We start from the raw sequence: 55,852 nt of genomic DNA on the forward strand, positions 1-55,852 counted from the left end.
GACATATACCCAAAACCTCCTTATAATTTAACGTATAAGGGTTACGGGGGGGCGCCGCGGGGGGCGGGGGGGGGGGGGGGGGCCCCGCCCCCCACGTCCGTGATATGACCCAAATGGTATGCAAGCTCCGTGGACAACTTTAAAGTTTCTTTACATAATCCGATGAACCCGCTGGTCGCGGGCCCGCGCTCGGGCGACGAAAGGGTTGTCCACCATGAAGCGAACGCGCCGTCTCCTCGTCGTGCTGCTGGCCTCCGTCCTGGCGGCACTGGGCGTCCTCGTCGTCCAGACCTCCGCCCAGGCGGCCAACCTCCTCACCAATCCGGACTTCGAGACCGGATCCCTGTCGCCGTGGTCGTGCACCGGCGGCCTGGGGTCGGTGGTCTCCACCCCGGTCCACTCCGGCACCAAGGCGCTGGCCGCGGCGGCCAGCGGGTCCGACACCGCGCAGTGCACCCAGTCGGTGTCGGTGCGGCCGAGCACGACGTACACGCTGAGCGCATGGGTGCGCGGCAGCTACGTCTATCTCGGCGTGACCGGCGGCTCCTCCTCCTGGACGTCGTCGGCGGGGGCGTACACGCGGCTCACCGTGTCGTTCACGACCACCGCGAGCCAGAGCACCGCGGTCATCTTCCTGCACGGCTGGTACGGGCAGGGCACCTACTACGCCGACGACGTCAGCTTCGACGGCCCCGGCGGCACCGCCTCCCCCACGATCACCCCGACCGTGACGCCGACCGTGACCCCCACCGTGACCCCGACGGTGACGCCCACGGTCACGCCCACAGTCACGCCGACCGTGACGCCGACCGACACCACCTGCCCGACCAAGCCGCGCCCGGCCGGCAAGGTGATCCAGGGCTACTGGGAGAACTGGGACGGCGCGATCAACGGCGTGCACCCGCCGCTCGGCTGGATCCCGATCACCGACCCGCGCATCAAGGCGCACGGCTACAACGTGATCAACGCCGCGTTCCCCGTCATCCGCTCCGACGGCACCGTGCTGTGGGAGGACGGCATGGACGCCACCGTCAAGGTCGCCACCCCGGCCGAGATGTGCCAGGCCAAGGCCGCGGGCGCGACGATCCTCATGTCCATCGGCGGCGCGGCGGCCGGCATCGACCTCGGCTCCAGCGCCGTCGCCGACCGCTTCGTGGCGACCGTCGTGCCGATCCTGAAGAAGTACAACTTCGACGGCATCGACATCGACATCGAGACCGGCCTGACCGGCGGCGGCAGCATCACCCAGCTCTCCGCCTCGCAGTCGAACCTCATCCGGATCATCGACGGCGTGCTCGCCCAGATGCCGGCCGGGTTCGGCCTGACCATGGCGCCGGAGACGGCGTACGTGACGGGCGGCAGCGTGACGTACGGGTCGATCTGGGGCGCGTACCTGCCGATCATCAAGAAGTACGCCGACAACGGCCGCCTGTGGTGGCTGAACATGCAGTACTACAACGGCAGCATGTACGGCTGCTCCGGCGACTCCTACTCCGCCGGCACCGTGCAGGGCTTCACCGTGCAGACCACCTGCCTGAACAACGGCCTGACCATCCAGGGCACGACGATCACCGTGCCCTATGACAAGCAGGTGCCGGGCCTGCCCGCGCAGCCGGGCGCCGGCGGCGGGTACATGGCCCCCTCGCTGGTGTCGCAGGGCTGGAACGCCTTCAACGGCCAGCTCAAGGGCCTGATGACCTGGTCGATCAACTGGGACGGCTCGAAGGGCTGGACGTTCGGGGACAACGTCAAGGGCCTGCAGGGCCGCTAGGGACGGGACGCGGCGGCCTTCCGGCGCGCCAGGGGCGCCGGAAGCGCCGCCGTGTCCGCGAGATAACGCTTGGCTGTGAATCCGGCCCACTGGTTTGCCGCGTTTGCGGGGGCATGGAACGCTCTAGGCAAAAAGCGCCGAGGACCAGGTGGGGATTCAGGTGTCAACAGTAAGCGGGAGGACGGCGGCGCGGCGTTCCGGCCGGTTGGCCACCTGCGTCATGGGGTTCGCCGCCATGGCGCTGCTCGCGGCCGGCTGCTCCTTCGGCGCCACCGCCGGCCAGGAGACCACCGGCGCCCAGCCGCCGGCGGCGTCCTCGCCCGCCGCCACCGCCAAGGCGCTCAAGCCGCCGCCCGTGGACGCCGACTGGCCGCGCTGGGGCCTGACCCACACCGGCGTCAGCGCCAACAACATCACCCCGCGCCTGGAGCAGGACGTCGCCCGCGCGCTGTCCGAGACGCCGATGCTGCAGAACCAGCACATCATGGGCTTCGGGGCGCTCAACCCCGAGCCGCGCCGGGGCGAGTACTTCTGGGAGGACCTCGACAGCCGGACGAACTTCATGCGGGAGTCCGGCGGCACCGGCGTCATCACGCTGTGCTGCGCCCCCGACTGGATGAAGGGCGGCCCCGAGGGCCCGACCGAGGAGTCGGCCTGGAAGGAGCACCTGGAGGACGCGCCGTACCCGGAGCACTTCGACGACTTCGCCAAGCTGGCGGCGACCGTGGCCGAGCGCTACCGGGACGTGAAGTACTTCATGGTCTGGAACGAGTTCAAGGGCTTCTGGCGTGACCACAAGAAGCCCGCGGACTACAAGGGCTACACCGAGCTGTACAACAAGGTGTACGACGCGGTGAAGGCGGTCCGTCCGGACGCCAAGATCGGCGGGCCGTACCTGGGCTTCGACAGCGACAGCAAGGGCGACACCGAGCTGCGCGGCCCGTGGGGGGCGGTCAACCAGCACGCCCTCGACGCCTTCGAGTACTGGTTCAAGCACAAGAAGGGCGCCGACTTCGTCGTCGTGGACGGCGCCTCCCCCACCGAGACCCACGAGCTGCTGCCGGACGCGTTCGGCGCCCTGGGCAAGTTCGGCGCGATCACCAAGTGGCTGCGCGAGAAGACCGGCGACCTGCCGGTGTGGTGGTCGGAGTGGTACTTCGTGCCCGAGGACGGCACCGTCTGGGACGAGCCCATGCGGCTGGCCGTGCAGGCAGTCTCGATGATGGAGTTCGCCCAGAGCGGCGCGAGCACGGCCCTTTACTGGAACCCGCAGGCCAAGGACGGCGAGTGCCGGGCCTGCATGTGGGAGCCGCGGACGGGCGCGCTGATGCCCACCGGCAAGCTGGTGAGCGACTTCACCCGCTGGTTCCCGGCGGGCGCCGAGCTGGAGCCGGTCACCTCCTCCGACCGGCGGGTGCGGGTGCTGGCCCAGCCCCGGCAGCTGCTCGCGGTCAACACCACGGGCAAGCAGGTCACCACGACGGTGGACGGCAAGGAGCTGACGCTCAAGCCGTACGAGATCAAGTGGAGCGACCGCTAGCCGGAGGCGGCGCGCGGTGATCACACGGGCGAGATGGCGGTCCGGTATGACGGCCGCCATTGATCCGGCTGACTCGCCTTGACACGATGCGCAAGATCCCGTGTCAATCCACCGAGGGAACCTGCGCATGTTGAAGCTCCGACCAGGGCTGAGCGCGCTCGTCGTGATCGCGTCGCTCAGCCTGACGACGCCGCCCTCGCAGGCGGCACCGCGCAGCGCGCCCGCCTGCGCGCCCGGCACGACCGTCACCACCGACTCGGGCCAGGTGTGCGGGATCGCGGGCGAGGGCCTGCGCTCCTGGCTCGGCATCCCCTACGCCGCCCCACCCGTCGGCGACCTGCGCTGGACGCCCGCGCGCCGGGCCACGCCCTGGCCCGGCGTGTTCTCCGGCACCGGGCGGGGCAGCCCGTGCCCGCAGGCGGAGCTGCTCGGCTCCCCCTCCGAGGACGAGGACTGCCTCAAGCTCAACGTCGCCGCCCCCGAAGGGGCCCGGAATCTGCCCGTCATGGTGGAGTTCCACGGCGGCGGCTTCCGGTACGGCGCCCCGTCCGACGGCTCCTACCTGGCCAGAGCGGGCAACGTCGTGCACGTCGGCGTCGGCTACCGGCTGGGCATCCTGGGCTTCCTGTCACATCGGGCCTTCGGCCGGAACGCCGGCAACTACGCCCTGTCCGACCAGCAGGAGGCGCTGCGCTGGGTACGGCGCAACATCGTCCGCTTCGGCGGCGACCCCGGCAACGTGACGATCTTCGGGGCCAGCGCGGGCGGGTCGAGCGTCTGCGCGCACACGGCGTCGCCGACGGCGAAGGGCCTGTTCGAGAAGGGGATCGTGCAGAGCGGCGAGTACAACTCGCTGCGCGGCGTGAACACCTTCTGGCAACCGCAGGACTGCAAGGCCGAGCTGCCCACGCAGGCCGAGGCGCAGGCCCAGGGCGGCAGGTTCGCCGCCGCGCTCGGCTGCGAGCAGGCCGCCGACCCGGCCGCGTGCCTGCGGGCCGAGCCGGTCAAGGCGCTGCTCGACCAGTCCTCCGACGGGCTCGGCCCGGACCGCGGGACGATCGCCCCCATCGTGGACGGCCGCATCCTGACCATGTCGCCGTCGCGGGCGTTCGCCAGGGGCAAGGTCAACAAGGTCGCCCTCATGCGCGGCGTGGGCCGCGACGAGGTCCAGCTCCCCGCCGCGAACACCCCGGACGAGTACGAGACCCTGGTCCGCCGGCAGTACGGCCCCCTCGCCCCCGAGGTGCTCGCCCGCTACCCGCTGGCCAGGTTCCCCGCTCCGGCGGCGTTCATCGCGTACCGGACGATCGTGGCCGACAGCAACTCGGTCTGCCCGGCGCTGCTCAACGACGAACGGCTGGCCGCGCACATCCCGGTGTACGCCTTCCAGGTAGACAACACCGACGCGCCGCCGCTGTTCTTCCTCGACCAGACCAAGCCGAACGGCGCCTTCCACATCAGCGAGGTGCCCTTCCTGTACTCCGACGTCAAGGACATGGACGCCAACCAGCGCTCCTTCGGCGCCCAGCTCGTCGCCCAGTGGACGGGCTTCGCCCGTACCGGCGACCCGACCGCGGAGGGGACCCCGCTCTGGCCCCGCTACACCCGCACCGACCCCGCCGTCATGTCCCTGGCCCCGGCCGGTGACAGCCAGGTGACGCGGGAGATCGCCAGGCAGCACCAGTGCGCGTTCTGGAACAAGGAGGCGACCTCATGATCCGGCTGCTGACCGCGCTCTGCCTCGCGCTGCTGCAGGGCCCGGCGCCCGCGCAGGCGGCGACCGGAGGCGACTGGCCCATGTGGCAGCAGGGCCCGCTGGGCTGGCGGCACAACGCGGCCGAACGCGCGATCAACCCGCGCACGGTCGGCGGCCTCGCGCTGAAGTGGGCCTTCGCCTATCCCAAGGAGGCCGGCACGCCGCGCAGCCAGCCCGCCGTCGTGGGCGACACCGTGTACTTCGGCTCCCCCGAAGGCAAGCTGTACGCCAGGGACGCCGCCACCGGCGCCGCCCGCTGGGAGTTCGACCTGACCACCGTCGGCACCGGCCGCACCCAGGTGCAGGACGGCCCGGCCGTGGCCAGGGGCAAGGTGTACTTCGGCGACGTGCGCGGCTGGTTCTACGCCGTCGACCAGCACACCGGCCGCCTGGCCTGGGCCCGCAGGCTCGACGACACCATCACGGCGATCGTGACCAGCTCGCCCCTGGTCTTCGGCGACCGCGTCTACGTCGGCGTCTCCAGCGGCGAGAACATCATCGGCAAGGAGCACGCCTGCTGCACCTTCCGCGGCCACCTCGACGCCATGGACGCCGACACCGGCCGCCCGGTCTGGCGCTTCAACACCGTCCCGAAGGCCCGCCAGGACGGCACCTGGCCCAACGGCGTCCCCCGGTACGCCCCCTCGGGCGGCGGCGTGTGGAGCTCCCCGGCCCTCGACCCGGTCACCCGCACCCTGTACGTCGGCACCGGCCAGAACTACACCGGCAGCGCCGGCCACTACGACTCCGTACTGGCGCTGGACATCGACACCGGCCGGCCGCGCTGGACCCGGCGGATGACCGACGTGGACACCTGGCGGCTGGAGTGCTCGCTGCCCACCCCCGAGGACCGCGAGTACTGCCCCAACTTCCCCGACGGCACCGCGCTCGACTTCGACCTCGGGGCCGCGCCCAACCTGTTCAGGGCGGGCGGGCGCGCCCTGGTCGGCATCGGGCAGAAGGCGGGGGTGTACCACGTGCTCGACGCCCGCACCGGAAAGATCGTCTGGCAGCGGCAGCTGTCCAAGCCGATGCCCGGCGGCGGCCTGTCCGGCGTCCAGTGGGGCACCTCCTTCGACGGGCAGCGCCTGTACGTGGCCACGTACATGGCCCAGCCCGGCACCCTGTTCGCCCTCGACCCGGCGACCGGGCACCTGCTGTGGGAGACGCCCAACCCGGCCGACGGCTGCGCCACCGGCGGCGCGGCCCAGTACCCGAACGTCTGCCGCCTCGGCCACACCCCGGCCGTCTCCAGCACGCCCGGCCTGGTCTGGGAGGGCAGCATGGACGGCAAGATGCGGGCCTACTCGGCGCGCACCGGCGAGGTCGTGTGGGCCTACGACACCATGCAGGAGGTGCAGGGCGTCAACGGCCTGACCGGGCGCGGCGGGGCCGTCTCGGGCGGTGGCGGGGCCGTGGTGTCGCACGGCATGCTGTTCGTCCAGTCCGGGTACTCCTTCACGCCGTACCCGAACCCGTACGGGTCGGTGTTCCTGGCCTTCGGCCTTCCGTAGGCGCCGCCGGGGCGGTCGAGCCGCGCACCACCAGCTCGGTCGCCAGCTCGACATGGTGGGAGTCGATCCGCTCGCCGGCCGCCAGCCGCAGCGCGGTGCGCAGGGCCGCCCGGCCCATCTCGCGCAGCGGCTGGCGCACGGTGGTGAGCTGCGGCGAGGCCATCCGCGCGATCTGCGTGTCGTCGAAGCCGACGATGCTCAGGTCCTCCGGGATGCGCAGGCCGCGCGACCTGGCGGCCTCCATGACCCCGAGCGCGATCTCGTCGCAGCCGGCGAAGATCGCGGTCGGGGGCTCCGGCAGGTCGAGCACGCTCGCGCCGTTGACCAGGCCGTCCTGGTAGTGGAAGTGGGCGGTGCGGACGTAGCCGGGCGGCTCGGGCGCGCCGGCCGCCTCCAGCGCCGCGCGGTAGCCGTGCAGGCGGGCCTGGTTGCAGGCCGAGGTCGGCGGGCCGCCGATGTAGGCGATGCGGCGGTGGCCCAGGGACAGCAGGTGCTGGGTGGCGGTCAGGCCGCCGGCGAAGTTCGTCGAGCCGACGCTGGTCACGCTGGTGGTCGGCAGGTTGAGCGGGTCGATCACGACCAGCGGCAGCCGGGCCCGCGTCAGCGCCCCGAGCTGCGCGCCGGTCAGCTCGCTGGTCACCACGATGAGCGCCCGCCGCCCGGCGGCGACCAGGTCGCGCGCCCAGCCGCCGGTGCGCTGGTGGCTCTTCCTGATGCTGACGACGACCGACGTCTCCAGCTCGTCGCCGGCCTCGATCGCGCCGTGGATGATCTCGGTGGAGTAGGCGTTGAGGTCGTCGTCGAACTGCACCTCGACCGTGGCGGGGCCGCCCGCCTCACCGCGGCGCGGCGTGGCGGGCACGTAGTCGTGCTGCTGGAGCAGCGACTGCACCAGCGAACGGGTCGCCGGGGCCACGTCGCTGCGGCCGTTGAGCACCTTGGAGACGGTGGCGACGGACACGCCGGCCGAGGCCGCGACGGTGGCCAGCGTGGCGCGCCTAGGAGCCGGCATCTGTTCCTCCTCGGATCTCCACGGGTGTGACCAGCCGCCTGCCGGTGCCGGCGGGCCGCGCCGGCCCGGTCAGCCGGACCACGCCGCGGCACGGCAGGTCGGCGGCGGACGTGCCGACGAGCACCTCGACGTCTCCGGGCTCCACGACGCGCCGCAGGTCGCGCCCGGTGAAGGCGGTCCTGTCGGTGTGGACGAGGAAGGAGACCCGCCTGCTCTCCCCCGGTTCGAGGTGCACCCCGGCGAAGCCGGTGAGCTGCTTCACCGGCCTGGTGACCTGGGCGAGGACGTCGTGCAGGTAGAGCTGCACGACCTCGTCGCCCGCCCGGCCGCCGGTGTTGGCGACGCGGACCGAGACGGTGAACTCGCCGTCGGTCGGGACCTCGGCGGCGCTGAGCCGCAGGTCGCCGACCTCGAAGGAGGTGTAGGAGCGGCCGTGCCCGAAGGGGAACAGCGGGGTGGGATCGAGGTTGCTGATGCCCTTGCTGTCGGCTCCGAGCGGGGGCTGCAGGTAGGTGCCCGGCTGCCCGCCAGGATGGCGGGGTATCTGCACGGGAAGCTTGCCTCCAGGCTGGACACGACCGCTCAGTATACCGGCGATCGCCCCGCCGCCCTCCTCTCCCGGCATGAACGCCTGGACCAGCCCGGCGGCTCCGGCGTGCACCTCGCCCAGCGCGTACGGGCGGCCGGAGACGACCACCACGACGACCGGCGCGCCCGTCGCGAACAGCTCGGCCAGCAGGTCTGCCTGGAGCCCTGGCAGCCGCAGGTCCTCGGCGTCGCAGCCCTCGCCCGACGTGCCCTGGCCGAACAGGCCGGCCAGGTCGCCCACGACCGCGACGCACAGGTCGGCCTCGCGGGCGGCGACGGCCGCCGCGGCGAACCCGGACCGGTCGCCGCCCTGGACCGCGCACCCCGGCTCGTGCACGATCTCGGCGCCGGGCAGCTCGGCGCGCAGCGCGTCCAGCACGGTCGGGGCCTCGACGCCGAGCCCGAGCCCGGGGTGGCGGGGCAGCACGTGGTTGGGGAAGGCGTAGCAGCCCATGAACGTGCGCGGGTCGTCGGCGCACGGGCCGACGACGGCGATCCGCCCGAGACCCGCGCGCAGCGGCAGCGCGGTCCCGGCGTCGAGCAGCACGATCGAGCGTTCGGCCAGCTCGCGGGCGAGGGCGCGGTTGGCGGCCGAGTCCAGCTCGACGTCCTGGGCGCCGGCCACCGAGCCCTCCGGCGTCCAGCCGGGGTCGAGCAGGCCGAGCTGCACCTTCTGGGTGAGCAGCCGGCGCGCGGCGCGGTCGATCAGCGACTCGGGCAGCTCGCCCCGGCGCACCCGCTCGACCAGGTGGGCGCCGAAGCCGAGGGTGTCGGGCAGCTCGACGTCCACGCCCGCGGCGAGCGCCTGCGCCCCCGCGTCCTGCGGGCCGGCGGCCACCTGGTGCATGGTCGCCAGGAACGGGACCGCCCAGTAGTCGGACACGACGGTGCCGGTGAACCCCCATTCCTCGCGCAGCAGCTCGGTCAGCAGCCAGGAGTCGACGGCGGCGGGCACGCCGTCGACGTCGGAGTAGGAGTTCATCACCGAACGGGCGCCGCCCAGGGTGACGGCCGCCTCGAACGGCGGCAGGATCATGTCCATCAGCTCGCGGCGGCCCATCGGGACCGGGCCGTGGTTGCGGGCGGCCCGCGCGGCCGAGTACCCGGCGAAGTGCTTGAGCGTGGCGATCACGCCGGCGCTCTCCAGGCCGCGTACGTACGCCGCGCCGAGCATCGAGACCAGGTACGGGTCCTCGCCCATCGTCTCCTCGACCCGGCCCCACCGGTAGTCGCGGACCACGTCGAGCACCGGGGACAGGCCCTGGTGGACGCCCACGGCGTGCATGTCCCGTCCGATGGCCGCGGCCATGCGCTCGACCAGGCCGGGGTCGAAGGTGGCGGCCCAGGCGATGGCCGCCGGGTAGACGGTGGCGCCGTAGGTGGTGAAACCGGTCAGGCATTCCTCGTGCACGAGGGCGGGGATGCCGAGCCTGGACAGGCCGACGACCTCGCGTTGCAGCCGCACCACCTCGGCGGCGCCCTCGGCCACCGTCACCGGGACGCTGCCGAACACGCGGGTCAGGTGGCCGAGCCCGTGCCGGGCGGCCTCGGCCAAGGGGACGGTGCCGGAGGCGGCGAAAACGTCCTGCATGGGGGCCACGTTGTGGGTGCCCGTGCCGTCCGGGTCGGGGACGGGGGCCGCCTCCTCGTGCGCCATGTCGTTGCCCACCCACCGGCTGCCGAGCTGGGCGACCTTCTCCTCCAGCGTCAACTCCTGAAGGAGGGCCTCGACGCGCTCGGCCACGGGAAGCGCCGGGTCCAGCCACGGACCGAGGACCCGATCCGCCGGGGTCCGATCTAGAGCCGTCATGAACTGCACTCCTTCAAGAGTTCCTGCCGCAAAGTTTCGAAACATTTCGGAGCCGGGCCTGCCACCTGCACAATGCCGCAACTGGGGCAGAATATCCAGCTAGATGACCGCGCGAGATTACTACACAGGCCCGGCCGCCGCCCAGGCCGGGTTTCACGACAGAGGTCTTGACAGGGTAATGGCCGAAATCTAGATTGACGTGCCGCGCGGTCATGTCGCAAATGTTTCGACTAGTTCACTCAACGGCGAGCGGACGAGCGGCATTGGGGGGTTTGCCGATCCGACCGCCGGCCAACGCGTCCCAAGGACAACCGAGCCGCGGCCAGGCCACGGCATTCGAGTACGGAGATCAGCGTGGAGACCAGGACAACCTCTCGCCGCACCTTCCTCAGCCTCTCGATGGGGCTGCCCCTGGGAGCCGCGCTCGCCGCCTGCGGCACGTCCGGCCCCACCCGCGCGGGTGGCGGCGGCGCGACCGGCGGTGGGGGCGGCGGCGCCAAGGCCACCTACTGGTACCTGTCGGTCGAGCCGCAGGAAGGCGTGCGCCGCCGGGCGATCGAGCGCTTCAACAAGGCCAACCCCAACACCCCGATCGAGGGCACGGCGTTCCAGAACGACGCCTACAAGACCAAGATCAAGACGGCCATCGGCGCCGGCCAGGCCCCCACGCTGATCTGGGGCTGGGGCGGCGGCACGCTGCGCAGCTACGTGCAGGCGGGCCAGGTCGAGGACCTCACGTCCTGGTTCTCCGAGAACGCCGCCGTCAAGGACCGGCTGTTCCCCTCCTCCTTCGGCGCGGCCACCGTGGACGGCAAGATCTACGCGATGCCGTGCGAGACCGTGCAGCCGATCGTCCTGTACTACAACAAGGAGGTCCTGGAGAAGGTCGGCGTGCAGCCCCCGACGACCTGGGGCGAGATCATGGACATCGTGCCCAAGATCAACGCCAAGGGCATCGCGCCGTTCTCACTCGGCGGCCAGTCGCGCTGGACCAACATGATGTGGCTGGAGTTCCTGTTCGACCGGATCGGCGGCCCCGAGGTGTTCCAGGCGGTGTTCGACGGCCAGAAGGACGCCTGGTCCAACCCCGCCGCCCTCGACGCCCTGACCAAGATGCAGGACCTGATCAAGGCGAACGGCTTCATCAAGGGCTTCTCCTCCATCACCGCCGACTCCAACGCCGACCAGGCGCTGCTCTACACCGGCAAGGCCGCGATGATGCTGCACGGCGGCTGGACGTACGGCGGCATGAAGAACGACGGCGGCGACTTCGTCCCCGGCGGCCACCTCGGCTACATGAACTTCCCGCCAGTGGACGGCGGCAAGGGCGACCCGAGCAACACCGTCGGCAACCCCGGCCAGTACCTGTCGATCTCCGCCAAGGCCACCCCCGAGCAGAAGGAGATCGCCAAGAAGTTCCTCACCAGCGGCGTGCTCGACCAGACCGAGGTCAAGGAGTGGGCGGACACGGGCGCCGTGCCGATCGTCAAGGGCGCCGACGCGGCCTTCGCCGCCTCCCCCGACGCCGAGTTCCTGAAGTTCGTCTACGGCATCGCCAGCAACGCCAGCACCTTCGCCCAGTCGTGGGACCAGGCGCTCAGCCCGACCGCCGCCGAGGTGCTGCTGGACAACATCGCCAAGCTGTTCCAGCTGTCCATCTCGCCGCAGCAGTTCCAGACGAACATGAACGCGGTCATCGGCAAGTGAGCGTGATCCCGATCCCCGCCGGGCGGCGGGCGCCGGCGGCGGCCGGGCGAGGGGGCCGCGGCTCCCTCGCCTGGCTGGCCGTCCCGGCGTTGCTGCTCTTCGTCGCCTTCGGCGTGATCCCGCTGATCGGGGTCCTCGTCCTCAGCTTCACCTCCTGGGACGGGCTCGGCGACATCGGCTTCGCCGGCCTGTCGAGCTGGCGGGCCGTGCTCGCCGACCCCGGGCTGCCGCACGCGCTGTGGGTGACGTTCCTGGTGATGGCCGCGTCCTGGGCGGTGCAGACGCCGGCCAGCATCCTGCTCGGGGTGTTCCTGGCCGGCCGGCAGCGCTACCGGGCCGTGCTGTCGGTGTTCTACTTCATCCCGCTGCTGCTCAGCTCGGCCGCCGTCGCCATCACCTACAAGGCGCTGCTGGACCCGAACTTCGGGCTCGGCGCCGGGCTCGGCCTCGACCTGCTGGCCCAGGACTGGCTGGGCGAGCCCGTCCTCGCCTTCAGCGTGGTGATCTTCGTGGTGTCGTGGCAGTTCATCCCGTTCCACTCGCTGATCTACCAGGGCGGCGTGCGGCAGATCCCGCGCTCGATGTACGAGGCCGCCCAGCTCGACGGCGCGGGCCGGGTGCGCACGTTCTTCAGCATCACGCTGCCGCAGCTCAAGTACACGATCATCACGTCCTCGACGCTGATGGTGGTCGGGTCGCTGACGTTCTTCGACCTGATCTTCGTGCTGACCGCGGGCGGTCCCGGCGACGCCACCCGGGTGCTCGCCCTGGACATGTACAAGCGGGGGTTCCAGGCCAACCTGATGGGCCCGGCCAGCGCGATCGCGGTGATCCTCGTGCTCGTGGGCCTGGCGCTGGCGCTGCTGCTGCGCCGCCTCGGCGGTCGCGACGCCGCGGCGAGCCAGCTGGAAGGGGCCTGACATGGCGACGACGCTGACGAAGCCGGCGCGGCGGGCCGCCGGGGCGTCCCGGCGGGCGGGCGGCCCGGCCGCCGCCCGCCGCAACTGGGTGGCCGGGGTGGCCGGGTGGATCTGGCTGGCGATCGTGGTGGTCCCGATCTACTGGATCGTCATCACCAGCTTCAAGGAGCAGAGCTCCTACTACGCCTCCAACCCGCTCGCGCCGCCGTCGGAGCCGACGCTGGGGGCCTACCGGATGGTGCTGGAGTCGGACTTCGCGCTGTACTTCCTCAACAGCCTCCTCCTCACCCTCGGCGCGGTGGTCCCGGCCGTCGGGGTGTCGTTCATGGCGGCGTACGCGATCGTGCGCGGCGGCGGGCGGTTCCTGCGCGGGGTGAACTCGCTGTTCCTCATGGGGCTGGCGATCCCGCTCCAGGCCACGATCATCCCGATCTACCTGATCATCATCCGGCTGCACCTGTACGACTCGCTGCTGGGCATGATCCTGCCCTCCATCGCGTTCGCGATCCCGCTGTCGGTGCTGGTGTTGTCGAACTTCATCAGGGACGTGCCCAAGGAGCTGTTCGAGTCGATGCGGCTGGACGGCGCCACCGACTGGGGCATGCTCTGGCGGCTGACCTTCCCGCTGACCCGCCCCGCCGTGGTGACGGTGACGATCTACAACGCGCTGACCATCTGGAACGGCTTCCTGCTGCCGCTGATCCTGACCCAGAGCCCGGACAAGCGCACGCTGCCGCTGGCGTTGTGGACGTTCCAGGGCCAGTACAGCGTGAACGTGCCCGCCGTGCTCGCCTCGGTCGTCCTGACCACGCTGCCCATCCTGATCCTCTACGTGGTGGGCCGCCGTCAGCTGCTCAGCGGGCTGACCGCGGGCTTCGGCAAGTGAGCGACGGTCCTCCCCCGCTCCCGCTCGGGAGGGCCGTCCATCGCGGCGCGTACCAGGGCCTCGGCGTCCCTGGCCAGGGCGGCCCGCGCCCGCTGGCGGCCGGCCGGCGGGGCGGCGCGCAGGGGGGCCAGCAGGCGCACCTCGACGGCCAGCCGCCGGGTCGCGGCCACCCGGAGCACCGAGGCGAGCAGTGAGTCCTCGCCCACGTAGCAGGCGCGGGTCGAGGGCCGGCCGTCCTCGCAGTAGCGCAGCGTCGTGGGCCGTACGGCGGCGCCCGCGTCGATCGCCGCCTGGAACACCGCCGGCCGGAAGTCGCCCATGCCGAGGCCGCACCACGTGGTGCCCTCGGGGAAGGCCACGACGGTGTCGCCCGCCCGCAGCGCCGCGGCCACGGCGGCGACCACCGACGGCAGCGCGGACAGGCGTTCCCTGTCGATGAACAGCGCGCCCGAGCCCGCGGCCAGCGTGCGGACGACCGGCCAGGCGGCGATCTCCCGCTTGGCCAGCGGGCGCGAGGGCACGGCGGCCGCGATGACCAGCGGGTCCAGCCACGACACGTGATTCGCCACGACCAGCACCCCGGCCTCCCCACCTCCTCCAGAACCCGCGGCCCCGACCCCGGACCCGCACTCGACCCCGGCCCCGGCCCCGGCCCCGGCCCTGGTCGGCGGCCGGGTCGCCTCCGCCGGATCCTCGGCGACGAGGTCCAGGTGGATGCCCAGGGCGCGCAGCATGAGCCGGGCCCACGTCCCGGTGACGCGCGCCCGCACGTCCGGGCGGGCGTGGCGGAACGCCAGCGCCACCGGCACCCCGGCGAGCACCACCAGGGCCGCCGCGAGCAGCCGCAGCGCCCGGCGGGCCGCCCCCGCACCGACGACCGCCGCCCCCACGCACATGTCCGGCGTGCACGGCCCCGTACGCAGCCACGGGCCGGTCACGGCGTCCCGCCCAGGAAGTGACGCAGGTAGCGGGTGTTCACCTGGGCCATCGAGAGCAGCACGAAGAAGTCGGCCGTGCCGAAGTCCCGGTCGTGCGCGGGCGGCCCGCACACCCACGCGCCCAGCCGCAGGTAACCGCGGAGCAGGGCGGGCGGCACGAACCGGTCGGAGCGCGGCGCGCCGTCGGCCTGCCAGGGCACGTGCGGCGTGACGCGGTGCTCCTCGGGGCCGAGCGGCACCCGCCCGGCCACCCCGGCCGCCAGCGCGCCGCCGTCGTCGAGCGGCACCGAGCAGCAGCCCGCCAGCCACTGGTGGCCGCCGTCCACCATGTACCGGGCGATCCCGGCCCACATCAGCGCGACCACCGCGCCGTCCCGATGGTCCGGGTGCACGGTGGTACGCCCTGCTTCGACCAGGTTGTTCCGGATGGGGGCGAGGGCGCGCAGGTCGAACTCGCCGTCGGAGTAGAGCCGGTCTGACCGTCCCGGCGGCAGCAGCCGGTACGTCCCCACCACCCGCCGCCCCTCCCGCACCAGGAGGTGGTCGCAGTAGGCGTCGAACCGGTCCACGTCGAGGCCGGAGACCGGGCTGTCGAGCCGCGCCCCCATCTCCTCGGCGAAGACCTCGTACCGCAGCCGCTGGGCCGCCTGGAGGTCGGCGGGGCTCGTGGCCATGCCGACCGTGTACCGGCTCGTGTCAAGAGAGATCGTCATGGGCGCGGGGTCCTTCCCTGAAAGCGTCTCGCGACCATGTCGTCATGCCGACATGACGGCCGGCTCTCGCGTCGGGGGCACCCAGGCGTCGGAGCGGTGAACTAGCTCGCGGCCTCCTTCTCGCGGTCGCGGCGGTTGGCGTACAGGCTGGTCAGGGTGACCGTGGTCAGGACGGCGACGATCACGCCGAGCGAGGCGAGCGTCGGGATCTGCGGCATCCAGTCCCACACGCCGTGCGCCCAGTGCAGCATGAGCTTGACCCCGATGAAGGCCAGGATGACGCTCAGCCCGTGGTTGAGGTGGCGCAGCTTGGCCAGGACGCCCTGCAGCACGAAGTACAGCGCCCGCAGGCCCATCAGCGCGAAGGCGTTGGTGGCGAAGACCAGGAACGGGTCCTCGGTCACGCCGTACACGGCCGGCACGGAGTCCACGGCGAAGACGATGTCCGTACCGAGGACGGCGACGGCGGCCAAGGCCAGCGGCGTCAGGGCCAGCCGCCCGCCCTCGCGCACGGCCAGCCGGGAGCCGCGGTAGTCGTCGGTGACCGGCACGAACCGGCGCACCAGCCGGACGCTGCGCATGGAGGAGATGTCCACCTGCTGCTCGTGGCCGCCGAGCACGTCCTTGAGGATCTTCCCGGCGGTGACGATGAGGATCGCGCCGAACAGCAGGAACGCCCACGTGCCGCTCTGCAGGGCGGCGGCGCCGAGCCAGATGAAGATGCCGCGCAGGACGAGCGCGCCGACGATCCCGTACAGCAGGACCTGCCGGGCCAGCGCCGGCGGGACGGCGAACGCGGCCAGCAGCAACATGAACACGAACAGGTTGTCCACCGACAACGACTTCTCCACCACGAACCCGGTGAAGAACTCCACGGCGACGCCGCCGCCGTGGTCCGCCCACAGGTAGAGGCCGAAGATCACCGGCAGCACCAGGTAGAACACCGACCAGCCGGCCGCCTCGCGCATGCGGACCTCGTGCGGGCGCCTGGTCAAGAAGAGATCCAGCGCCAGCAGCAGCACGAGCCCGGCGATCGCGACCAGCCAGAGGGTGGGCGTGGCGATGGTGGTCAGGGCGGGGGCAGCCTGCAATGTGCCCGGGGGCATGGGTCCTCCTCGAACGCGCGTCATCGTTCGAGGTCTCCTTCGCCCGTGCGCCGATCGCGCGGGCGGCCGCCCGGGGACGTCTGGGACGTCCGTACTGACCGGGCCGGCGCTTGCGAAGTACTCCCCTCGGCACCCTCAGCCTAGGCGATGTCACGACATGTCACCACCTGTTGGCCCGCGCCATCTGGGACGGCCGTGAGCGCCGGGTGACTCAATCTCCGTTGAGGACGCGCACCATCCACTCCAGCGACCCCGTGCTGAGCACCTCGTCCGCGAGGCGCTTCGCGGACGCCGTCCGTAGCGCGGCGAGCGAGCTGTCGATCCACGGCTGGACGTTCTGGTGTCCTTGCTCGCGGTACTCGACGGCCTGCATCAGGCATTCGAGCTTGTCGGCGTCACGAGCGCAGACGGCCTCAAGTCCAATGTCGAGGGGCGCAGTATGACCAGTGACCACAGCGTGTGGGCCCACCACGTCGAGGTAGGGAATGGCGGAGTCCAGCTTGCCGGCCGCCCGGCCCGTGTCGGCACGCTCGGCCACGACCTTCAGGTGCTCGAAGAAGTGCGCGCGTTCGTCGGGCAGAAGGGAAGGTGAGGTGGCCACCGGCCCCCGGCGGCCGGTGCCCCGCGCGGTTCCCGCCATGGCGGACGGAGCCGTCCCGGTGAACGGCCAGGCCACGAGGTCGGTGAGCGGACGCGTGATCACCCATGAGGCCAGTGGATGATCCTCGGCCCGGGCCTTCCCCGGCTCGGTGCCGAGCACGTGGCCGACGAACCGGTCGGCTTCAAGGGCCATGTCCAGTTGGAAGAGCAGGCGCGATCGGATGCCGAGCCGCAGGAGCCAGTGCCGCGATGACAGGTACGTCCCCGTGGAGATCGCCATCAGCGGGCGGCGCCCGGATTCCCATCCCTGAATCGTCGTGACGTCCAGGCCGAGAGGTTCGGCGAACCGTTCCTGGGTCATCCCGGTGGACTCACGGATGACCTTGAGCACATGGCCGGAGATCCTCGGGCCCGACGGAATCAACCAGCCTGACTGCGGGGCGGAAAAGCGCTGACTGCGCCATTTACCGTTAGGAAACTTTCCTTTATATTTGGGAGCATCCCCCAGCATGAAGGAACGGTGACATGCGCAGAGTATGGACCTTCTTAGCCATGGCGGCGGTCTCCGTCGCCACCGTCGTCGCCCTGTCCCCGCCGGCCTCGGCGCACGGTTACATCTCCGACCCGCCCAGCCGCCAGGCCAACTGCGCGGCCGGCAAGGTCAAGAACTGCGGCCAGATCATCTGGGAGCCGCAGAGCGTCGAGGGCCCCAAGGGCCTGCGCAACTGCAGCGGCGGCGACGCCCGGTGGGCTCCGCTGGACGACGACAGCAAGGCCTGGCCCGCCGCGTCCGTCGGCGACACGGTCAACTTCAAGTGGCTCATCGAGGCCCGGCACGCCACCAGCACGTGGGACTACTACGTCGGCAGCACCCGGATCGCCTCGTTCAACGACCACGGCAGGGAACCGGGCGCGACAGTGACGCACACCGTCAGCCTGGGCGGCCGGACCGGGCGCATCAAGCTGCTGGCCATCTGGAACATCGCCGACACGGAGAACGCCTTCTACAACTGCGTCGACCTCCAGGTGGGTCCCGGCGGACCGACGCCGACCCCCACCGCCACCCCGACGCCGACCCCCACGCCCACCCCGACCCCCACGGTGACCCCCACGGTGACCCCCACCCAGGGCCCGACCGGCAACTGGACGGCGGGCACCGCGTACAAGTCGGGTGACCAGGTGGTCTACAACAACGTCACCTACCGCTGCGTCCAGCCGCACACGGCGCTGCCCGGCTGGGAGCCGCCGAACGTGCCCGCCCTGTGGCAACGGGTGTGATCGTCTAGCTCCGGTGCACGGGGGCGGTGCGGTCGGCCATGATGGACGGGCCGGCCGCACCCCCCTTCCGGAAGGACGTCGATGAAGCGACTTCTCCTCGCCCTCGGCGTCGTCGCCGGGGTGGCGGCGGCCGTCTGGGGCGCCGTCCTGGTGCTGTCCGCGACGGCCGGTCCGGCGCCGGCCAGGCAGCGATTGGCCGTCGCCCCGCTGGTCGTGCAGGACAGCGTGATCACCGACGGCGGCGGCCAGGTCGTCGAGAAGCTCGCCCCCGACTGCGCGGCCAGCCGCCACCCCGCCTTCTGCCGCCGGGTGCACGACGAGCTGACCGCGATCGATCCGCGGCTGCTCACCCGGGGCGGCCTGGTCGTCGCCACCACCCTCGATCCGCGGGCGCAGCAGGCGGCGCGGCGGGCCGTCGAGGGGCGGGTCCGCCCGGGTGACGCGCCCGTCGCCGTCGAGGCCATGGTGGCGCCCGGCAGCGGCGAGATCAGGGCGCTGGCCGCCAGCCGTGGCGACGGCGCGCACGCCCTGTCGCAGGGCTCCACGGCGATGGCGTACACGCTCGCGGCGGCGCTGTCCGGCGGCTTCCGCTACGACGACGGCTTCCCCCGCGCCCGCTCCTTCCGGGCCACCGGCTACAACTCCTTCACCAACTGCAAGGGCGAGAACGTCGGCGACCCCACCCACACGGTCGTCGGCCCCGGCGGCGGGGACGGCGGCGCGTTCACCACCCTGCGTTCGGCCGCCCGCGCCGCGCCGAACCCCTTCTTCCTGCGGCTGGAGGAGCGGGTCGGCCTCTGCCAGACCGTGCGCACGGCGCAGCGGCTCGGCCTCGCCCGCCGCGACGGGACACCGCTGCAGGAGTACGAGACGTTCACGCTCGGCATCAACGAGGCGGACACCGTCACCGTCGCCGGCACCTACGCCACGCTCGCCGCCCACGGCCTGCGCTGCGCGCCGCGGGCCGTCAAGGAGGTCCGCGACGGCTCCGGCAAGGTGCTGCACGCCCTCGCCCCCCGGTGCGAGCAGGTTCTGGACGCGGCCGTCGCCGACGCGGTGACCGGCCTGCTGCGGACCGGCGGCCTCGGCCGGGACGCGGCGGCCCTGGCGGGCAGGATCCCCGACCTCGGGTCGGCCTGGTACGCCGGCTACACCCCCGACCTGGCCGCCGCCGTCAGCCTCGGATTCCCCGACGAGTCCGAGCCCCGCACGTTCCCCGACGGGTCCCAGCGGCGCCCGCCCACCGCCGGGCGCGATCGGCCCACGCTCACCGGCCTGACCGTCGGCGGCCGCCGCTACGACACCGTGGACGGCACCACCATCCCCGGCCCGATCTGGCGGGCCTCGATGGCCGAGGCGCTGCGCGGGGCGCCGAAGTCCCACTTCCCGGAGCCGGACGAAGCCCGCTTCGGCGGCTGCCGCCTGGCCTGCCCGAAGTAACGCCTCAGCGGGCCTTCAGCAGCTCGGCGAGGCGGTCCATGGACTGGACGCCGCCCTTGGGTCCGTCGGCGCGGACGATGGCGTCGCGCGCCTCGACGGACGGGTGCACCGACTGGGCCACGTACCGGGTACGGCCGCCGGTCTCCTCCAGCCGGACGGTCTCCAGGGCCACCTCGCCCGGCGTGCCCTCGAACTCCCACGTGCGCACGTACCGCTCCGGCGGCACGACCGCGTGGTAGACGCCGCCGAAGGCGTACTCCCGGCCGCGGGCGTCGGTGTTGACGAAGCGCCACCGGCCGCCCGGCGCGACCTCCATGGCGTCCACCCGGGTGTCCAGCCAGTGGGGGCCCCACCAGCGCGGGATCAGCGCCGGGTCGGTCACGGCCCGGAACACGACGTCCCTGGGGGCGTCGAAGGCCCGGATCATGATGATGTCCTGGCGGCCGGGTTCGATGACGAATTCGGTCTCACCCATGGTCACGTCCTTCCTCGCTGTGCCGGAGCTTCCTGATCTCCTGGTCGAGCCGGTCGAAGCTGCCGGTCCAGCGGTCGCGGTAGCGGTCGATCCACGCGGAGGCGCCCTCCAGCGGCGCCGTCTCCAGGCGGCACGGCCGCCACTGCGCGTCGCGTCCGCGGCTGATCAGCCCGGCCCGCTCCAGCACCTTCAGGTGCTTGGACACGGCCTGCAGGCTCATCTCGAAGGGCTCGGCCAGCTCGTTGACCGTCGCCTCGCCGTCGGCCAGCCGGGCGAGGATCGCCCGCCGGGTGGGGTCGGCCAGGGCGGCGAAGGTGAGGCTGAGCTGGTCGTCGGGCATCGGTGGGTACGTTCCTTCCTGGGCGGTGCCGACCCTAATGGTCCACGATCGCGCCGCAGGAGACGTTCACGGTCGCCGACGTCATGGTCCGGGCCCGGTCGGAGGCGACGAACGCCGCCACGTCGCCCACGTCGGCGAGGGTGGCGAGCCGTCCGAGCAGGGTGGGCTCGCGCAGCTCCGCCTCCAGCGCGGCCTTGCCCGGGAACGAGCCGGGGACGCTCTCCGGCACGCCGCCGGTGATCAGGGTGACCACGCGCACGCCCTGCCCCCCGGCCTCGCACGCCCACTGGCGGCGGATGCCCTCCATGGTGTCCAGCGACACCTTGAACCCGCCCAGCCCCGGCTGCGTCTGCGGCCCCCCGCCACCGAACAGCAGGACGACGCCCGAACCGGCCATGTGCCGCACGGCGGCCCTGATGGTGAGGAACTGGGTGCGCGCGGCGACCTGGATCGGCCGCAGGAAGTCCTCGACGGAGATCTCGGCCAGCGGGCGCTGCACGTCCTGGACGGAGACGGCGTTGAACGAGACGTCGATGCGGCCCTCGCGGGCGGCCACCGAGCCGGTGAACGCGTCGACGGCCTGCTCGTCCAGCGCGTCCACGAGGGCGGTCGCCGCCGTGCCGCCGGCCGCACGGATGTCGTCGGCGACCTTGTCGAGCGGGGCCTGGGTGCGGCCGGCCAGGAAGACGCGGGCGCCCTCGCGGGCGAAGGCGCGGGCCACCGCGCCGCCGATCGAGCCGCCGCCGCCGTAGACCACCGCGATCTTTTCTCGGAGAAGCATCTCCACCTCCTTGTTCAACCCATTGGTTTATCAACCTACAGGTTGAATAGGTGGCGGCGTCAAGAACTGGACAGTCCTGGAGGCTTTATCCGATCTTGTCAGGACTCCTGGGCGGTGTTACCTCTGGCGGGACGGGCGTCAACCGCGCGTCTTCTGTACCCAGGAGGAACTGTGTCCACTAGACCCTGGTTACGCAGCGCCGTGATCGCCCTCGCGGTCACCGCCTCTGCCCTGCCCCTGACCGGCGCCGCGCGGGGCGAACCCGGCGGCCAGGCCCCGATCGTCCACGACTTCCAGGCCGAGCAGCACGGCGAACCGGACCTGGACAACCGGCAGGGCCGCGTCCCGCCGCCCGCCGGGCTCGGCGCGCGGGCCGCCGGCGCGGAGATCCGCTGGAACGCCCTCGGCACCCCCGCCGTCGTCACCGGCGCCGCGCCGCTCGCCGAGGGCCTGGGCGAGGACCCCGAACGGGCCGCCCGCGCCTACCTGACCGCCAACGAGCCGCTGTTCGGCCTGTCGGCCGAGGAGGTCGCCGGGCTGGAGACGGTCGCGGTCAACCCCCTCGGCGCCGGTCACGCCGTGCTCCTGCGCCAGCGGTTCGGCGGGCTGCCGGCCGGGGTGGACGGGCTCGTCGCGGTCGGCGTCGTGCGGGGGAAGGTGCGCCACGTGACCTCCTCGCTCGCCCGCGAGCAGGCCGCGCCCCCGGCCGCCGCGATCAGCGAGGCGCGGGCCCTGGAGATCGCGGCCCGCGACGGCGGCGTGGACCTGGCCACGGCGACGACGAAGCAGGTCACGAAGGTGGCCGTGCCCGCGCCGGACGGCGTGCACAGCGCGTACCAGGTGGTCCTGATCGGCGGCGGGAAGGGCGCGGCGGCGGCGTACACCACCCACGTGGACGCGGTCAGCGGCGGCATCCTCACCCGCGAGAACCTGGTCGACCACTTCGACCCGGAGAACCCGCGCTGGGCGGCCTTCCCGGTCAACCCGCCCGGCGACTACTCCGCCACCGACACCCGGCGGACCTGGTGCCAGGCGGCCGGGCCCGGCTGCGACCTCGCCACCGGCGGCGACCCGGCGACCGGCCGCGCCTGGGACGTGGACCACGCCACCGGCACGCCGACCCGCACCAGCGCGGGCAACGCCGCCCGCACCTACGAGAACCGCGCCAACGGCGACCCGTTCACCGTCGGCACCCGTGCGAACGCGCCCTCCCCGAACCGCGACTACGTCTACCCGTGGCGCAACACCTGGCACCAGGCCAAGTGCGACCCGGCGACGTTCGACCAGCCGGGCGAGGCGGACCTGGAGGCCGCCATCGCCAACCTCAACGCCATGCACAACCGCATGCACGACTGGTCCTACCGGCTCGGCTTCACCGAGTCCGCCTGGAACATGCAGGTGGACAACGGCGACCGCGGCGGGCTCGGCAACGACCCCGAGCTGGGCAACGCCCAGGCCGGGGCGCGCGTGTTGTCGGTCCGCGACAACGCGAACCAGATCACCGGCCCCGACGGCGTCGCCCCGATCACCAACATGTACCTGTGGCAGCCGATCGCCGGCTCGTTCTACTCCCCCTGCGTGGACGGCGACTACGACATGTCGGTCATCGGCCACGAGTACACCCACGCCATCTCCGGCCGCATGATCGCCGGCCCGAACGCCGGCTGGAGCGGCGCGCAGGCGGGCGCCATGAACGAGAGCACCTCAGACCTGTTCGCCATGGAGTACCTCGACGAGTACGGCTTCCGCTCCTCCGGCGCGACCCCGTACGTGATCGGCCCGTACGTCACGGGCGACCGGACGCGCGGCATCCGCAACTACGACATGTCCAGGTCGCCGCTGAACTACAGCGACATCGCCTACGACCTGGTCGGCGCGCAGGTGCACGCGGACGGCGAGATCTGGACCGCCACCCAGTTCGACGTCCGCGAGGCGTTCGTCAAGCGGTACGGCAAGGGCACGCCCGCCCGGCAGCGCGACTGCGCCGACGGCAAGGTGGCGGTGGACAGGTGCCCGGGCAACCGGCGGTGGGCGCAGCTCTCGTACGACGCCCTGCTGCTGATGGCCTCCGGCGCGGTCAGCTACGTCGATCACCGTGACGCGATCCTGGCCGCCGACGCCATCCGCTTCGACGGCGCGAACCAGGACATCCTGTGGCGGGCGTTCGCCGAGCACGGCCTCGGCAAGGGCGCGGCCAGCAACGGCCCGAACGACCCCGACCCGACGCCGAGCTTCGTCGACCCGCAGGGCCGCAACGGCTCCCTCCAGCTCAAGCCGCTCGGCGCGGCCAAGGACGCGGCCCTGCGGCTCTACGTGGGCGACTACGAGGGCCGCGCGGTGCCGGTCGCCGACACCGATCCGGCCACGCCGCTGGGCGACACCGTCGAGATGACGCCGGGCACGTACCGGTTCGTGGTGGCGGGCGCCGGGTTCGGGCACGCGCGGCTGACGTTCCCGGTGGTGGCCGGGGCGAAGCTGCCGCTCCCGCTGCCGTTGCCGCGCAACCTCGCCTCGGCCGCGGCCGGCGCGACGGCCGCCGGCGACGGCGTCAACCAGGCCCGGCTGATCGACGACACCGAGGCCACGAACTGGGCCTCGCGCACCGGCGCGCCGGCCGGCAGGTCGGTCACCGTGGACCTGGCGGGCGACCGTCCCGTCACGGTGCGCAGGGTCCAGGTGAGCGCGATGCTCCGGCCCGACGTCGGCGACGCCGCCGACCCGGGCGGGCAGAACAGGTTCTCGGCGCTGCGCGCGTTCGAGGTGCTGGCCTGCGCCGCGAACTGCGCCGACCCGGCGAGCTTCAGGAAGGTCTACACCAGCCCGGCGGACGCGTTCGACGCCACGCTGCCCCGGCCGCGCGGCGCGGACCTGCTGGTGCGCTCCTTCCGGGTGCCGCCGACCAGCGCCACCCACCTGATGCTGCGGGTGGTCAGCAGCCAGTGCACCGGCAACCCGCGCTACGCGGGCGAGCAGGACGCCGACCCCGCCTCCGCGACCGACTGCGCCACGGCGAGCCCGGCGCGCGAGCAGGTGCGGGCCGCGGAGTTCCAGGCGTACGCGCACTGACCCGGCGGCGGGCCGGCCGACCGACCGGCCCGCCGCTCCCGGGAACGGGCCGGGCGGTCAGAACGGGTAGTGGGCCTGCTCGGTCGCCAGGGTGATCCAGCGGGTGTTGCTGAACGCCTCCAGGCCCCACCGGCCGCCGAACCGGCCGTAGCCGGAGGAGCCGGCCCCGCCGAACGGCGCCTGCGGCTCGTCGCCCACGGACTGGTCGTTGACGTGCACGATGCCGGTCCGCAGGCGGCGCGCCACGCGCAGGCCGTGGGTGCCGTTCTCGGTGATGATCCCGGCGGTCAGGCCGTGCTCGGTGTCGTTGGCCAGGGCCACGGCCTCGTCGTCGGTGGCGAAGGTGCCGACCACGCACACCGGGCCGAACGCCTCGCCGTAGTACAGACCGGCGTGCTTCGGCACATCGGTCAGCACCGTGGCCGGGTGCACCGCGCCCTCGGGCTCGCCGCCTCCGGCCAGCACCGTCGCACCCTTGGCGACCGCGTCGGCGACCAGCCCGGCCACCCGGCGTGCGGCGTCCGCGCTGACCAGCGGCCCGATCACGGTCTCCGGCCGGGACGGGTCGCCGGCGGGCAGCGCGCGCACCTTGCCGGCGAACCTGCGGCCGAACTCCTCCGCCAGCGACTCGTGCACCAGCACGCGGTCGCCCGACATGCAGATCTGGCCCGCGTTCATGTAGACGCCGAACGCGGCGGCGTCGACGGCGTGGTCGAGGTCGGCGTCGTCCAGGACGATGATGGCGTTCTTGCCGCCCAGCTCCAGCAGGGCGGGCTTGAGGTGGCGGGCGGCGTGGGTGCCGATGATCCGGCCGACCTCGGTGGAGCCGGTGAAGTTGACCGCGCGGACGCGGGGGTCGGCGATGAGCGCCTCGGCGACCACGGCGGCGTCGGCCGGGTCGTTGGTGACCACGTTGAGCACGCCCGCGGGCAGCCCGGCCTCGTGCAGCAGGTCGGCGACGAACAGGCCGCACGCGATGGGGGCGTCCTCGCTGGGCTTCATCACGACGGTGTTGCCCGCGGCCAGGGCGGCGGCCACCGAGCGCACGCCGAGGATGATCGGCGCGTTCCACGGCGAGAAGGCGGCGACCACGCCGAGCGGCTCGCGCACGGCCAGGCCGAGCACGCCCTCCTCCTGCGCGGTGAGCACCTCGCCGCGCGGCGCGGTGATCGCGGCGGCGGCCTCGCGCAGCATGTTCGCGGCCAGCCCGACGTTGAACAGCGCCCACGGGCGGGTGCCGCCGACCTCGGCGGCCATCAGCGCCACGGCCTGCTCGCCGCGCTCCTGGAGCAGGTCGGCGGCCTTGAGGAAGATCGCCCGGCGGGCGAACGGGCTGGTGGCGGCCCAGCCGTCGAAGGCGGCCTGCGCCGCGTCCACGGCCGAGGTGACGTCCTCGACGCCCGCGGCGGCCACGGTCGCGTACACCTCGCCGGTGTAGGGGGCCAGGTCGGGTGTCGTACGGCCGCTCAGGGCGGGGACGTTCTTGCCGCCGATCAGCAGGTCACGGGTGATGGTCATGCGGACTCCCCTGATATCTCGGTAAGGACGCGCTGGGCGACGGCGAACGCCGCGTTGGCGGCCGGCACCCCGCAGTAGATCGCGCTCTGCAGCAGCACCTCGCCGATCTCGTCGGCCGTCAGCCCGTTGCGCACGGCGGCGCGGACGTGCATGGCCAGCTCGTCGAGGTGCCCGTGCGCGACCAGCGCGGTGAGGGTGACGCAGCTCCTGGTGCGCCGGTCGAGGCCGGGCCTGGTCCAGATCTCCCCCCAGGCGTAGCGCGTGATGAGGTCCTGGAAGTCCCTGGTGAACGCGGTGGTGCGGGCGACGGCCCGGTCGACGTGGGCGTCCCCCAGCACTTCCCGGCGCACCCGCATGCCGGGGGCGGCGGGCAGGTGGGCGAGCAGCGCGGCGGTGACCCGTTCCGGCTGGTCGACGCCGGCCAGGTGGGCCGCTCCCGGCACCTCCACGAGCGTCGCGCCGGGGATGCCGTCGGCCAGCTCCCTGGCATGCGCGGGCGGCGTGGCCGGATCGTCGCGCCCGCCCAGGACCAGCGTCGGGACGGCGATGCCGGGCAGCTCGGCGCGCAGGTCGTAGCCGGCCAGGGCGTCGCAGCAGGCGGCGTAGCCGGCGGGGTCGGCGGCGGCGAGGTCGTCGAGCAGCGCCGGGTCGCCCGGCCCGGCGAACCAGCGCTTGGCCGTGGGCTCCAGCAGCGGCGCGGTGCCCCGCTCGCGGACCAGCGCGGCGCGCTCGCGCCAGCCGTCCGGCTCGCCGAAGCGGGCCGAGGAGCAGATCATCGCCAGGGACAGCAGGCGTCCGGGGTGGCGCAGGGCGAGGGTGGCGCCGATCGCGCCGCCGATGGAGATGCCGGCGTAGTGGAAGGCGTCCAGGCCCAGGTCGTCGGCCAGGTCCAGGACGAGCCCGGCCAGGCCGTCGATCGTGGACACGCCGGACGACGGGGAGCCGCCGTGGCCCGGCAGGTCGAAGCGGACCACGCGGAACCGGCGGGCCAGCGCGGCGACCTGCGGCTCCCACACCCGGGTCGAGGTGCCGACCGACGGGCCGAGGACGATCGGCTCTCCGTGTTCCGGGCCGTCCACCCGGTGCTGCAACAACGTCACTTCTCCTCCAGCGCCCGCTCGACCAGGGCGGCGGCGGCGCCGGGCGGTCCGGCGACGGTCAGTGCGGCGCGCATGCGCCCGGGGTGCACCCGCAGGTCGGCGACCAGTTCCGCGGCGTCGCGGGCGGCGCCGGCGACCATGCGCAGCGCCTCGCGCAGCGGCTGCCATTCGGCGTGCCAGGCGCCGGGCGGGCGCTCGTCCTCGGCGGCGAGCGAGGCGTACAGGACGGCGGCCTGGGCGGGCACCTGGCGGGCCGCCGCGACGATCATCGTCGCCCGCACGGGGTTGTGCTTGTGCGGCATCGACGACGAGCCGCCGCCGACGCCCTCGGACACCTCGCCGATCTCGGTACGCGACATCACCAGCACGTCGGCGGCCATCTTGCCCAGCGCGCCCGCGGTGAACGCCAGCGCCCCGGCCAGGTCGGCGACGGGGGTGCGCAGCACGTGCCAGGGCAGCGTGGGCGCGGCCAGCCCCAGCTCGGCGGCGAACCGGCCGGGCACCTCCAGCGCCGCCGCGCCTGCGTCGTCCGCGGCAGGGGCGGTGAACCGGTCGAGGGTGCCGGCGGGGCCGCCGAGCTGGGCGGGAAGGGCTTCGCGGGCGGTGCGGAGCCGGTCGCGGGCGTCGAGGGCCAGCTTCCGCCAGCCCGCCGCCTTGAGCCCGAACGTGGTGGGCACGGCCTGCTGGGTGAGCGTGCGGGCGGCCATGACGGTGTCGCGATGGGCCCACGCCAGCGTGGCGAGCCCGGCGGCCACCCGGTCGAGGTCGGCCAGGACCGGCCCGAGCGCCCGGTGGGCGACCAGCATGAGCGCGGTGTCGAGGATGTCCTGGCTGGTCGCGCCCGCGTGCACGTGCTCCCCGTACGGCCCGGCGGCGGCGCGCAGGTCGTCCACCAGCGGGATGACCGGATTGCCGCCCGAACGGGCCCGCGCGGCCAGCCCGGCCGGGTCGAACAGCTCGGCGCGGGCCGCGGCGGTCACGGCGTCGGCCGCCTCCCGCGGCGCGCGCCCGAGCGCGGCCAGCACCCGGGTGAGCGCGGCCTCCGCGTCGAGCATGGCCTGCAGGACCGCCACGTCGCCGGTCACCTCGGCCCCGCCGCGCATGGGCGCGAGCAGCCCGAAGTCGCCCGAGGCGGTCGCGGGCGCCCCCGTGCCCCCTCCGGCGTCGGCGGAGGGGGCGCCCGGGGCCCCTCCGGCGGGGTCAGCCGAAGTCAAGGAAGACCGTCTCCTTCTCGCCCTGAAGATGGATGTCGAAGCGGTGGACGCCCTCCCGCTCCTCGACCGCGACCAGCGTGCGCGCCCGCTCGGGCGGCAGCGAGTCGAGGAAGGCGTCGGGCCGCAGGTAGATGCGGGTGAACAGGTGGTGGAGCAGGCCGCGGGCGAACACGCACACGCTGATGTACCCGTTGCCCGGCTCGACCGTGCGCAGGGTCCAGTGGCCGTCGGCGTCGGTGGGGACGCGGCCGAACCCGGTGAAGTCGACGCCGTGCCGGCCGATCACCGCGCCGTCGACCGGGTCGCGGCGCAGCGAGCCGGGCGCGCCGGACACGTCGCCCGCGGGGTCGGCCTGCCAGAACTCCAGCAGCGCGTCGGGGATCGGGTCGCCGGCGCCGTCGTGGACGCGGCCGTGCACGGTGATGCCGCCGGTGGCCAGGTCGCCGCCGCCGGGGAAGGGCAGCGCGTAGCCGTAGAACGGGCCGACCGTCTGCGAGGGAGTGGGGTTCATCGGCCTTCCTCCATCCAGGTCGCGGCGGGCCCGTCGAGCACGATGTCCCACCGGTAGCCGAGCGACCACTCGGGCTTGGACAGGTCGTGCGCGTAGGTGGAGACCAGCCGCTGCCGGGCGCCGTCGTCGGTGACCGACTGCAGGATCGGGTCGTAGGGGAACAGCGGGTCGCCGGGGAAGTACATCTGGGTCACCAGCCGCTGGGCGAAGGCCGTGCCGAACAGCGAGAAGTGGATGTGCGCCGGCCGCCAGGCGTTGAGGTGGTTGCGCCAGGGGTAGGGGCCGGGCTTGATCGTGGTGAAGTGGTAGCGGCCGTCGTCGTCGGTCAGGCAGCGGCCCACGCCGGAGAAGTTGGGGTCGAGCGGGGCGGGGTGGTCGTCGCGCTGGTGCAGGTAGCGGCCGGCGGAGTTGGCCTGCCAGATCTCCACGAGCTGGCCGCGTACGGGCCGGCCCTGGCGGTCGAGCACCCGGCCGGTCACGGTGATCCGCTCGCCCAGCGGCTCGCCGAGGTGCTGCCGGGTCAGGTCGGAGTCGAGGGCGGTCACGTCCGTGACGCCGAACACCGGGCCGGACAGCTCGCTCGCCTCCGGGTCCTTCAGCGCGACCAGCGGCTGCTTGGGATGGCGCAGCAGGGTGCTGCGGTAGGGGGCGTAGTCGCGCGCGGGGTGGTCGGCGGGCCGCTCGCCGCGGGACTCGCTCAGCGCGGCGATCTCGCGGTCGATGTCGGCCTGCGTGAGTGGTTCGGACATGGACGCTACCTTTCGAGTACGACGGCCAGCCCCTGGCCGACGCCGATGCAGAGGGAGGCGATCCCGACGCCCGAGCCGGCCGCGGCCAGCCGGTGGGCCACGGCGCCGGTGACGCGGGCTCCGGAGGCGCCGAGCGGGTGGCCGATCGCGATCGCGCCGCCGTCGGGGTTGACCAGGGCGGGGTCGAGTTCGGGCAGCTCGGCCAGGCAGCCGAGCACCTGCGCGGCGAACGCCTCGTTCAGCTCGACGGTCGACAGGTCGCCGAAGCCCTTGCCGGCCTTGGCCAGCGCCTTGCGCACGGCCTCGACCGGGCCGAGCCCGAAGTAGCGCGGCTCCAGCGCGCTCGCGGCGCTCGCGGTGAGGCGGGCCAGCGGCTCGCGGCCGCGCAGCCCCTCCTCGTCGGTCAGCAGCAGCGCCGCCGCGCCGTCGTTCAGCGGGGAGGAGTTGCCGGCCGTGACCGTGCCGCCGTCCTTTCTGAACACCGGCTTGAGCCGGGCCAGCGCCTCGGCCGAGGTGTCGTCGCGGATGCCCTCGTCCCTGGCCAGGCCGGCGATCGGGACGATCTCGCGGTCGAGGGCCGCCTTGGCCGCCTTCCGGTGGCTGCCCAGCGCGTACGCGTCCTGCTCCGCGCGGGTGATGCGGTGCTTGTCGGCGATCAGCTCGGCGCCCTCGCCGAGCGCGACCGTGTGCTCGGCGGGCATCCTCGGGTTGACCAGCCGCCAGCCGAGCGTCGTGGAGACCAGCTCCCCGCCGCCCGCCGGGAAGGCGCGGTCGGGCTTGGGCAGCACCCAGGGCGCGCGGGTCATCGACTCCACGCCGCCCGCGATCACCGCCGAGGCGTCGCCGACCGCGATCGCCCGGTAGGCCTGGATGACCGCCTCCATGCCCGAGCCGCACAGCCGGTTGACGGTGGCGCCGGGCGTGGTGACCGGCAGCCCGGCCAGCAGCGCGGCCATCCGGGCGACGTTGCGGTTCTCCTCGCCCGCGCCGTTGGCGTTGCCGAGGATCACCTCGTCGGCGCTCTCCTGGCCGGTCCGCTCGACCAGCGCCGCGACGACGTGCGCGGCCAGGTCGTCGGGGCGCACCTTGGCCAGCGCGCCGCCGTGGCGGCCGAACGGCGTGCGGACGGCGTCGACGATGTAGACGTCCTTCATGCGATGACCTCCGCGTCGGTACGGTTGCGCAGCTCGTCCAGGCCCACGCCCGGCGCGCTCTCGACCAGGGCCAGCCCCTGGCCGGTGACGTCGAGGACGCCGAGGTCGGTGATGATCCGGTGCACGCATCGCTTGCCCGTCAGGGGCAGCGAGCACTCCTCGACGATCTTGGGTGAGCCGTCCTTGGCGTTGTGCTCCATGATCACGATGACCTTGCGCGCGCCGTGCACCAGGTCCATGGCCCCGCCCATGCCCTTGACCAGCTTGCCGGGGACCATCCAGTTGGCCAGGTCGCCGCGGGCCGAGACCTGCATCGCGCCGAGCACGGCCACGTCGATGTGACCCCCTCGGATCATGCCGAACGACAACGAGGAGTCGAAGAACGACGCGCCGGGGAGCACGGTGACCGTCTCCTTGCCCGCGTTGATCAGGTCGGGGTCGACGTCGGCGGGCGCGGGGTAGGGGCCGACGCCGAGGATGCCGTTCTCGGAGTGGAGGACCACGTCGACGCCCGGCGGCAGGAACGACGGGATGCGGGTGGGCAGGCCGATGCCGAGGTTGACGTAGTCGCCGTCGCGCAGCTCGGCCGCCGCCCGCGCGACCATCTGGTCACGGGTCCAGCTCATTCGGTGACCGTCCCTCCTGCCGGAGGCGGGGTGATCGTACGCCTCTCGATGCCCTTGTCCGCGGCCTGCTCCGGGGTGAGCGGGAGTACGCGCTGCACGAACACGCCGGGCAGGTGGACCTCGTCGGGGTCGAGGTGCTCGGCCAGCTCCTCGACCTCGGCGACGGTGATGCGCCCGGCCATGGCGGCCAGCGGGTTGAAGTTCCTGGCGGCACGGTGGAAGACCAGGTTGCCGGACCGGTCGCCCCTGGCCGCCCGGACCAGCGCGAAGTCGGTGCGGATGCCGTGCTCCAGGACGTACTCCCGACCGTCGAACTCGCGCACCTCCTTCGGCGGCGAGGCGACGGCGACCGTGCCGTCGGGGTGGTGCCGCAGCGGCAGACCGCCGTCGGCGACGGGGGTGCCGACCCCGGCCGGGGTGTAGAAGGCGGGGATGCCGCTGCCGCCGGCCCGCAGCCGCTCGGCCAGGCTGCCCTGCGGGGTCAGCTCGACCTCCAGGTCGCCGCCGAGGTACTGCCGGGCGAACTCCTTGTTGTCGCCGATGTAGGAGGCGGTGACGCGGGCGATGCGCCCGGCGGCCAGCAGGATGCCGAGGCCGCCGCCGTCGACGCCGCAGTTGTTGGACACGACGCCGATGCCGGTCACGCCGGTGTCGTAGAGGGCCTGGATCAGCACGTTGGGGATGCCGCTGAGCCCGAAGCCGCCGACCGCGAACGACGCGCCGTCCCGCACGCCGGCCAGCGCCTCCGCGGCCGTCGCGACCACCTTGTCTCTCCGCACGACGCTCCGTTCAGCCGAGGTGTTCGCTCTGCGAACTTTAGTTCACTATTATGAGTTCGAGTATCTGTAACCGGGGCGTTCCTGTCAAAGCCCCCACCTGGATGAGGAGCCGCCGATGGAACCGGCCGGGACCCTGGAGCGCGGCCTGGCCGTGCTGCGTGTGCTGGCCGCCGACCCCGGGCGGCCCATGCGCGCGACCGACCTCGTCCGCGCCACCGGGCTGGCCAGGTCCACGGTCGACCGCGTGCTGGCCACGCTCGTGCACCTCGGGCACCTGCGGGCCGAGGGCCGCGACGTGCTGCTCGCGCCGCCGCTGATGGAGCTGGGCGCGGCCTACCTGGCCTGCGACGGCCTCCAGGAGAGCCTGTCGCCCCTGGCCGAGCGGCTGGCCGCCGAGCTGGAGGAGTCGGTCTCGCTGGCCGTGCGCGACGGCGACGGCGTGCGCTTCGTCGGCCAGTTCACCCGGCGGCGCACGATGTCGGTGGCCTTCCGGGTGGGCGACCTGCTGCCCGCCGGGCGGTGCGCGGCGGGGCTGGCCCTGCTCGACCCCACCGCGCCGTGGGCCGAGGACGACCAGCTCATCGAGCCGGGGCTGATCGCGGTCGCGCTGCCCGTACGCGACCCCGGCGGCACGGCGGTCTGCGCGGTCAGCGTGGTCAGCCACACCAGCAGGCACACGGTGGCGGGGCTGCGCGAGCACGCCCTGCCCCGCCTGCGCGCGACGGTGGCGGACATGGAGGCCGCCCTGGCGGCATTGGCCTCCCGGCCCCGGGAGCCGCGCCGCGCGTCCGCCGGGCTCGACGGTTCGCGGGCCGTCAAGGAGGAGCTGGGCATGGGTTACCTGCAGTCGCTCGCCCGCGGCCTGGCCGTGCTGGTCTCGCTCGGGTCGGCGCGCGGCGGCTGCACGCTGGCCGAGTCCGCCAGGGTGACCGGCCTGCCCCGGGCCACGGTCCGGCGCGCGGTGCTGAGCCTGGAGGGCCTCGGCTACGCCGCCGCCGAGGGTGACCGCCACGTGCTGCTGCCCAAGGTGCTCGAACTGGGCTACGCCCACCTGTCGGGGCGTACGTTCGGCGAGGTGGTCCAGCCGCACCTGGCCGACCTGGTGGCACGCGTCCGCGAGTCGGCGTCGGTGGCGGTGCTGTCCGGCGACGACGTGCTCTACGTGGCCCGGGTGCCGACGGTCAGCATCATGAGCGTGGACATCACGGTCGGCACCCGCTTCCCGGCGTACGCCACGTCCATGGGCCGGGTGCTGCTGGCCGGGCTGCCCGCCGCCCGGGTGGCCGCCATCGAGCCGAAGCCGCTGTCCCGGCACACGATCACCTCGCCGGAGGGGCTGGCCGCGGCCGTCCGGCAGGCCGCCGCCGACGGCTACGCGCTGGTGGACCAGGAGCTGGAGGAGGGCGTGCGGTCGATCGCCGTCCCCGTGCGCGGGCCGGACGGGCGCGTGGTGGCCGCGGTCAACGTGGCCACGCACGCCGGCCGGGCCAGCCGCGACCACCTGCTGCGCGACGTGCTGCCCGAGCTCAGGCGGACGGCCGCGGGCATGGAGGCCGACCTCGCGCACACCGGCCGGCTCCCCTAGCGCGTCCTGCCTACCGGGTGGCCTCGGCGCGGGCCTCGCTCGGGGTCAGGCCGTACCGGGCGCGGAACAGGCGGGCGAAGTGGGCCTGGCTGGAGAAACCCCATCGGTGGGCCACGTCGGCGATCGTGGTCTCCAGTGCGCCCGGCCCGGTCAGCTCGGCGTGCGCCCGGACCAGCCGCCGCTCCACGATGTGCCGGGCGGGCGAGCGGCCGGTGGACTCGAAGATGCGCGCCAGGTGCCGCACGGAGATGCCCATGACCCCGGCCACCTGCGCCGCCCCCAGGCAGGGGTCGTGCAGGTGCCGGTCGATGTAGTCCTCGGCGACGATGAGCTGCGACCGGTAGGCGTCCGGCCCGGGACGCCCGCCCGTACGCTCCTCGGCGAGCTGCCTGAGCAGGTCGAGCACGGCCCGCTCGGCCTCGGCCGGGTCGGGCGCGGACCGCAGGGCGGCCAAGCCGCCGATCATCGAGCGCAGCGCGGCCACGAGCACGCCCTCCCGAGCCGTCCCCCTGCCGAACACCATCGGCCCCGGCAGCCCGCCCGCCACGCACGCCTGCGCGAACAGCTCGCGCGGGACGTCCACCAGGATCTGCCGCATCGAGGAGGAGAACCCGAACAGGTACGGCCGGCGCGTGTCGTAGACGACCAGCTCGCCCGCCGTGGCGGCCAGGCAGCCGTTCTCGTGCAGGAACACCGCCTCGCCCTTGAGCAGCAGGGTCGCGAACACCGAGTCCTTCGGCGTGGACCTGACGGTCTGCGGGCTGCGTTCGATCGCGTGGGCGTTCCCGGCGATCTCGGCCAGCCGCAGCCCGGCCAGCTCGATGTTGGTCTGCCTGGCCACCAGGCCGTGCTCGGAGTACGACGTGCACGACAGGCCCACCAGCGCCCTGCGGTTGTAGTCCTCCCAGAAGTGGATGCGCTCGGCGGGTTCGACGTGCTCGGTCGTGGCCTGGGAGATCACGGAGACGGCGGACAAGGCGACCCTCCTCGCGTTCGTGCCGGTCAGGGGACACACAGCTTAGGTGAGATGTCACACAGCCAGATAGCCTCCGTCCACCGGGACGACCGCCCCGGTGACGTACGACGCGCCCGGCGAGCACAGGAACGCCACCACCGAGGCGACCTCGCGCGGCCTGCCGAGCCGCCCGCCGGGGATGCGGGCCAGCACCTGGGCCAGGGCCGGCGGGTCGTCGAGCACGCCGCGGGCCAGCGGGGTGACCACGAAGCCGGGGGCGACGGCGTTGACCCTGATGCCGTCGGCGGCGTACTCGGCCGCCAGCGACTTGGTGAGCTGGGAGACGCCGCCCTTGCTGGCGCTGTAGGCGGGCCGGTCCCTGCTGCCGGAGAAGGCGAACATGGAGGAGACGTTCACGATCGCGCCGCCGTGCTCGGCCAGCGCCGGGCGGGCGGCCTGGCAGGCGACCATGGTGGCGGTCAGGTTGACCTCGATGACGCGCTGCCAGCGGGCCAGGTCGTACTCCTCGCGGTCGTGGCTGACGCCCGCGCAGTTGACCAGCGCGTCGAGCGGGTCGCCGGCCGACAGCAGGCGGGCCAGGCCGCCCCGGTCGAGCACGTCGTGCTCCACCACCCGGACCAGCGGGTGCACGGGCAGCTCGGCCGGGTCGGCGGGCGGCAGGCCGAGCGCGGTCACGGCGGCGCCCAACTCGGCCAGGAGCACGGCGGTCGCCGCGCCGATGCCGGAGGTGCCGCCGGTCACGAACGCCTGCCGCCCGGCGAACAGCCCGGGGGCGAGTCCGTCGGTCACCGGAGCCGACCCCCGTCCTGAGACGGTCGCACCAGCACCTTGACCTGGTCCTCGCCGCGCAGCAGCGCCTCGAACCCGTCGCGCACCACGTGCTCCAGCGGGATGGTCGCGGTGACGATCGCGGCCAGGTCCACGCCCTCCTCGGCGACCATGCGGATCAGCTCGGGGTAGGCGTCGCGGTAGCCGACGCTGGTCACGATCGTCTGCTCGTTGTTGACCAGGGCGAAGGCGTCGAGGGAGACCGTGCCGGTCAGCCCGAGGAAGACCACCCGGCCGCCGCGTCTGGTGGCGGCCAGGCAGGCGCGCAGTGTGCTCTCCGAGCCGACGGCCTCGAAGACGACGTCCGCGCCCTCCCCGCCGACCGCCTCGGCCAGCCGGTCGCCCGTCGCCGCCTCGACGCCGAGGCGGCGGGCCGGCTCCAGGCGGGCGGGCGAGCGGTCGGCGGCCACCACGCGGCCCGCGCCGGCCCGCGCCGCGAAGCGGGCCACGAGCAGCCCGATCGGGCCGAGCCCGAGGACCGCGACGGTGTCGCCGGCGCGGATCCCGGCCCGCCGCACCGCGTGCAGGGCCACGGCCGCGGGCTCGAACACCGCCGCCTGCTCCAGCGGCACCGACTCGGGCAGCCGGTGCAGCATGTACGCGGGCACCGTCGCCCGTTCGGCGAGCCCGCCGTGCCCCATCAGCCCGGCGAACCCGAAATGGCGGCAGATGTTGTACTCCCCCGCCAGGCAGCGCGGGCAGTTCCCGCACCGGTAGTGCGGCTCCACCGCGACCCGGTCGCCGACGGCCAGGCCGGTCACGCCCGCGCCGAGGCCGGTGACCGTGCCGCAGAACTCGTGACCGAGCACGATCGGCGCGCGGACGCCGGACTCCGGGTGCGGCTCGCCCACGGGGATGGCGTGCGGGCCGTCGGCGTACTCGTGCAGGTCGCTGCCGCAGATCCCGCAGTACGCCACCGCGATCGCCGCCTCCCCCGGGCCGGGCTCGCGCACGGGGACGTCCTCGACCCGCACGTCCTTCGCCCCGTGCCAGACCGCGGCCCTCACGCGGCCGCCCTGCGCAGCACGGCGGGGGCCGTCTCCTTCAGGGCGAAGGCGAGCCCCACCACGACCAGTGCGCCGCCGGCGGCGATGAACATCGCGGCCTGCAACCCCCACTGGTCGGACGCCCAACCGGCGACCATCGGGCCCAGGAAGCCGCCCGCCAGCTCGCCCACGCCCATGATCACGCCGAGCGCGGTGGCCAGCGCGCCGCGCGGCACGGTCTCGGCCGGGATGGTGGCCATGAACAGGGTGAAGCAGCCGAGCCCGGTGTAGGTGACGATCATGATCGCGCCGAGCAGCACGGGGCTCTCGACGTAGACCACGGCCAGCGGGCAGAACACCGCCAGCGCGGTGAAGCCGATCAGCGCGGGCTTGCGGCCCAGCCGGTCGGAGATGGCCGGGGTGGCGAAGCCCCAGAGCACCCAGGCCACGCCCAGGCAGGTCATGACGCCGCTCATCGTGCCCGGCCCGAAGCCCTTCACCTGGGTGAGGTACGTCGGCGTGAAGGTGATGATGGTGACGAACCAGGTGAGGTAGCAGCAGGCGATGAGCATGCACACGACGATGTTGCGCAGCTTCAGCACCTCGCCCAGCGGCACCCTCGGCTTCTTGGCGGGCTCCTTGGCGGGCGCCTCGGCCGCCGTCCGCGGCGACCGCTCGCGGACGAACTTCGCGATCAGCAGGGCCATCACCAGCCCCGGCACGATCGTGACGTAGAAGGCGATCCGCCAGTCGTAGGTCTCGGCGATCCACACCACCACCAGCGGCGCGAGGATGCCGCCGAGCAGCCCGGCCGACGAGCCCTGCAGCAGGCCCATGTTGAAGCCCCTGCGGCGTTCCCGGCTGGCCTCGACCATGAGCGACTGCGCCATCGGCAGCACGGCGCCCTCGGCCGTGCCCATCAGCGCGCGGGCGGCCAGCAGCCCGGCGAACCCGCCCATCAGCCCGGACGAGGCCGAGAACAGCGAGAACAGCACCACGGCCACGACCAGGATGGGCTTGCGCCTGCCGAGCACGTCGGACAGGCGGCCGGCGAACATCCCGGCCAGCGCCCAGGTGAGCGCGAGCACGCCGGACAGCGTGCCCAGCTCGGCGTTGGACAGGCCGAAGTCCTGGTCCATGTACGGCGCCAGGAACGACAGTGCCTGCCGGTCGAAGAAGACGAAGCCGAAGGACAGGAAGAGGATGACGAGAAGGCGGTTCTCGTACCGGTCGGCGGCCCTGGTGTCCGGCGCGGCCGCGAGGTCGGTCATGACGCTCTCATTTCGGGGGATGCGGCGGGGCGGCGGTCAGCGGAACAGGGAGTTGACGTAGTCGGCGCCGATGCCGACCTTCTCGTAGTGCTCGCGGCACATCTTGATGTAGTCGTGCACGTCGAAGAAGCCGTCGGGGTCGCCGTTCTCGTCCAGCCAGACCAGCGGGCCCTTGACGATGAAGAACGTCTTCATCGGCTCGCCGCTGTCGTAGGCGACCAGCGTGTGGCCCTCGCCCGGGGCCTCGTAGACGAAGTCGCCGGCGGTGGCCGTCCAGGGGCGTTCCAGGTAGCCCCACTTGCCGGAGATCGTGTACGCGAACACCTCGTGCGGGTGGTAGTGCCGGTTGACCAGCCCGGCCTCCTTGGCCCGCAGGATGTCGGCCCAGCTGTTGTCCTTGACGTTGATCCACAGCGGCCGGGAGCCGACGGTCTCGGTGAACGGCACGTAGTACCGGTCGTCGTCGGTGGCCACCTTGGACAGGTACACCTCGGGCAGCGCGTCCGGCCGGAAGGAGTTCTCGATCGGCCGCAGGTCCTTCCAGAACTCGCCGGTGGGGTTGTCGGGCATCTGAACGGCCCCTTTCGTGTCGTGTTCCCGGCAGTGAATCCCGGCGGGACCGACACCGTCTTTCCCCAGGTGGACGTGGCGGCTTGCAGATTCAGGACATGCGGCCGCGACGCGGGCCGGCCGGCGCTCAGGCGCCGAGGTCGCGCACCACGTTGTCCAGCCGCACGGCGAGGTCGTCGAGGGCCTGCCCGCTCGTCGCGGCGCCGTCGGGGAGCTGGGCCATGACGTCCTGGCGGCTGGCTATCACCAGCCCCCGGTGGGCGTCGTCGATCTCCGCGGCCCGCAGCACGACGCAGTCGCCCCGGACGAACACGAGCGTCGCGTCGGCGTGCTCCGACTCCAGCAGCCTGCGTACACAGTCACGGTCGATGAGAGACATCACGGCTCCTCTTCCCCTCAGCGGGCGTGTACCCCCACAGACGGGCCGAAACCCCAGGTGACCGCCCCGCCCCGGGCGGGACGGGCCGCCCGGCGTCGCGCTAGCCGAAGGTGGGCGGGCCGCCGTCGTCGCGGGCGCGCCGCCGCGCGAACACCACCAGGTACGCGGCGGCGGCCACCGCCAGGATCGCCGGCGGCAGCGCCAGCGGCAGCCGTCCGGCCAGCACCGCGAGCACCGCCAGCACGACCCCGGCGAGCAGCAGCAGCGCGGCGGCCAGCAGGCGCAGGCCGAGCGCGTTCGACGGCGGCGGCTTCTGTGGCCAGTGCCCCTCGCCGCCGCCGTGCACGCCGGGCACGCCGGTGTCGCTCACCACGCCTGAGCGGCTGATCTCGTCCGGGGGCGGCGGCTCGCGCAGCACCGGAGCGAAGAACTCGTCCTCGGGATCGTCGTCTCGCCGGTTCATGAGGGTGACCCCTACCCAGGATTCCGGCCGCTCCCACGAGTGAACGGCGGGGCACCGGGAAGGGCTGTTGCTGGCGGTAGCGAGCCGCTCACCTGCGTGAACGAGGACTGAGGACATGACGACGACGCCGCATCCAGCATCGGGGGACGAGCAGCGTGAGCACACCCTGCGCGATGCCGTGAGGACGGACATCGAAAGCGTCGAGGAGCCCGCCCGGCTGCTCCGCGTGAGCGCGATGGCCCGCAGCCTGCTGGAGGAGGCCAAGGGGGTGCACCTGGAGGAGCGCGCCAGGGAACGCATGCACCGCATCTACGAGCAGGCTATCCAGGAGGTCGCCGGGGCGGTCGCGCCCGAGCTGCGCGACGAGCTGGAGCGCCTGCGGCCCACGCCCAACGGCGGGACGCCGACGGAGATGGAGATCCGGGTCATGCAGGGGCAGCTCGTGGGCTGGCTGGAGGGCGTGTTCCAGGGCATCCAGGCCGGGCTCCAGCTCCAGCAGGCCGCCGCCCGCCAGCAGCAGCTCGGCCTGCACGCCGGCCGCGCCCTCCCCCGCCCCGACGGCGTCGGCGCCCAGGGCGAGGGCAACTACATGTAGACACGAGAGCCGGGAGCGATCAGCGGGAGGGGCTCCATTCGGGCCGCCAGCCGGGGCGCAGGCGGTAGCCGTAGGCCAGGTGGCGCAGCGTCTGGCAGGGGGAGCCGGCGGCCTCGCCGCACAGCGGGCAGACGGCGTCCCCGGCGTCCCCGGCCGACAGCGGCGGGGTGTGCTCGTTCAGCAACGCCAGCTCGGCGCCGCAGCGGGCGATCGCGTCGGCCGGGTCGTGCAGGGCGATGTGGATCGCCTCGACCGGGTGGAGCAGGTCGTCGTCGTGGAAGCCGACGCGGGTGATCGTCCGCCCGCCGCCGAACTCCAGCCGCCGCGCGCCGCCCGCGCCCTGGCGTACCGGGGCGGCGGCCGGGCCGGCGGCCGTGAGGTAGCGCCAGGGTCCGGCGCCCGCCGCCTCCGCGGTGGCCTTGTCGGCCTCGATCTGCGTGCGCAGCCACTGGATCAGCGTGGCGCCGTCGGTGTCGAGGACGCCCTCGGCGCCGTCCAGCTCGCGCAGGAACGGGGTGACCGCCGCGTTCAGCTCGGCCACGAACGCCTCCAGCGAGGCCTGGGCGTCGTCCAGGTTGGGCAGGCCCTCGGCGCGCGGCCGGGTGGGCGTCGGCAGCCGGTTCCCGGACAGGGGGATGCGCAGCTCCAGCGTGCTCAGGGCGGTCGGCGTGCCCTCCGCGCCGGCCGCGTACGGCTGCTCGCCCTGGTGCCGCCAGCTCGACCAGCCGTCCGGCAGCGGGACGGGCGGCGGCGCGGCGAGCTCGACCACGGCCAGCGGATCGCGGCCGTCCTCGGCCCGGTGGCAGGTCGCGTCCAGGACCCGGGGATGGGTGCGCACGTACGGGGAGTCGGCGACCGGCCGGGTGGCGACCTCCCAGGCGGCCAGCGCGAAGTGCAGGGGATCCAGCGTGACGCCGCTCGCGCCCGGCTCCCCGCCCGTGGCCGCGAACGCGTGCCGCCACCTGCGCAGCTGTTCGCCGTAGTGCTCCTGCGTCCCGCCGTGCCCGGCGTCGATCCAGAACGCCTGCGTCGCGGTGCGAACCGTGCTTCTCATGCCAGAACTCCCCTTAAATCCCCTGTCGTCCCTCCTGCCCGGTATCGCGGGCGACCAACGCGTCCGGACGGCCCCCGTTAGCGCTGTGACCTGCGGGGTAGGCCACGGCCAGCGGGAAGTGCGAGCGAGGGGGATTGTGGTCATGCGCACGACTGCTTTTCGGGGCATCAGCTCCATCAACGGGGAATCGCGGCAACCGGCTCCGCGGCGCATCCAGATCGTGCACACGGAGTCGCGAGGACGGTCGCACCCGTTCGTCGCGGCCGTGCTCGGCGCCTGCGCCGGGGCCGCGGTGACGTACCTGCTGGATCCGGACCGGGGCCGGACGCGCCGCGCCCGCGTGCGGGACAAGGGCTCGCACGCGACCCACGAGGTGCGCGACGGCCTGGGCGTGCTCGGCCGCGACCTGTCCAACAGGGGCCGCGGGTCGGCCGCGGCGGCCAGGTACCGCCTGACCGGCGGCTCCGCCGACGACCGCGTCCTGCACGAACGCGTACGCGCCGAACTGGGCCGTCACATCAGCCACCCGCACGCCGTCGAGGTCGACGTGCGCGAGCGCGTCGTGACGCTCTCCGGCGACGTGCTCGCGGGCGAGGACGAGCGCGCCCGCCAGAAGCTGCGCCGCATCCCGGGCGTCAAACGGGTGGAGACCAACTGGCACGTGCACAGGGACGGCACCGACGCGCCCCGGCTGCAGGGCCAGGGCCGTCGCCGCAAGGCGGTGCCGGAGCTGTTCCAGCAGCGCTGGTCGCCCTCGACCAGGCTGGTCGCGGGCGGGGCGGCGGCCTCGATCTGGGCGATCACCGGCAAGCTGCCGAGGCCGCTGTCCTGGCTGACCCGCTGCGCCGCGTCCGCGCTGGCCGTGCGGGCCGCGACGAACCTGCCGCTGCGCCGCCTCACCGGCGTCAACGCCGGTCGCGAGGCGATCGACGTCAACGCGGCCGTCTCGATCGCGGCACCGGTGGCGGCCGTGTGGCCGCTGGTGAGCGACTACTCGCTGTTCCCGCGCTTCATGCCGGACGTCGAGGAGGTGCGGCTGTCGGCCGACGAGCTGCGCTCCCACTGGGTGATCAGGGGCCCGGCCGGGACGCGCATCCGCTTCACGGCCACCGAGACCAAGCGCGAGGAGGGCGCGGAGATCGCCTGGAAGTCCGGCGACGGCGAGCTCATCGCCCACACCGGCGTGCTGCGCGTGGACGCCCAGGCCGACGGCAGGACGCGCGTCCAGGTGCACCTGTGCTACAACCCCATCGCGGGGGCGGCCGGGCACGCCATCGCCGGGCTGCTCGGCGCGCATCCCGCGCGCAAGCTGCGGCAGGATCTGGTGCGGCTGAAGGAGCACGTCGAGAACCAGGTGCAGCCGGTCGCGCCGTCGCTGCTCTGACCGCCGGACGGCCACGCGCGACGGGGGTTCGCGCGTGGCCCGTAGGCTGGCGTGATATCGATCCCGATATCACCGGATGGCTGATATCGGTCTTGGACACCGCCTTTTGTCCTGTGCTGTCATGTCCGGGCTTGCCCCTGTTCCCGCCCGGAGGTGCTCCCGCATGCCCAATCGCCTGTCGAACATCGCCCGGCTCACGGTCGCGGCGATGTCGGCCGGGTTGCTGACGGCCGCGATCACGCTGCCCGCCGTCGGCGGCACCGGCACGCTGGTCGTCTCCGCCACCGAGCAGCTGAACCTCAAGCCGGTGGCGCTGGTCGAGCCGCCCCTCGCGCAGACCTCCACCGTGTACGACGCCCGCGGCAACGTGATCGCCCGCTTCTACGACCAGAACCGCGAGATCGTCCGCCTGGACCAGATCTCCGAGGTGATGCGGACGGCGGTCGTCGCCATCGAGGACGACCGGTTCTACCAGCACGGCGCGATCGACATGGAGGGCACGCTGCGCGCCCTGGTCAAGAACCTCAGCTCCGACCGGCTCAGCCAGGGCGGTTCGAGCATCACCCAGCAGTACGTCAAGCAGGTGCTGCTCAACGCGGCCGACACCGAGCAGGACAAGAACAAGGCCCTGGAGGCCAGCTACGCCCGCAAGCTCAAGGAGCTGCGTTACGCGATGGGCGTCGAGCGGAAGTACGGCAAGGACGAGATCCTGCGCCGCTACCTCAACATCGCCTACTTCGGCGCGGGGGCCAACGGCGTGCAGGCGGCGGCCAGGCGGTTCTTCGGCGTCCCGGCGTCCCGGCTCGACCTGGCCCAGGCCGCCACGCTGGCGGGCGCCGTGCAGGACCCGAACACGACCGACCCGAGCCGCGGCAAGAAGGCCCGCGCGCTGCTGCTCGACCGGCGGAACGTGGTGCTCGACCGGATGGCCGAGCTCGGCAGGATCACGCCGGAGCAGGCGTCCGCGGCCAAGGCGAAGAAGCTGGGGTTCAAGGGCGTCCGGCTGCCCAACGGCTGCGGCGACAGCGACTATCCGTACTTCTGCGAGTACGTCCGGCACGAGCTGCTGTCCAACCCGGCCTTCGGCGACACGCGGCGGGCCAGGGAACGCGCCTTCGCGCAGGGCGGCCTGAAGATCTACACCACGCTCGACCCGAAGGCCCAGGCCGCCGCCGACCGGGCGATCAGGAAGCACGTCAACGCCACCGACCACGCCCTGGCCGCCGAGGCGCTGGTCGAGCCCGGCACCGGCGCGATCAGGGCCATGGCCGCCAGCCGCGGCTACGGCTCCTCGGCCAGGAAGAAGCAGATCTCCTTCAACGCGGTGGCCGACGCGCGGCACGGCGGGCTGATCGGCTTCCAGGCGGGCTCGACGTTCAAGACGTTCACCCTGGTCGAGGCGCTCAAGCAGGGCATGAAGATGGACGACGGCATCACCGTGGGCAACGGCTACAACGCCCCCTCCACCGCCGCCTTCAGGAACTGCGCCGGCGCCGGCGTCGGCGACCCGTCCTGGACGGTCACCAACGACGAGGGCTCCCCCGGTTTCAAGACGCTGCAGACCGGCACGTGGGGCTCGGTGAACACGTTCTTCATGGCGCTGGAGCAGCGGGTGGGGCTGTGCCGGACGGTGGAGACGGCCAAGTCGCTCGGGATCGCGCGGGCCGACGGGCGCAAGCTCCAGGAGTACGAGACGTTCACGCTCGGCATCAACGAGACCGACCCGGTGACGGTGGCCACCGCGTACGCCGCCATCGCCGCCCGGGGCAGGTACTGCGCGCCGATGGCCATCACCAAGATCACCGACGCCGCCACCGGCCGGCCGGCCTCGTACCGGCCGTCGTGCCGGCAGGCGCTCGATCCGGGCGTCGCCGACGCGACCGCGCACATCCTGTCGGGCGTGTTCACCAAGGGCACGATGAGCCGCGTCGGCGGCATCGGCCGTCCGGCGGCGGGCAAGACCGGCACCACCGACGGGTACGCCTCGGCGTGGTTCGCCGGGTTCACCCCGGATCTGGCGGGCGCGGTCAGCATCGGCGACCCGCGCGGCTCGCAGCGGTACAAGCTGGTGAACACCACGATCGGCGGCCGGTACTTCGCCCTGGTGGCCGGTGCCTCGCTGCCGGGGCCGATCTGGAACGACACGATGAGGGCGGCGCTGAAGGGCGTGCCCGCCACGCGGTTCACGCCGATCGACACCGGGCGCTTCGGCGGTTGCGGCGACGCCTGCGCCCCTGCCCGTCCCGACCGGGACGCGGACCGTCCCGACGCGGGCGAGCCCGGCCTGGACCAGACGGACCTGGGAGAGACCGGCCTCGGGGAGCCGGCCCCCGACGACCGGACGGCCCCATAACCCCGACGGGTGACTCAAGAGCTATACGACAGGCGGCGCGGCACGACCGTACCCTCGATGAGTCCGCACATCTCCGCCTCACGAGGGACGGTTTCGCCATGCCCAAGGCACGGACGTTCGGCCGGACACATCTGGCGCTCTGCCTCGCGCTCGCCGCCGGGGTCGCCGCCATCGGCGTGAGCGCGGTGGCCGACGCCACCGCCTCGCGCCAGGGCGACCCGCGGCCCGTGGTCATCCGCGACACGCACGGCGCCGCGGTCGGGCGGCTCAGCATCCTGCGCGAGGGGTTCGGGACGGCGCGCGTCTCGGTCTCGGTCAAGGGCCTGACGCCCGGCTTCCACGGCTTCCACATCCACACGACGGGGCTGTGCGACCCGAAGGCCGTCGATCCCGCGACCGGCCAGGTCTCCCCCTTCTTCACCGCCGGAGGCCACTTCGACCTGGCCGGCGGCGTCCACGCCGGGCACTCGGGCGACCTGCCGCCGCTGCTGGTCGGCAAGGACGGGTCGGGCGCCGCGTCGGTCGTCACCGACCGGTTCGGGCTGCGCGAGCTGACCGACGCCGACGGCAGCGCGGTCATCGTGCACGCGCTGCCCGACAACCTGGCCAACATCCCCGCCCGCTACGCCCCCGACGGCCCCGACGAGGCCACCCGCAGGACGGGCGACGCGGGCGGGCGCACGGCCTGCGGCGTGATCAGGTGACGCGACGCGTGTGAGGTCCGCCGTGGCCGGGCGGCGGTGTGCGGCTAGTCTCGTGCCGTAACGCCGCCGACCTCGGGAGTTCCCGTCATGATCTTCATCACCGCGAAGTTCCGCGTCCTGCCGGAGCACGCCGGCCGCTGGCCGGAGATCTCGGCCGAGTTCACCGAGGCCACCCGCGCCGAGCCGGGCTGCCTGTGGTTCGACTGGTCGCGCAGCCTCGACGACCCGGCCGAGTACGTCCTCGTCGAGGCCTTCCGCGACGACGCGGCCGGGGCGGCGCACGTGACGTCGGCGCACTTCAAGCACGCCCAGCAGGTGCTGCCCGGCTACCTGGCCGAGACGCCGCGCATCGTGAACGCGAACGTCCCGCAGGACGACTGGTCGCTGCTCGGCGAGATGGCCGTCCCCGAGCGCGGCTGACCGCTCAGGGCCGCGGCACCAGCGCCGGATCCAGCGCCAGGGTGGCGACCGCGAGCGCGAGGAACACCGTCGCCAGGTAGAACTGCGGCGAGCGGTCGGCCACGCGCAGGTGGGTGTAGAGGGCGCAGACGAAGTAGAGGACGAGCCCGGCCGCGGCCGCCGTCCCGGCCAGGGGCACGCCCAGCAGGCCGAGCGTCAGCCCCGCCGCGCCGGCCGCCTTCAGCGTGCCGATCGGACAGACCAGCCACGACTGCGGCACCCCGGCCCGGTCGAGCGCGGGGCCGAGCGACCGCATGACCGGTTCCAGACGGGTGATGGCGGCGAACCCGGAGAAGGCGTTGCAGGCGATCGTCACCAGCGCGGTGACGACGTAGGCGGTGGAGTGCGGCACGGGATCCTCCGGTCGGTGTCGGCTGGTCAGCCATGCGGGCGAAGGCCGGGCGAGCGGTCCTGGCGGGCGAAGGCGGGGGCGTGGGCGGCGGCCCAGGCGGCGAAGGTGCCGGGCGGGCGGCCGAGCACCGCGGCCGCGTCTTCGGTGACCGGGTGCTGGGGGCGCGTGGCGTACCTGGCGTAGCGGGCCAGCAGGGCGCGGACGAACGGCTCCGGCAGGCCGCCCGCGACCAGATGCCGCTCGGCGGCCTGCGGCGGGATCTCCTCGAAGCGCAACGGCCGGCCGATCGCCTCGCCGAGCACGGCCACCATCGCGGCGTGGGTCAGCGACTCGGGCCCGGTCAGTTCGAGCCGGCCTCCGGCGGGCCCGCCGAGCAGCGCCCTGGCGGCGATCTCGACCAGGTCCCGCTCGTCGATCGGCACCTCCTGGAAGCCGGCGTGCACGTACCGGACGACGTCCCCGGCCCGGATCTGGGGGGCCCACGCCTGGAGGGCGTTCCCGGCGAAGGAGGCGGCGCGCAGGCTGGTCCACTCCAGGCCGCTGTCCACGGCGGCGGCCTCGGCCTCCTTGTTCCGGTCGCCGCGGAAGCGGGAGGGCTGCTCGTCGAGGGGCTCGTCGACGTTCATCGCGGACAGGGCCACCACCCGCCGCGCCCCGCGTTCGGCGGCGCGGGCGAGCAGGCCGGGCGCCCCGTCGCCGATGGCGCGCGGGTGCAGGAAGACGGCGGTGACGCCGTCCAGGTGGCCGGCGAGGGTCTCGGGGCGGGCCGGATCGCCCTCGACGGCCTCGGCCCCGGCGGGCAGGCGCACCCCGGCCGTCGAGCGGGTGACGGCGCGTACCTTGGCCCCTCGGGCGGTGAGCAGTTCGACCAGCGGGCGTCCGAACGTCCCGGTGGCGCCGGTGACGAGAATCATGTCGTTCATGCCCTCTGAGAGGAACCCGGGACGGGAAGTGTGACATCGCCTTGACCGGGTCCCGGGGACCCGCCGACAAGGGGTGCTTTATCCGGATCGGAGCGCTGGGCGGCTAATCTGCGGCCCATGCACACCCAGTCACTCGCACCCGCTCCGGCCCTCGGCCCCCGGCTCATCAGAGCCGAGATCCTCGTCGTGCTGTCGGTCTCGCTCGGCGCCAGCGCGGTGTTGTCGCTGGTCCGGCTGATCGGCTCGCTGACCGCGCCCAAGGAGCTGAAGGGGCAGCAGGCCGTGCTGGTCGGCTCGCTGGCCCCCGGGCGGCCATGGCTGGACCTGACGTTGCAGCTCGTGGACATCGCGATCTCGGTGGCGCCGGTCGCGCTGGTGGCGTACCTGCTGGTCCGGTCGGGCGAGTCGGTGCGGACGATCGGGGTGGACCTGCGCGAGCCGGGCCGCGACACGTTGCGCGGCGCGCTGCTCGCCGCCGCGATCGGCGGCACGGGGCTGGCCTTCTACCTGGTCGTCTACGCGCTGGGCGTCAACCTGACGGTGGTGCCGGGCCAGTTGCCGGAGGTGTGGTGGCGGGTGCCGGTGCTGCTGCTGGCCGCCACGCAGAACGGGGTGCTGGAGGAGGTGCTGGTCAGCGGCTACCTGCTGCACCGGCTGGACCAGGCGGGCTGGGGACCGTGGCGGGCGGTGGTCGTGTCGTCGGTGTTGCGGGGGTCGTACCACCTGTATCAGGGGTTCGGGGGGTTCGTCGGGAACGTGGTGATGGGGCTGGTGTTCGGGCGGCTGTACCAGCGGTGGGGGCGCGCGATGCCGCTGGTGATCGCGCACACGCTGATCGACGTGGTGGCCTTCGTCGGGTACGCCGCCCTGCACGGCCGGGTGAGCTGGCTCCCCTGACGCAAGTCTCTTGCGTATCTGTCGCAAAAAACTAATAAACGCTTGCACCTCGACAACAACGCTTCGAAACTTCCTCGCAGGAGTCTTGTGTCGCGGGGGCGTGGGGTCCTACTGTCACCTCACCCCCCGAGAGAATCGAGCTTCGGATGTCAGGCACGAGCACATCCCGGAGGGTCGTGGCGGTGCTCGCCGCGGCTCTCGGCCTCCCCCTCGCCTCGCTCGCCGTCCCCGCGCAGGCCGCCACTCAAGCCGCCACTCAAGCCGCCGCTGCAGCCGCCGCGGCGCGGCGGCCCGTGGTCACCAGGGCCGCCCTCGACCCCGCCCTCGTCGCCGGCCGGGGCGCGCGCGTCGGCTTCGCCGAGCAGGAGGCCGAGAACGCCCCGACGGACGGCACGGTCATCGGCCCCGACCGCACCGCGTACACGCTGCCCGCCGAGGCGTCCGGGCGGCGGGCGGTCCGGCTGACGCCCGGCCGGCACGTCGAGTTCACCCTGCCGGCCGCGGCCAACGCGATCACGGTGCGCTACAGCATCCCCGACGCGCCCACGGGCGGCGGCATCACCGCGCCGCTCGACGTCGCGGTCAACGGCCGCCACCGGGCCACCATGACGCTGACCTCGCAGTACTCGTGGCTGTACAACCAGTACCCCTTCACCAACGACCCCGGCGCCGACCTGCTGCACCCCGACTGGTGGATCACCGAGTGCTCCTGCGTGCCCGGCGCCACCACCCCGGCCCCGGCGATCGCCAAGCCGTTCCGGCCCAGCCACTTCTACGACGAGCAGCGCCTGCTGCTCGGGCGCACCTACCGGGCGGGCGACCGGATCCGGCTGACGGCGGGCGCCGGAGCCGCCTGGACGGTCGTCGACCTGCTCGACTCCGAGCTCGTCGCCCCGCCGCGGATCGAGCCGGTCGCGGCGAACGTGCTGGCCTTCGGCGCCGACCCGTCCGGGCGCCGCGAGTCGTCGGCCGCCTTCGACCGGGCCATCGCCTTCGCCAGGCGCGCCCACCTGAAGGTCTACGTCCCGCCCGGCACGTACCAGGTCAACCGGCACATCGTCGTGGACGACGTGACGATCATCGGTGCCGGAAGCTGGTACACGATCATCAAGGGCCGCGAGGTCGCCCTGGACGCCCCCGCGCCCGACGGGTCCGTCCACACCGGCGTCGGCTTCTACGGCAAGGACGCCGCGGACGGCGGCAGCCGGAACGTGCGCCTGTCCGGGTTCGCCATCGAGGGCGACGTCCGCGAGCGCATCGACACCGACCAGGTCAACGGCGTCGGCGGCGCGATGAGCGACTCCACGATCGAGGGCCTCTACCTCCACCACACCAAGGTCGGCCTCTGGTTCGACGGCCCGATGAACGGCACCCGCGTCGTCGGCAACGTGATCGCCGACCAGATCGCCGACGGGCTCAACCTGCACACCGGCGTCACCGGCACGGTCGTGTCGGACAACTTCGTCCGCAACTCCGGCGACGACGGCCTGGCGATGTGGTCGGAGCGGACGGCGGACGCCCGCAACACGTTCGACCACAACACGGTCCAGACGCCGGTGCTGGCCAACGGCATCGCCGTCTACGGCGGCACGGACAACACGGTCTCGGCGAACCTGATCGCCGACCCCGTCCGCGAGGGCAGCGCCCTGCAGGTCGGCTCCCGCTTCGGCGCCGAGCCGTTCGCGGGCCGCCTGGACATCACCGGCAACACCACGGTGCGGGCCGGCACGTACGAGCTGAACTGGAAGATCGGCCTCGGCGCCATCTGGTTCTACGCCCTGGAGCGGAACATCGACGCCGACATCCGGGTGACCGGCGACCACTACCTGGACACCACCTACAACGCCGTCATGCTGGTCGCCGACTGGCCCGTCAAGGACCTCTACTCCATCACCGGCCTGCGCTTCAAGGACGTCCGGGTGGACGGCACGGGCACCTCGGTGCTCAGCGCCCGCGCCGCCGGCTCGGCCACCTTCGAGAACGTGGACGCCCGCAACGTGGGCGCCGTCCCCGTCAACAACTGCGGCACCTTCCACTTCACCCCCGCCGGCTCGGAGTTCTCGCTGACGGACGGCGGCGGCAACGACGGCTGGCTCGCCCCCTGGCTCCTGCCCAACACCCTCACCTGCGACGACCGCCCTCCGGTGGTCCCGCCGCCGGCCCCCGCCCCCTGGTGAGACGGCCGCGTTAGGCGCCGGGGTGCGGGGCAGGAGGGACGGCATGACCGACACCTACGACCGGGTCGCCGTCGTCACGGGCGCCGACTCCGGCATCGGCAGGGCCACCGCCGTGCTGCTGGCCGAGCACGGGTTCGACGTGGGGATCACCTACCACGAGGACGAGGACGGCGCACGGGAGACCGCCGCGCTGGTACGGGACGCGGGCAAGGCGGCGGCCGTGCGCCGCCACGACCTGACCGACCCGGTCCGCGCCGCGCACGTCGTCGACGAGCTGGCCGGGGACCTGGGCGGGCTCGGCGTGCTGGTCAACAACGCCGGCACCGGGTCGTCGGAGCCGCTGCTCGACATGGACTACGAGCGCTGGCGTTCGGTGCTGGCGGTGGACCTGGACGGGCCGTTCCTGTGCGCGCAGCGGGCGGCCCGGCGGATGGTCGCCGAGGGGCGCGGCGGCCGGATCGTGAACGTCACCAGCGTGCACGAGGAGTACCCGAGGGTGGGGGCGGGGCCGTACTGCGCGGCCAAGGGCGGGTTGAAGCTGCTCAGCCGGGTGCTGGCGCTGGAGCTGGCCGCGCACGGCATCACGGTCAACACGGTCGCGCCCGGCGAGATCGCCACCCCGATGACCGGGCAGGAGGACCGGCCGCCGCGGGCCGGGAGCCGCCCGGGGTACCCGATCCCGCGGCCGGGCGACGCCCGGGAGGTCGCCGCGGTCATCGCCTTCCTGGCCTCGCCGGCCGCCTCGTACATGACCGGCTCGTCGGTGTTCGTGGACGGCGGCCTGGTCACGATGGGACCGCAGGCGGCGGGGGCGCTCCAGTCCGGAGACTGGCGTTGACCCCGCACCCCCGCCCGCCCGCTCCCACGCGGCACCCCCGCCCTCAGGCGGGTGGCACCGCACGCTCTCGGACAGCGGCCCACCGCCTTCAGGCAGCGGCCCGCCGTCCTTCAGACGGTGGCCCTCCGTCCTTCATGCAGCGGCCCGCCGTCCTTCAGGCGGTGGCCGGATGGCCCACCGCGAGGGCCGCGGCCACCTGCGGCGCGACCCGCTCCGCCCAGCGGCCCAGGAGCTCCTCCAGCTCGGGCAGCGGCGACTCCCGCACGGCCAGCTGCGACTCCAGCACGGCGAGCCCCGGCGTCGGCACGGTCGCGCCCAGCTCCACCAGCAGCGGCCGCAGGTGCACCTCGACCGCCAGCGCGTGCTTCGGATCACCCATGACCAGCAGCGGCAACGCCACCACCCCGGCCAGCGCCTCCGGCCGCAACCGGTCGAGGAACGCCTTCAGCAGCCCGGTGTACGTGCCCTTGTAGGTCGGGCTGGCCACCACCAGCACCCGCGCCTCGGCGACCAGCTCCAGCGCCACCTCGACGCCGGGCGCGGGCCCGGGGGCGAGCAGGTGCGGCCCGAGCGCCGACAGGTCGATCACGTCGTGCGCGCCCGGAAGGCCGAGCCGCCGCGCGACCGCCTCGGCGGCCTCCACGGCCACGGTCCGCGTCCTGGAGCCCTCGCGGGGGTTGCCGACCAGCGCGACGACGCTCATCCGGCCACCGCCGCCGCCAGTCCGGCGGCGTACCGGGAGACGGGCCGGGTCAGGCCGTAGTTGTCGCGGAGGGTACGGCCCTCGTACTCGTACCGGAACAGGCCCCTGATCTGCAACTCCGGCACGACGTGGTCCACGAAGTCGGACAGGCCCGACGGGAGCAGCGGCGGCATGATGTTGAAGCCGTCGGCGGCCCCGGTGAAGAACCACTCCTGGAGCTGGTCGGCGATCTGCTCGGGCGTCCCGGCGACCACGCGGTGGCCGCGGCCGCCGGCCAGCCGGTTGAGCAGTTGCCTGACCGTCAGGCGTTCCCGCCTGGCCAGGTCGATGACGAGCTTGCGCCGGCTCTGCGCGCCCTCGGTCTCGACGGCCACGTCCGGCAGCGGCCGGTCGAGGTCGTCCTCGGTCAGCTCGATGCCGGTCATGTGGGAGAGCTGGGCCAGGCCGTAGGCAGGGATGATCAGGTCTTCGAGCTCCTTCTCCAGGTGCAGCGCCTCCCGTTCGGTCGAGCCGATGATCGGCGAGATGCCGGGCAGGACGAGCACGTCCCCGGGCTGCCTGCCGTGGGCGGCCACCCGCCGCTTGAGGTCGCTGTAGAACTCCTGGCCCTCCTCCAGGGTCTGCTGGGCGGTGAAGACGGCCTCGGCGTGCCGGGCGGCGAACTCCTTGCCGTCCTCCGACGAGCCGGCCTGCACCAGCAGCGGGCGGCCCTGCGGGGAGCGGGAGGTGTTCAGCGGCCCCCGGACGGCGAAGTGGCGGCCGATGTGCTCGACGAGATGGATCTTGCCGGTGTCGGCGTAGCGGCCGCCGGTGCGGTCGCCCAGGATGGCGTCGTCCTCCCAGCTGTCCCAGAGCTTGCCGGCGACCTCCAGGAACTCGTCCGCCCTGGCGTAGCGGGCGGCGTGGCTGGGGCGTTCGACGCCGAAGTTGAGCGCCTCGGCCTCGCTGGCGGAGGTGACGATGTTCCAGCCGGCCCGGCCGCCGCTGATGTGGTCGAGGGAGGCGAACTTGCGTGCCACGTGGAAGGGCTCGTTGTACGTCGTGGAGACGGTCGCGATGAGCCCGATGTGGTCGGTCACCGCGGCGAGCGCGGCCAGCAGCGTGAGCGGTTCCAGCCCGCCGAGCGCGTTGTGCCGGACGTCGCCCTGCAGGGCCACGCCGTCGGCGAGGAAGAGCGAGTCGAGCTTGCCGCGCTCGGCGATCCTGGCCAGCTCCTGGTAGTGGCGGACGTCGGTCAGGCGGCTCGGCTCGGTGCGGGGGTGCCGCCAGGCGGCCTCGTGATGGCCGACGCCCATGAGGAAGGCGTTCAGGTGGAGCTTTCTCGTCACGTGGTCCTCCAGGTGGAGAAGCGGCGCTCGACGCCGATCAGGAGCAGGTTGAACAGCAGGCCGACCACGGAGATCGTGATGATGCCGGCGTACATGTCGGGGATGCGGAAGCTGGACTGGGCGTCGAGGATGAGGTAGCCGAGCCCGGCCTTGGCGCCGACCATCTCGGCGAACAGCAGCACGAGGATCGAGTACGCGCCCGCCAGGCGCACCCCCGTGAAGATGGTGGGCACGGCGGCGGGCAGGATCACCTTCTGGAACAGCCGCACCGGGCCGAGCCCCATCGACCGGGCCGACTTGATCAGCAGGGGTTCGACGGTCTTCACGCCGCTGACGGTGTTGAGCAGGATGGGCCAGGAGCAGGCGTACAGGACGAACGCCACCTTCGTCGTCTCGCCGATGCCGAGGATGAGCGTGAAGACCGGCAGCAGCGCGACCGCCGAGGTGTTGCGGAACACCTCCAGCAGCGGGGTGAGGAAGTCGGCGACGGGCTTGTACCAGCCGATCAGCAGCCCGAGCGGGATGGCCAGCACGATCGCCAGCCCGAACCCGGACAGCGAACGCGCCAGCGACGCCTCCAGGTGCTCGGGGAGCCGGCCCGTGAGCAGCAGGTCCGCGCCGGCGGCCAGGCTCTCCGACAGCGGGGGCACGAACACGGGGTCCACCACGCCGAGGCGGGGCAGCACCTCCCAGGCGGCCAGGAGCAGCAGGATCGCGGCCGAGTTCCGCCCCGCCCGCCGCGCCAGCCTCCACGTCGCCGCGGGGGACGCCGCCTTCCGGCTCACCCCCGACGGGGCCGGGTTCCGGCTCTCCCCCTCGGTGGGCCGGACCGGGGCGGCGGGCTCCTTCCCTGCGGTGCGCTCGTCCCCGGCGGCGGGGTCGGGCTCGTCGTCGGGGAGGTCGTACCAGTGGACGTCGCCCTCGGGCCGCGTCCGTTCGTCGGCGCGGGCGTCAGTCATGCCGGATCGCCGCCTTCCGCTCCTGCACCTGCGCCGCGGCGACCTCGTCGCGCAGCAGCCCCCACACGTGGTGCCGGTACTCGCCGAAGCGCGGGGCGGCCCGCAGGTCGCCCTCGCGCGAGTCGAACTCCACCTCGATGATCTCCTTGATCCGGCCCGGCCTGGAGGTCATCACGGCGACGCGTTGCCCCAGGTAGACGGCCTCGTCGATGCCGTGCGTGATGAAGACGACGGTCTTGCGGGTGTGTTGCCAGATGCGCAGCAGCTCCTCCTGGAGCGACTCGCGGGTCTGCGCGTCGAGCGCGGCGAACGGCTCGTCCATCAGCAGGACGTCGGGGTCGAAGGCCAGGCTGCGGGCGATGGCGACGCGCTGGCGCATGCCCCCCGACAGTTCGTGCGGGTAGCGGTCCTCGAAGCCGGACAGGCCGACCAGTTCCAGGTGCCGCCGCGCCCGTTCCGTACGCTCGGCCCTGGGCACGCCCTTGGCCTCCAGCCCGAAGGCCACGTTGGCCAGCGCGGTCCGCCAGGGGAACAGCGCGTACTGCTGGAAGACGATCCCCCGGTCGAGGCCGGGCCCGGTGACGGGCGCGCCGTTGACCACGATCTGGCCCGACGTCGGCTCGGTGAGCCCCGCGACCAGGTCGAGGAGGGTGGACTTGCCGCAACCGCTCGGCCCGACGAGCGTGAGGAACTCCCCTTCGCGGACGTCGAGGTCGATCCCGGACAGAGCGGTGAACGGCTCGCCCGCGTCCCTGACCGTGAACTCCTTGGAGACGTTCCGGATGCCGATCTTCGTCTGGACGCCGGTCTCGCTGATCGTGGCGGTCATGAGCCGCTCCCGTTCGCGTAGGGGTTGAACTCGTTGGTGTAGAGGTCGGTGGCCTTGACCTGACCAGGACGGATCTCGCCCTCGCGCTGGAGCCAGTCGATCCACCGCTGGAACTCCCGGCTGTCGATGACGCCGCCCTTGCCCGCGATGCCGGTGCTCTTCCAGAGCTTCACGACGTCGGCGCTCTCGTTGCGCCCGCGCCTGGCGATGATCTGCTCGAACTTGGCGACAACCTCCTCGCGCGGGTGGGTCTGCGCCCAGGCGATGGCCTTGGCGAAGCCGGCGACGAAGGTCCTGACGGTGCCGGGGTTCCTGGCGATGAAGTCCTCGCGCAGCACGACGGCCCCGGCGGTGAACGGCCCGAACAGCTCGACGTCGGTGAACAGCGGACGCAGCCCGCCGCGTTCGAGCGCCTTGTCCTTGAGCACGCCGCCGAGCGTGCCGACGTCGAGCTGCCCCTGCCGCAGCGCCTGCTCGGTGTTGACCGGCGGGATGACCACGAGCTGGACCTGCTCGATCTCGGCCGGGGTCAGCCCCTGACGCTTGAGGTACTCCTTGATGACGGCCTCGTGATGGGCGCCGAGGGTGTTGACGCCTATCTTCTTGCCGATGAGGTCGCGGGCGGTCCTGATCGGGCTGCCGTCCTTGACGTAGTAGCCGTTGAACGACTTCTCGTCCGAGCCGTAGTAGCCGATCACCGCCTTGATCGGGGCCTTGGCCGCCTTGAGCTTGATGACGGCGCCGTCGAAGGCGCCGCCGAAGTCGGTCTGGCCGGTGGCCGCGGACTGGATGTCCTGCGGCCCCGAGGTGGTGTTGCCCACCCACTTGAGCTTGACGTCGCCGAGGTAGCCGAGCTCCGCGGCCAGTTCGGGGAAGGTGACGTTGCCCACGCTGCCCTGGTAGCGAAGCTCCTTCACCTCCGGTTCGCCGGGTTTCGCCGAGCCCTCGGCCGCGCCGCAGCCGACGGTCACGGTCGCGAGCAGCACGGCGAGGAGTGCACGTCTGATGTTGATCACGATGAGTTCCTCTGGGGAGAACTGCGCAGGGGGTAGGGAGGTCTGCCGGAGGTGCGTGATCAGCGACACTGCGCGCTGGCGACGTGGCCGAAGTCCACGTGCGGGCGCCGGGTCAGGTAGAGGCCCTGGCTCATGCGTACGAAGCTACGGAACCCGGAACGCTAAGTCAACATTTCCTACTGGATTTACATGGATTACTGGTCGGGAACGGCCCCCTTCCGGAAACGACGGTCCCCACTTGCCCGGTTTGATGATCTACTCTGGCGGGAATCCGGTCCGGGGATGAACGAGCTCGGACACCGAGCTTCGTCGCAGCCCCGGGAGCTGATCA

The 55,852-nt window shown here is 73.1% G+C and carries 51 protein-coding genes; 19 read left to right on the forward strand and 32 right to left on the reverse strand.

The annotated features are described in order from the left end of the window. The first annotated feature begins 214 nt into the window (after positions 1-214). From ABZ444_RS34040 to ABZ444_RS34055, 4 genes are all read left to right on the forward strand, one after another. Positions 215-1,771, forward strand: coding sequence for a glycosyl hydrolase family 18 protein (locus ABZ444_RS34040; RefSeq protein ID WP_358006011.1), 1,557 nt, complete (start codon positions 215-217; stop codon positions 1,769-1,771). A gap of 160 nt (positions 1,772-1,931) precedes the next feature. Beyond that, complete coding sequence (locus tag ABZ444_RS34045; RefSeq protein WP_358006014.1) at positions 1,932-3,311, forward strand: xylan 1,4-beta-xylosidase; 1,380 nt, start codon at positions 1,932-1,934, stop codon at positions 3,309-3,311. A 127-nt stretch (positions 3,312-3,438) separates the two neighbouring features. Next, on the forward strand, positions 3,439-5,028 hold the full coding sequence (locus ABZ444_RS34050; RefSeq protein ID WP_358006016.1) for a carboxylesterase family protein: 1,590 nt from the start codon (positions 3,439-3,441) through the stop codon (positions 5,026-5,028). Then, complete coding sequence (locus tag ABZ444_RS34055; RefSeq protein WP_358006019.1) at positions 5,025-6,581, forward strand: PQQ-binding-like beta-propeller repeat protein; 1,557 nt, start codon at positions 5,025-5,027, stop codon at positions 6,579-6,581. Before ABZ444_RS34050 ends, ABZ444_RS34055 begins: the two co-directional genes overlap by 4 nt. Here ABZ444_RS34055 and ABZ444_RS34060 read toward each other — a convergent pair. After that, positions 6,526-7,593, reverse strand: coding sequence for a substrate-binding domain-containing protein (locus ABZ444_RS34060; protein WP_358006022.1), 1,068 nt, complete (start codon positions 7,591-7,593; stop codon positions 6,526-6,528). The two genes, ABZ444_RS34055 and ABZ444_RS34060, sit on opposite strands and share 56 nt — an antisense overlap. Continuing rightward, positions 7,580-9,991: a glycoside hydrolase family 3 N-terminal domain-containing protein gene (locus ABZ444_RS34065; protein ID WP_358006025.1), complete on the reverse strand. Its 2,412-nt coding sequence runs from the start codon at positions 9,989-9,991 to the stop codon at positions 7,580-7,582. Before ABZ444_RS34065 ends, ABZ444_RS34060 begins: the two co-directional genes overlap by 14 nt. A 354-nt stretch (positions 9,992-10,345) precedes the next feature. Here ABZ444_RS34065 and ABZ444_RS34070 point away from each other — a divergent pair, with 354 nt between their 5' ends. The 3 genes from ABZ444_RS34070 to ABZ444_RS34080 are packed head-to-tail and all read left to right on the forward strand — an operon-like array spanning position 10,346 to position 13,504. Then, positions 10,346-11,698 carry an extracellular solute-binding protein gene (locus tag ABZ444_RS34070; RefSeq protein ID WP_358006028.1) on the forward strand — a complete coding sequence of 451 codons (1,353 nt, stop codon included), beginning with the start codon at positions 10,346-10,348 and terminating at the stop codon, positions 11,696-11,698. Next, positions 11,695-12,618: a sugar ABC transporter permease gene (locus ABZ444_RS34075; RefSeq protein ID WP_358006031.1), complete on the forward strand. Its 924-nt coding sequence runs from the start codon at positions 11,695-11,697 to the stop codon at positions 12,616-12,618. The genes ABZ444_RS34070 and ABZ444_RS34075 overlap by 4 nt, the downstream gene beginning before the upstream one ends. Position 12,619: 1 nt before the next feature. Beyond that, positions 12,620-13,504 (forward strand): carbohydrate ABC transporter permease, encoded by an 885-nt coding sequence (locus ABZ444_RS34080; protein WP_357979751.1) that lies wholly within the window; start codon positions 12,620-12,622, stop codon positions 13,502-13,504. Here ABZ444_RS34080 and ABZ444_RS34085 read toward each other — a convergent pair. The 4 genes from ABZ444_RS34085 to ABZ444_RS34100 all read right to left on the reverse strand — a co-directional run bounded on the left by ABZ444_RS34085 (position 13,465) and on the right by ABZ444_RS34100 (position 17,372). After that, complete coding sequence (locus tag ABZ444_RS34085; RefSeq protein WP_358006034.1) at positions 13,465-14,442, reverse strand: lysophospholipid acyltransferase family protein; 978 nt, start codon at positions 14,440-14,442, stop codon at positions 13,465-13,467. The genes ABZ444_RS34080 and ABZ444_RS34085 overlap by 40 nt on opposite strands. Then, on the reverse strand, positions 14,439-15,155 hold the full coding sequence (locus tag ABZ444_RS34090) for a GNAT family N-acyltransferase (RefSeq protein ID WP_358006037.1): 717 nt from the start codon (positions 15,153-15,155) through the stop codon (positions 14,439-14,441). Before ABZ444_RS34090 ends, ABZ444_RS34085 begins: the two co-directional genes overlap by 4 nt. Before the next feature lie 101 nt (positions 15,156-15,256). Next, the gene (locus tag ABZ444_RS34095; RefSeq protein ID WP_358006040.1) at positions 15,257-16,261 is read right to left on the reverse strand and encodes a TerC/Alx family metal homeostasis membrane protein; all 1,005 of its coding nucleotides are present in this window, start codon (positions 16,259-16,261) and stop codon (positions 15,257-15,259) included. 211 nt (positions 16,262-16,472) lie between these two features. Next, positions 16,473-17,372, reverse strand: coding sequence for a helix-turn-helix domain-containing protein (locus tag ABZ444_RS34100; protein ID WP_358006043.1), 900 nt, complete (start codon positions 17,370-17,372; stop codon positions 16,473-16,475). A gap of 14 nt (positions 17,373-17,386) precedes the next feature. On the opposite strand from ABZ444_RS34100, the gene ABZ444_RS34105 reads away from it, so the two are divergent. After that, complete coding sequence (locus ABZ444_RS34105; protein ID WP_358006046.1) at positions 17,387-18,139, forward strand: lytic polysaccharide monooxygenase; 753 nt, start codon at positions 17,387-17,389, stop codon at positions 18,137-18,139. 81 nt (positions 18,140-18,220) lie between these two features. Continuing rightward, the gene (locus tag ABZ444_RS34110) at positions 18,221-19,579 is read left to right on the forward strand and encodes a hypothetical protein (protein WP_358006049.1); all 1,359 of its coding nucleotides are present in this window, start codon (positions 18,221-18,223) and stop codon (positions 19,577-19,579) included. A gap of 4 nt (positions 19,580-19,583) precedes the next feature. On the opposite strand, the gene ABZ444_RS34115 is transcribed toward ABZ444_RS34110, so the two are convergent. The 3 genes from ABZ444_RS34115 to ABZ444_RS34125 are packed head-to-tail and all read right to left on the reverse strand — an operon-like array spanning position 19,584 to position 21,175. Beyond that, positions 19,584-20,054 (reverse strand): SRPBCC family protein, encoded by a 471-nt coding sequence (locus ABZ444_RS34115; protein ID WP_358006052.1) that lies wholly within the window; start codon positions 20,052-20,054, stop codon positions 19,584-19,586. Continuing rightward, positions 20,047-20,394 (reverse strand): metalloregulator ArsR/SmtB family transcription factor, encoded by a 348-nt coding sequence (locus ABZ444_RS34120; RefSeq protein ID WP_358006055.1) that lies wholly within the window; start codon positions 20,392-20,394, stop codon positions 20,047-20,049. The genes ABZ444_RS34115 and ABZ444_RS34120 overlap by 8 nt, the downstream gene beginning before the upstream one ends. Positions 20,395-20,428: 34 nt before the next feature. Next, positions 20,429-21,175 carry an SDR family oxidoreductase gene (locus tag ABZ444_RS34125; protein WP_358006058.1) on the reverse strand — a complete coding sequence of 249 codons (747 nt, stop codon included), beginning with the start codon at positions 21,173-21,175 and terminating at the stop codon, positions 20,429-20,431. A gap of 171 nt (positions 21,176-21,346) precedes the next feature. Here ABZ444_RS34125 and ABZ444_RS34130 point away from each other — a divergent pair, with 171 nt between their 5' ends. Then, complete coding sequence (locus tag ABZ444_RS34130) at positions 21,347-24,241, forward strand: M36 family metallopeptidase (RefSeq protein ID WP_358006061.1); 2,895 nt, start codon at positions 21,347-21,349, stop codon at positions 24,239-24,241. A 57-nt stretch (positions 24,242-24,298) separates the two neighbouring features. Here ABZ444_RS34130 and ABZ444_RS34135 read toward each other — a convergent pair whose 3' ends face one another. Genes ABZ444_RS34135 through ABZ444_RS34170 form a run of 8 tightly spaced genes read right to left on the reverse strand, consistent with a single transcriptional unit; the run spans position 24,299 to position 31,892 of the window. Further along, complete coding sequence (locus tag ABZ444_RS34135; protein ID WP_358006064.1) at positions 24,299-25,759, reverse strand: aldehyde dehydrogenase family protein; 1,461 nt, start codon at positions 25,757-25,759, stop codon at positions 24,299-24,301. Further along, positions 25,756-26,853: a 4-carboxymuconolactone decarboxylase gene (gene pcaC / locus ABZ444_RS34140; RefSeq protein ID WP_358006232.1), complete on the reverse strand. Its 1,098-nt coding sequence runs from the start codon at positions 26,851-26,853 to the stop codon at positions 25,756-25,758. The genes ABZ444_RS34135 and pcaC overlap by 4 nt, the downstream gene beginning before the upstream one ends. 2 nt (positions 26,854-26,855) lie before the next feature. Further along, positions 26,856-28,073, reverse strand: coding sequence for a 3-carboxy-cis,cis-muconate cycloisomerase (gene pcaB, locus ABZ444_RS34145; protein WP_358006067.1), 1,218 nt, complete (start codon positions 28,071-28,073; stop codon positions 26,856-26,858). After that, positions 28,060-28,584, reverse strand: a complete 525-nt coding sequence (pcaG, locus tag ABZ444_RS34150; protein ID WP_358006070.1) for a protocatechuate 3,4-dioxygenase subunit alpha — start codon at positions 28,582-28,584, stop codon at positions 28,060-28,062. Before pcaG ends, pcaB begins: the two co-directional genes overlap by 14 nt. Next, positions 28,581-29,333 carry a protocatechuate 3,4-dioxygenase subunit beta gene (gene pcaH / locus ABZ444_RS34155; RefSeq protein ID WP_352328074.1) on the reverse strand — a complete coding sequence of 251 codons (753 nt, stop codon included), beginning with the start codon at positions 29,331-29,333 and terminating at the stop codon, positions 28,581-28,583. Before pcaH ends, pcaG begins: the two co-directional genes overlap by 4 nt. 5 nt (positions 29,334-29,338) lie before the next feature. Beyond that, the gene (locus ABZ444_RS34160) at positions 29,339-30,487 is read right to left on the reverse strand and encodes a thiolase family protein (RefSeq protein WP_358006072.1); all 1,149 of its coding nucleotides are present in this window, start codon (positions 30,485-30,487) and stop codon (positions 29,339-29,341) included. Continuing rightward, positions 30,484-31,113 (reverse strand): CoA transferase subunit B, encoded by a 630-nt coding sequence (locus ABZ444_RS34165; RefSeq protein WP_358006075.1) that lies wholly within the window; start codon positions 31,111-31,113, stop codon positions 30,484-30,486. The genes ABZ444_RS34160 and ABZ444_RS34165 overlap by 4 nt, the downstream gene beginning before the upstream one ends. Next, positions 31,110-31,892 (reverse strand): CoA transferase subunit A, encoded by a 783-nt coding sequence (locus tag ABZ444_RS34170; protein WP_358006078.1) that lies wholly within the window; start codon positions 31,890-31,892, stop codon positions 31,110-31,112. Before ABZ444_RS34170 ends, ABZ444_RS34165 begins: the two co-directional genes overlap by 4 nt. Before the next feature lie 115 nt (positions 31,893-32,007). Here ABZ444_RS34170 and ABZ444_RS34175 point away from each other — a divergent pair, with 115 nt between their 5' ends. Further along, the gene (locus ABZ444_RS34175; RefSeq protein ID WP_358006081.1) at positions 32,008-33,477 is read left to right on the forward strand and encodes an IclR family transcriptional regulator C-terminal domain-containing protein; all 1,470 of its coding nucleotides are present in this window, start codon (positions 32,008-32,010) and stop codon (positions 33,475-33,477) included. 10 nt (positions 33,478-33,487) lie between these two features. Here ABZ444_RS34175 and ABZ444_RS34180 read toward each other — a convergent pair whose 3' ends face one another. The 7 genes from ABZ444_RS34180 to ABZ444_RS34210 all read right to left on the reverse strand — a co-directional run bounded on the left by ABZ444_RS34180 (position 33,488) and on the right by ABZ444_RS34210 (position 38,950). Then, a complete protein-coding gene (locus tag ABZ444_RS34180) occupies positions 33,488-34,453 on the reverse strand; it encodes a helix-turn-helix domain-containing protein (RefSeq protein ID WP_358006084.1) in 966 nt (321 codons plus the stop codon). Between the two features lie 54 nt (positions 34,454-34,507). Continuing rightward, on the reverse strand, positions 34,508-35,242 hold the full coding sequence (locus ABZ444_RS34185; RefSeq protein WP_358006087.1) for an SDR family NAD(P)-dependent oxidoreductase: 735 nt from the start codon (positions 35,240-35,242) through the stop codon (positions 34,508-34,510). Further along, on the reverse strand, positions 35,239-36,288 hold the full coding sequence (locus ABZ444_RS34190) for a 2,3-butanediol dehydrogenase (RefSeq protein ID WP_358006090.1): 1,050 nt from the start codon (positions 36,286-36,288) through the stop codon (positions 35,239-35,241). The genes ABZ444_RS34185 and ABZ444_RS34190 overlap by 4 nt, the downstream gene beginning before the upstream one ends. After that, positions 36,285-37,538 (reverse strand): MFS transporter, encoded by a 1,254-nt coding sequence (locus tag ABZ444_RS34195; RefSeq protein WP_358006093.1) that lies wholly within the window; start codon positions 37,536-37,538, stop codon positions 36,285-36,287. The genes ABZ444_RS34190 and ABZ444_RS34195 overlap by 4 nt, the downstream gene beginning before the upstream one ends. 36 nt (positions 37,539-37,574) lie before the next feature. Beyond that, on the reverse strand, positions 37,575-38,108 hold the full coding sequence (locus ABZ444_RS34200; protein ID WP_352324601.1) for a 2,4'-dihydroxyacetophenone dioxygenase family protein: 534 nt from the start codon (positions 38,106-38,108) through the stop codon (positions 37,575-37,577). A gap of 127 nt (positions 38,109-38,235) precedes the next feature. Next, entirely contained in the window at positions 38,236-38,487 is a 252-nt protein-coding gene (locus tag ABZ444_RS34205) for a hypothetical protein (protein WP_358006096.1), read from the reverse strand. Between the two features lie 100 nt (positions 38,488-38,587). Then, complete coding sequence (locus ABZ444_RS34210; protein WP_358006099.1) at positions 38,588-38,950, reverse strand: hypothetical protein; 363 nt, start codon at positions 38,948-38,950, stop codon at positions 38,588-38,590. Between the two features lie 115 nt (positions 38,951-39,065). Between ABZ444_RS34210 and ABZ444_RS34215 the strand changes: the two genes are divergently transcribed. Next, entirely contained in the window at positions 39,066-39,545 is a 480-nt protein-coding gene (locus ABZ444_RS34215; protein ID WP_358006101.1) for a proteasome activator, read from the forward strand. 19 nt (positions 39,546-39,564) lie between these two features. On the opposite strand, the gene ABZ444_RS34220 is transcribed toward ABZ444_RS34215, so the two are convergent. Beyond that, positions 39,565-40,599: a DUF6221 family protein gene (locus ABZ444_RS34220; RefSeq protein WP_358006104.1), complete on the reverse strand. Its 1,035-nt coding sequence runs from the start codon at positions 40,597-40,599 to the stop codon at positions 39,565-39,567. 220 nt (positions 40,600-40,819) lie between these two features. Here ABZ444_RS34220 and ABZ444_RS34225 point away from each other — a divergent pair, with 220 nt between their 5' ends. From ABZ444_RS34225 to ABZ444_RS34240, 4 genes are all read left to right on the forward strand, one after another. After that, positions 40,820-41,983: an SRPBCC family protein gene (locus tag ABZ444_RS34225; protein WP_358006107.1), complete on the forward strand. Its 1,164-nt coding sequence runs from the start codon at positions 40,820-40,822 to the stop codon at positions 41,981-41,983. Positions 41,984-42,146: 163 nt separating this feature from the next. Continuing rightward, positions 42,147-44,336, forward strand: coding sequence for a transglycosylase domain-containing protein (locus tag ABZ444_RS34230; protein ID WP_358006110.1), 2,190 nt, complete (start codon positions 42,147-42,149; stop codon positions 44,334-44,336). Positions 44,337-44,434: 98 nt separating this feature from the next. Beyond that, positions 44,435-45,040: a superoxide dismutase family protein gene (locus ABZ444_RS34235; RefSeq protein ID WP_358006113.1), complete on the forward strand. Its 606-nt coding sequence runs from the start codon at positions 44,435-44,437 to the stop codon at positions 45,038-45,040. A gap of 87 nt (positions 45,041-45,127) precedes the next feature. Next, positions 45,128-45,460, forward strand: a complete 333-nt coding sequence (locus ABZ444_RS34240) for a putative quinol monooxygenase (RefSeq protein WP_358006116.1) — start codon at positions 45,128-45,130, stop codon at positions 45,458-45,460. Between the two features lie 4 nt (positions 45,461-45,464). Here the strand turns inward: ABZ444_RS34240 and ABZ444_RS34245 are convergent, their stop codons facing one another. Both ABZ444_RS34245 and ABZ444_RS34250 read right to left on the reverse strand, forming a co-directional pair. After that, a complete protein-coding gene (locus tag ABZ444_RS34245) occupies positions 45,465-45,851 on the reverse strand; it encodes a DoxX family protein (protein ID WP_358006119.1) in 387 nt (128 codons plus the stop codon). Positions 45,852-45,877: 26 nt separating this feature from the next. Then, on the reverse strand, positions 45,878-46,774 hold the full coding sequence (locus ABZ444_RS34250; RefSeq protein WP_358006122.1) for an NAD(P)H-binding protein: 897 nt from the start codon (positions 46,772-46,774) through the stop codon (positions 45,878-45,880). 117 nt (positions 46,775-46,891) lie between these two features. Here ABZ444_RS34250 and ABZ444_RS34255 point away from each other — a divergent pair, with 117 nt between their 5' ends. From ABZ444_RS34255 to ABZ444_RS34265, 3 genes are all read left to right on the forward strand, one after another. Continuing rightward, on the forward strand, positions 46,892-47,671 hold the full coding sequence (locus ABZ444_RS34255) for a CPBP family intramembrane glutamic endopeptidase (RefSeq protein WP_358006125.1): 780 nt from the start codon (positions 46,892-46,894) through the stop codon (positions 47,669-47,671). 176 nt (positions 47,672-47,847) lie between these two features. Then, positions 47,848-49,848 (forward strand): glycosyl hydrolase family 28-related protein, encoded by a 2,001-nt coding sequence (locus ABZ444_RS34260; RefSeq protein WP_358006128.1) that lies wholly within the window; start codon positions 47,848-47,850, stop codon positions 49,846-49,848. Between the two features lie 43 nt (positions 49,849-49,891). Next, a complete protein-coding gene (locus ABZ444_RS34265) occupies positions 49,892-50,686 on the forward strand; it encodes an SDR family oxidoreductase (RefSeq protein ID WP_357979681.1) in 795 nt (264 codons plus the stop codon). Between the two features lie 154 nt (positions 50,687-50,840). On the opposite strand, the gene ABZ444_RS34270 is transcribed toward ABZ444_RS34265, so the two are convergent. The 5 genes from ABZ444_RS34270 to ABZ444_RS34290 are packed head-to-tail and all read right to left on the reverse strand — an operon-like array spanning position 50,841 to position 55,521. Beyond that, on the reverse strand, positions 50,841-51,389 hold the full coding sequence (locus tag ABZ444_RS34270; protein WP_358006132.1) for an NAD(P)H-dependent oxidoreductase: 549 nt from the start codon (positions 51,387-51,389) through the stop codon (positions 50,841-50,843). After that, positions 51,386-52,717 (reverse strand): LLM class flavin-dependent oxidoreductase, encoded by a 1,332-nt coding sequence (locus ABZ444_RS34275; protein WP_358006135.1) that lies wholly within the window; start codon positions 52,715-52,717, stop codon positions 51,386-51,388. Before ABZ444_RS34275 ends, ABZ444_RS34270 begins: the two co-directional genes overlap by 4 nt. Further along, a complete protein-coding gene (locus ABZ444_RS34280; protein ID WP_358006138.1) occupies positions 52,714-53,676 on the reverse strand; it encodes an ABC transporter permease in 963 nt (320 codons plus the stop codon). Before ABZ444_RS34280 ends, ABZ444_RS34275 begins: the two co-directional genes overlap by 4 nt. Beyond that, positions 53,669-54,505 (reverse strand): ABC transporter ATP-binding protein, encoded by an 837-nt coding sequence (locus ABZ444_RS34285; protein WP_358006141.1) that lies wholly within the window; start codon positions 54,503-54,505, stop codon positions 53,669-53,671. Before ABZ444_RS34285 ends, ABZ444_RS34280 begins: the two co-directional genes overlap by 8 nt. Next, a complete protein-coding gene (locus tag ABZ444_RS34290; RefSeq protein WP_358006143.1) occupies positions 54,502-55,521 on the reverse strand; it encodes an ABC transporter substrate-binding protein in 1,020 nt (339 codons plus the stop codon). Before ABZ444_RS34290 ends, ABZ444_RS34285 begins: the two co-directional genes overlap by 4 nt. Positions 55,522-55,852 lie beyond the last annotated feature (331 nt).

Source organism: Nonomuraea sp. NPDC005730 (assembly GCF_040630865.1).
Classification (GTDB): domain Bacteria; phylum Actinomycetota; class Actinomycetes; order Streptosporangiales; family Streptosporangiaceae; genus Nonomuraea.

Coding starts and splice junctions, on each gene's coding strand:
- ABZ444_RS34040 (WP_358006011.1), top strand. CDS start 215: ATGAAGCGAACGCGCCGTCTCCTCGTCGTGCTGCTGGCCTCCGTCCTG.
- ABZ444_RS34050 (WP_358006016.1), top strand. CDS start 3,439: ATGTTGAAGCTCCGACCAGGGCTGAGCGCGCTCGTCGTGATCGCGTCG.
- ABZ444_RS34055 (WP_358006019.1), top strand. CDS start 5,025: ATGATCCGGCTGCTGACCGCGCTCTGCCTCGCGCTGCTGCAGGGCCCG.
- ABZ444_RS34060 (WP_358006022.1), bottom strand. CDS start 7,593: ATGCCGGCTCCTAGGCGCGCCACGCTGGCCACCGTCGCGGCCTCGGCC.
- ABZ444_RS34065 (WP_358006025.1), bottom strand. CDS start 9,991: ATGACGGCTCTAGATCGGACCCCGGCGGATCGGGTCCTCGGTCCGTGG.
- ABZ444_RS34080 (WP_357979751.1), top strand. CDS start 12,620: ATGGCGACGACGCTGACGAAGCCGGCGCGGCGGGCCGCCGGGGCGTCC.
- ABZ444_RS34090 (WP_358006037.1), bottom strand. CDS start 15,155: ATGACGATCTCTCTTGACACGAGCCGGTACACGGTCGGCATGGCCACG.
- ABZ444_RS34095 (WP_358006040.1), bottom strand. CDS start 16,261: ATGCCCCCGGGCACATTGCAGGCTGCCCCCGCCCTGACCACCATCGCC.
- ABZ444_RS34100 (WP_358006043.1), bottom strand. CDS start 17,372: ATGCTGGGGGATGCTCCCAAATATAAAGGAAAGTTTCCTAACGGTAAA.
- ABZ444_RS34105 (WP_358006046.1), top strand. CDS start 17,387: ATGCGCAGAGTATGGACCTTCTTAGCCATGGCGGCGGTCTCCGTCGCC.
- ABZ444_RS34110 (WP_358006049.1), top strand. CDS start 18,221: ATGAAGCGACTTCTCCTCGCCCTCGGCGTCGTCGCCGGGGTGGCGGCG.
- ABZ444_RS34115 (WP_358006052.1), bottom strand. CDS start 20,054: ATGGGTGAGACCGAATTCGTCATCGAACCCGGCCGCCAGGACATCATC.
- ABZ444_RS34120 (WP_358006055.1), bottom strand. CDS start 20,394: ATGCCCGACGACCAGCTCAGCCTCACCTTCGCCGCCCTGGCCGACCCC.
- ABZ444_RS34125 (WP_358006058.1), bottom strand. CDS start 21,175: ATGCTTCTCCGAGAAAAGATCGCGGTGGTCTACGGCGGCGGCGGCTCG.
- ABZ444_RS34135 (WP_358006064.1), bottom strand. CDS start 25,759: ATGACCATCACCCGTGACCTGCTGATCGGCGGCAAGAACGTCCCCGCC.
- pcaG (WP_358006070.1), bottom strand. CDS start 28,584: ATGAACCCCACTCCCTCGCAGACGGTCGGCCCGTTCTACGGCTACGCG.
- pcaH (WP_352328074.1), bottom strand. CDS start 29,333: ATGTCCGAACCACTCACGCAGGCCGACATCGACCGCGAGATCGCCGCG.
- ABZ444_RS34160 (WP_358006072.1), bottom strand. CDS start 30,487: ATGAAGGACGTCTACATCGTCGACGCCGTCCGCACGCCGTTCGGCCGC.
- ABZ444_RS34165 (WP_358006075.1), bottom strand. CDS start 31,113: ATGAGCTGGACCCGTGACCAGATGGTCGCGCGGGCGGCGGCCGAGCTG.
- ABZ444_RS34175 (WP_358006081.1), top strand. CDS start 32,008: ATGGAACCGGCCGGGACCCTGGAGCGCGGCCTGGCCGTGCTGCGTGTG.
- ABZ444_RS34195 (WP_358006093.1), bottom strand. CDS start 37,538: ATGACCGACCTCGCGGCCGCGCCGGACACCAGGGCCGCCGACCGGTAC.
- ABZ444_RS34200 (WP_352324601.1), bottom strand. CDS start 38,108: ATGCCCGACAACCCCACCGGCGAGTTCTGGAAGGACCTGCGGCCGATC.
- ABZ444_RS34205 (WP_358006096.1), bottom strand. CDS start 38,487: ATGTCTCTCATCGACCGTGACTGTGTACGCAGGCTGCTGGAGTCGGAG.
- ABZ444_RS34210 (WP_358006099.1), bottom strand. CDS start 38,950: ATGAACCGGCGAGACGACGATCCCGAGGACGAGTTCTTCGCTCCGGTG.
- ABZ444_RS34215 (WP_358006101.1), top strand. CDS start 39,066: ATGACGACGACGCCGCATCCAGCATCGGGGGACGAGCAGCGTGAGCAC.
- ABZ444_RS34220 (WP_358006104.1), bottom strand. CDS start 40,599: ATGAGAAGCACGGTTCGCACCGCGACGCAGGCGTTCTGGATCGACGCC.
- ABZ444_RS34230 (WP_358006110.1), top strand. CDS start 42,147: ATGCCCAATCGCCTGTCGAACATCGCCCGGCTCACGGTCGCGGCGATG.
- ABZ444_RS34235 (WP_358006113.1), top strand. CDS start 44,435: ATGCCCAAGGCACGGACGTTCGGCCGGACACATCTGGCGCTCTGCCTC.
- ABZ444_RS34240 (WP_358006116.1), top strand. CDS start 45,128: ATGATCTTCATCACCGCGAAGTTCCGCGTCCTGCCGGAGCACGCCGGC.
- ABZ444_RS34250 (WP_358006122.1), bottom strand. CDS start 46,774: ATGAACGACATGATTCTCGTCACCGGCGCCACCGGGACGTTCGGACGC.
- ABZ444_RS34255 (WP_358006125.1), top strand. CDS start 46,892: ATGCACACCCAGTCACTCGCACCCGCTCCGGCCCTCGGCCCCCGGCTC.
- ABZ444_RS34265 (WP_357979681.1), top strand. CDS start 49,892: ATGACCGACACCTACGACCGGGTCGCCGTCGTCACGGGCGCCGACTCC.
- ABZ444_RS34270 (WP_358006132.1), bottom strand. CDS start 51,389: ATGAGCGTCGTCGCGCTGGTCGGCAACCCCCGCGAGGGCTCCAGGACG.
- ABZ444_RS34280 (WP_358006138.1), bottom strand. CDS start 53,676: ATGACTGACGCCCGCGCCGACGAACGGACGCGGCCCGAGGGCGACGTC.
- ABZ444_RS34285 (WP_358006141.1), bottom strand. CDS start 54,505: ATGACCGCCACGATCAGCGAGACCGGCGTCCAGACGAAGATCGGCATC.